Origin of the sequence: Nitrosopumilus sp. b2 (assembly GCF_014078535.1) — an archaeon.
Lineage (GTDB): Archaea > Thermoproteota > Nitrososphaeria > Nitrososphaerales > Nitrosopumilaceae > Nitrosopumilus > Nitrosopumilus piranensis.
Genome location: NZ_MU078702.1, coordinates 401,582 through 457,187, shown reverse-complemented (window position 1 = coordinate 457,187; position 55,606 = coordinate 401,582). Strand labels below are relative to the sequence as shown.

Annotated in this window: 72 protein-coding genes (2 of these 72 cut by a window edge); 28 read left to right on the top strand and 44 right to left on the bottom strand. The window is 34.0% G+C overall.

All coding sequences use genetic code 11. The features are described from left to right. The 3 genes in view from C6989_RS02700 to C6989_RS02690 are tightly spaced (at most 32 nt apart) and all read right to left on the bottom strand, a layout consistent with a single transcriptional unit that may run on beyond the window. Positions 1-150: the start of a metal ABC transporter permease gene (locus tag C6989_RS02700; protein WP_182126584.1), read on the bottom strand. It extends 639 nt beyond the left edge of the window; 150 of the gene's 789 nt are visible here — the first part of the coding sequence; its start codon is at positions 148-150; its stop codon lies beyond the left edge, outside the window. 32 nt (positions 151-182) lie between these two features. Continuing rightward, the gene (locus C6989_RS02695; RefSeq protein WP_182126276.1) at positions 183-905 is read right to left on the bottom strand and encodes a metal ABC transporter ATP-binding protein; all 723 of its coding nucleotides are present in this window, start codon (positions 903-905) and stop codon (positions 183-185) included. After that, a complete protein-coding gene (locus tag C6989_RS02690; RefSeq protein ID WP_182126275.1) occupies positions 899-1,819 on the bottom strand; it encodes a metal ABC transporter substrate-binding protein in 921 nt (306 codons plus the stop codon). Before C6989_RS02690 ends, C6989_RS02695 begins: the two co-directional genes overlap by 7 nt. A gap of 92 nt (positions 1,820-1,911) precedes the next feature. On the opposite strand from C6989_RS02690, the gene C6989_RS02685 reads away from it, so the two are divergent. Next, positions 1,912-2,295 carry a CopG family ribbon-helix-helix protein gene (locus C6989_RS02685; RefSeq protein WP_148702599.1) on the top strand — a complete coding sequence of 128 codons (384 nt, stop codon included), beginning with the start codon at positions 1,912-1,914 and terminating at the stop codon, positions 2,293-2,295. 47 nt (positions 2,296-2,342) lie between these two features. Here C6989_RS02685 and C6989_RS02680 read toward each other — a convergent pair whose 3' ends face one another. From C6989_RS02680 to pyrB, 5 genes are all read right to left on the bottom strand, one after another. Next, entirely contained in the window at positions 2,343-3,005 is a 663-nt protein-coding gene (locus C6989_RS02680) for a hypothetical protein (RefSeq protein WP_182126274.1), read from the bottom strand. A gap of 1 nt (position 3,006) precedes the next feature. After that, positions 3,007-3,651 carry a hypothetical protein gene (locus C6989_RS02675; RefSeq protein WP_182126273.1) on the bottom strand — a complete coding sequence of 215 codons (645 nt, stop codon included), beginning with the start codon at positions 3,649-3,651 and terminating at the stop codon, positions 3,007-3,009. 109 nt (positions 3,652-3,760) lie between these two features. Beyond that, positions 3,761-5,134 (bottom strand): PEFG-CTERM sorting domain-containing protein, encoded by a 1,374-nt coding sequence (locus C6989_RS02670; RefSeq protein ID WP_182126272.1) that lies wholly within the window; start codon positions 5,132-5,134, stop codon positions 3,761-3,763. A 19-nt stretch (positions 5,135-5,153) separates the two neighbouring features. Further along, positions 5,154-5,864, bottom strand: coding sequence for an LON peptidase substrate-binding domain-containing protein (locus C6989_RS02665; RefSeq protein WP_182126271.1), 711 nt, complete (start codon positions 5,862-5,864; stop codon positions 5,154-5,156). A gap of 50 nt (positions 5,865-5,914) precedes the next feature. Next, the gene (gene pyrB, locus C6989_RS02660) at positions 5,915-6,844 is read right to left on the bottom strand and encodes an aspartate carbamoyltransferase (protein WP_182126270.1); all 930 of its coding nucleotides are present in this window, start codon (positions 6,842-6,844) and stop codon (positions 5,915-5,917) included. A 41-nt stretch (positions 6,845-6,885) separates the two neighbouring features. Between pyrB and pyrI the strand changes: the two genes are divergently transcribed. Further along, positions 6,886-7,347, top strand: coding sequence for an aspartate carbamoyltransferase regulatory subunit (pyrI, locus tag C6989_RS02655; RefSeq protein ID WP_148702559.1), 462 nt, complete (start codon positions 6,886-6,888; stop codon positions 7,345-7,347). A 35-nt stretch (positions 7,348-7,382) separates the two neighbouring features. Here pyrI and C6989_RS02650 read toward each other — a convergent pair whose 3' ends face one another. The 6 genes from C6989_RS02650 to C6989_RS02630 all read right to left on the bottom strand — a co-directional run bounded on the left by C6989_RS02650 (position 7,383) and on the right by C6989_RS02630 (position 12,284). Further along, positions 7,383-7,673 carry an ATP synthase subunit C gene (locus C6989_RS02650; protein ID WP_014964025.1) on the bottom strand — a complete coding sequence of 97 codons (291 nt, stop codon included), beginning with the start codon at positions 7,671-7,673 and terminating at the stop codon, positions 7,383-7,385. Positions 7,674-7,740: 67 nt separating this feature from the next. Then, complete coding sequence (locus tag C6989_RS10155; RefSeq protein ID WP_255464619.1) at positions 7,741-7,872, bottom strand: hypothetical protein; 132 nt, start codon at positions 7,870-7,872, stop codon at positions 7,741-7,743. Position 7,873: 1 nt separating this feature from the next. After that, complete coding sequence (locus C6989_RS02645; RefSeq protein ID WP_148702558.1) at positions 7,874-8,503, bottom strand: V-type ATP synthase subunit D; 630 nt, start codon at positions 8,501-8,503, stop codon at positions 7,874-7,876. A 4-nt stretch (positions 8,504-8,507) separates the two neighbouring features. Further along, the gene (locus C6989_RS02640; protein WP_148702557.1) at positions 8,508-9,893 is read right to left on the bottom strand and encodes a V-type ATP synthase subunit B; all 1,386 of its coding nucleotides are present in this window, start codon (positions 9,891-9,893) and stop codon (positions 8,508-8,510) included. After that, positions 9,890-11,668, bottom strand: a complete 1,779-nt coding sequence (locus C6989_RS02635; protein ID WP_148702556.1) for a V-type ATP synthase subunit A — start codon at positions 11,666-11,668, stop codon at positions 9,890-9,892. Before C6989_RS02635 ends, C6989_RS02640 begins: the two co-directional genes overlap by 4 nt. Position 11,669: 1 nt before the next feature. Beyond that, a complete protein-coding gene (locus C6989_RS02630; protein ID WP_148702555.1) occupies positions 11,670-12,284 on the bottom strand; it encodes a V-type ATP synthase subunit E in 615 nt (204 codons plus the stop codon). A 72-nt stretch (positions 12,285-12,356) separates the two neighbouring features. On the opposite strand from C6989_RS02630, the gene C6989_RS02625 reads away from it, so the two are divergent. Next, positions 12,357-14,456 (top strand): V-type ATP synthase subunit I, encoded by a 2,100-nt coding sequence (locus tag C6989_RS02625; protein WP_182126269.1) that lies wholly within the window; start codon positions 12,357-12,359, stop codon positions 14,454-14,456. Here C6989_RS02625 and C6989_RS02620 read toward each other — a convergent pair. From C6989_RS02620 to C6989_RS02610, 3 genes are all read right to left on the bottom strand, one after another. Next, positions 14,432-14,620: a hypothetical protein gene (locus C6989_RS02620; RefSeq protein ID WP_182126268.1), complete on the bottom strand. Its 189-nt coding sequence runs from the start codon at positions 14,618-14,620 to the stop codon at positions 14,432-14,434. The two genes, C6989_RS02625 and C6989_RS02620, sit on opposite strands and share 25 nt — an antisense overlap. 54 nt (positions 14,621-14,674) lie before the next feature. Then, on the bottom strand, positions 14,675-15,451 hold the full coding sequence (locus tag C6989_RS02615; RefSeq protein ID WP_148702553.1) for a sulfurtransferase: 777 nt from the start codon (positions 15,449-15,451) through the stop codon (positions 14,675-14,677). A 107-nt stretch (positions 15,452-15,558) separates the two neighbouring features. Beyond that, complete coding sequence (locus C6989_RS02610) at positions 15,559-17,121, bottom strand: ammonium transporter (protein WP_182126267.1); 1,563 nt, start codon at positions 17,119-17,121, stop codon at positions 15,559-15,561. Positions 17,122-17,250: 129 nt separating this feature from the next. Here C6989_RS02610 and C6989_RS02605 point away from each other — a divergent pair, with 129 nt between their 5' ends. The 4 genes from C6989_RS02605 to C6989_RS02590 all read left to right on the top strand — a co-directional run bounded on the left by C6989_RS02605 (position 17,251) and on the right by C6989_RS02590 (position 19,943). Continuing rightward, positions 17,251-17,916, top strand: coding sequence for a hypothetical protein (locus C6989_RS02605; protein ID WP_148702551.1), 666 nt, complete (start codon positions 17,251-17,253; stop codon positions 17,914-17,916). A 61-nt stretch (positions 17,917-17,977) separates the two neighbouring features. Beyond that, positions 17,978-19,015, top strand: coding sequence for a V0D/AC39 family V-type ATPase subunit (locus tag C6989_RS02600; protein ID WP_148704085.1), 1,038 nt, complete (start codon positions 17,978-17,980; stop codon positions 19,013-19,015). A gap of 10 nt (positions 19,016-19,025) precedes the next feature. Then, complete coding sequence (locus C6989_RS02595; protein WP_148702550.1) at positions 19,026-19,262, top strand: hypothetical protein; 237 nt, start codon at positions 19,026-19,028, stop codon at positions 19,260-19,262. A gap of 33 nt (positions 19,263-19,295) precedes the next feature. After that, the gene (locus tag C6989_RS02590) at positions 19,296-19,943 is read left to right on the top strand and encodes a Dna2/Cas4 domain-containing protein (protein WP_148702549.1); all 648 of its coding nucleotides are present in this window, start codon (positions 19,296-19,298) and stop codon (positions 19,941-19,943) included. Positions 19,944-20,195: 252 nt separating this feature from the next. On the opposite strand, the gene C6989_RS02585 is transcribed toward C6989_RS02590, so the two are convergent. After that, positions 20,196-20,747, bottom strand: coding sequence for a hypothetical protein (locus C6989_RS02585; protein ID WP_148702548.1), 552 nt, complete (start codon positions 20,745-20,747; stop codon positions 20,196-20,198). 69 nt (positions 20,748-20,816) lie between these two features. Between C6989_RS02585 and C6989_RS02580 the strand changes: the two genes are divergently transcribed. Then, entirely contained in the window at positions 20,817-21,167 is a 351-nt protein-coding gene (locus C6989_RS02580) for a hypothetical protein (protein ID WP_148704084.1), read from the top strand. Positions 21,168-21,169: 2 nt separating this feature from the next. On the opposite strand, the gene pyrH is transcribed toward C6989_RS02580, so the two are convergent. From pyrH to tmk, 3 genes are read right to left on the bottom strand one after another with little or no spacing between them, the layout of a single operon-like run. Continuing rightward, positions 21,170-21,853 (bottom strand): UMP kinase, encoded by a 684-nt coding sequence (gene pyrH, locus C6989_RS02575; RefSeq protein ID WP_148702547.1) that lies wholly within the window; start codon positions 21,851-21,853, stop codon positions 21,170-21,172. Then, the gene (locus C6989_RS02570; protein ID WP_148702546.1) at positions 21,850-23,085 is read right to left on the bottom strand and encodes an HD domain-containing protein; all 1,236 of its coding nucleotides are present in this window, start codon (positions 23,083-23,085) and stop codon (positions 21,850-21,852) included. Before C6989_RS02570 ends, pyrH begins: the two co-directional genes overlap by 4 nt. Then, the gene (tmk, locus tag C6989_RS02565; protein WP_182126266.1) at positions 23,082-23,663 is read right to left on the bottom strand and encodes a dTMP kinase; all 582 of its coding nucleotides are present in this window, start codon (positions 23,661-23,663) and stop codon (positions 23,082-23,084) included. Before tmk ends, C6989_RS02570 begins: the two co-directional genes overlap by 4 nt. A 100-nt stretch (positions 23,664-23,763) precedes the next feature. Between tmk and C6989_RS10150 the strand changes: the two genes are divergently transcribed. After that, on the top strand, positions 23,764-23,886 hold the full coding sequence (locus C6989_RS10150) for a hypothetical protein (RefSeq protein ID WP_255464618.1): 123 nt from the start codon (positions 23,764-23,766) through the stop codon (positions 23,884-23,886). Positions 23,887-23,952: 66 nt separating this feature from the next. Then, positions 23,953-24,333 (top strand): archaeal heat shock protein Hsp14, encoded by a 381-nt coding sequence (gene hsp14, locus C6989_RS02560; RefSeq protein ID WP_182126265.1) that lies wholly within the window; start codon positions 23,953-23,955, stop codon positions 24,331-24,333. 3 nt (positions 24,334-24,336) lie between these two features. On the opposite strand, the gene C6989_RS02555 is transcribed toward hsp14, so the two are convergent. Together C6989_RS02555 and C6989_RS02550 are read right to left on the bottom strand one after the other, a co-directional pair. Further along, positions 24,337-25,881, bottom strand: coding sequence for an ABC1 kinase family protein (locus tag C6989_RS02555; protein ID WP_148702543.1), 1,545 nt, complete (start codon positions 25,879-25,881; stop codon positions 24,337-24,339). A 3-nt stretch (positions 25,882-25,884) separates the two neighbouring features. Continuing rightward, entirely contained in the window at positions 25,885-26,265 is a 381-nt protein-coding gene (locus C6989_RS02550; RefSeq protein WP_148702542.1) for a hypothetical protein, read from the bottom strand. Between the two features lie 126 nt (positions 26,266-26,391). Between C6989_RS02550 and C6989_RS02545 the strand changes: the two genes are divergently transcribed. Then, the gene (locus C6989_RS02545) at positions 26,392-26,658 is read left to right on the top strand and encodes a Rossmann-fold NAD(P)-binding domain-containing protein (protein WP_255464617.1); all 267 of its coding nucleotides are present in this window, start codon (positions 26,392-26,394) and stop codon (positions 26,656-26,658) included. A gap of 83 nt (positions 26,659-26,741) precedes the next feature. Next, entirely contained in the window at positions 26,742-27,914 is a 1,173-nt protein-coding gene (locus C6989_RS02540; RefSeq protein WP_148702541.1) for a glycosyltransferase, read from the top strand. 47 nt (positions 27,915-27,961) lie between these two features. Here the strand turns inward: C6989_RS02540 and C6989_RS02535 are convergent, their stop codons facing one another. Continuing rightward, on the bottom strand, positions 27,962-28,612 hold the full coding sequence (locus C6989_RS02535; protein WP_148702540.1) for a Snf7 family protein: 651 nt from the start codon (positions 28,610-28,612) through the stop codon (positions 27,962-27,964). A gap of 105 nt (positions 28,613-28,717) precedes the next feature. Between C6989_RS02535 and C6989_RS02530 the strand changes: the two genes are divergently transcribed. Then, the gene (locus tag C6989_RS02530) at positions 28,718-29,473 is read left to right on the top strand and encodes a glutamate racemase (protein ID WP_148702539.1); all 756 of its coding nucleotides are present in this window, start codon (positions 28,718-28,720) and stop codon (positions 29,471-29,473) included. Here the strand turns inward: C6989_RS02530 and cobM are convergent. Genes cobM through C6989_RS02510 form a run of 4 tightly spaced genes read right to left on the bottom strand, consistent with a single transcriptional unit; the run spans position 29,454 to position 32,067 of the window. Beyond that, the gene (gene cobM, locus C6989_RS02525) at positions 29,454-30,224 is read right to left on the bottom strand and encodes a precorrin-4 C(11)-methyltransferase (protein ID WP_182126264.1); all 771 of its coding nucleotides are present in this window, start codon (positions 30,222-30,224) and stop codon (positions 29,454-29,456) included. The genes C6989_RS02530 and cobM overlap by 20 nt on opposite strands. After that, on the bottom strand, positions 30,217-30,939 hold the full coding sequence (gene cobI / locus C6989_RS02520) for a precorrin-2 C(20)-methyltransferase (protein WP_182126263.1): 723 nt from the start codon (positions 30,937-30,939) through the stop codon (positions 30,217-30,219). Before cobI ends, cobM begins: the two co-directional genes overlap by 8 nt. A 35-nt stretch (positions 30,940-30,974) precedes the next feature. Then, the gene (gene cbiT / locus C6989_RS02515) at positions 30,975-31,565 is read right to left on the bottom strand and encodes a precorrin-6Y C5,15-methyltransferase (decarboxylating) subunit CbiT (RefSeq protein ID WP_148702536.1); all 591 of its coding nucleotides are present in this window, start codon (positions 31,563-31,565) and stop codon (positions 30,975-30,977) included. A 28-nt stretch (positions 31,566-31,593) separates the two neighbouring features. Beyond that, positions 31,594-32,067 (bottom strand): hypothetical protein, encoded by a 474-nt coding sequence (locus C6989_RS02510; RefSeq protein ID WP_148702535.1) that lies wholly within the window; start codon positions 32,065-32,067, stop codon positions 31,594-31,596. Positions 32,068-32,170: 103 nt separating this feature from the next. Here C6989_RS02510 and rqcH point away from each other — a divergent pair, with 103 nt between their 5' ends. Further along, a complete protein-coding gene (rqcH, locus tag C6989_RS02505; protein WP_182126262.1) occupies positions 32,171-34,117 on the top strand; it encodes a ribosome rescue protein RqcH in 1,947 nt (648 codons plus the stop codon). Here rqcH and C6989_RS02500 read toward each other — a convergent pair. Beyond that, positions 34,095-34,481, bottom strand: coding sequence for an aconitase X swivel domain-containing protein (locus C6989_RS02500; RefSeq protein WP_148702533.1), 387 nt, complete (start codon positions 34,479-34,481; stop codon positions 34,095-34,097). The two genes, rqcH and C6989_RS02500, sit on opposite strands and share 23 nt — an antisense overlap. Then, positions 34,478-35,632, bottom strand: a complete 1,155-nt coding sequence (locus tag C6989_RS02495; protein ID WP_148702532.1) for an aconitase X — start codon at positions 35,630-35,632, stop codon at positions 34,478-34,480. The genes C6989_RS02500 and C6989_RS02495 overlap by 4 nt, the downstream gene beginning before the upstream one ends. A gap of 55 nt (positions 35,633-35,687) precedes the next feature. Here C6989_RS02495 and nth point away from each other — a divergent pair, with 55 nt between their 5' ends. Then, on the top strand, positions 35,688-36,338 hold the full coding sequence (nth, locus tag C6989_RS02490; protein WP_148702531.1) for an endonuclease III domain-containing protein: 651 nt from the start codon (positions 35,688-35,690) through the stop codon (positions 36,336-36,338). On the opposite strand, the gene C6989_RS02485 is transcribed toward nth, so the two are convergent. The 3 genes from C6989_RS02485 to C6989_RS02475 are packed head-to-tail and all read right to left on the bottom strand — an operon-like array spanning position 36,322 to position 38,888. Further along, positions 36,322-36,987: a hypothetical protein gene (locus C6989_RS02485; RefSeq protein WP_148702530.1), complete on the bottom strand. Its 666-nt coding sequence runs from the start codon at positions 36,985-36,987 to the stop codon at positions 36,322-36,324. The genes nth and C6989_RS02485 overlap by 17 nt on opposite strands. Positions 36,988-37,018: 31 nt before the next feature. Further along, positions 37,019-38,161: a sulfate adenylyltransferase gene (gene sat, locus C6989_RS02480; RefSeq protein WP_182126261.1), complete on the bottom strand. Its 1,143-nt coding sequence runs from the start codon at positions 38,159-38,161 to the stop codon at positions 37,019-37,021. Position 38,162: 1 nt separating this feature from the next. After that, complete coding sequence (locus C6989_RS02475) at positions 38,163-38,888, bottom strand: phosphoadenylyl-sulfate reductase (protein ID WP_148702528.1); 726 nt, start codon at positions 38,886-38,888, stop codon at positions 38,163-38,165. An 84-nt stretch (positions 38,889-38,972) separates the two neighbouring features. Between C6989_RS02475 and C6989_RS02470 the strand changes: the two genes are divergently transcribed. From C6989_RS02470 to C6989_RS02455, 4 genes are all read left to right on the top strand, one after another. Next, positions 38,973-40,088 carry a THUMP domain-containing protein gene (locus C6989_RS02470; RefSeq protein WP_182126260.1) on the top strand — a complete coding sequence of 372 codons (1,116 nt, stop codon included), beginning with the start codon at positions 38,973-38,975 and terminating at the stop codon, positions 40,086-40,088. 31 nt (positions 40,089-40,119) lie between these two features. Beyond that, entirely contained in the window at positions 40,120-41,355 is a 1,236-nt protein-coding gene (locus tag C6989_RS02465) for a glycosyltransferase (RefSeq protein WP_148702526.1), read from the top strand. 154 nt (positions 41,356-41,509) lie between these two features. Continuing rightward, complete coding sequence (locus C6989_RS02460) at positions 41,510-41,824, top strand: hypothetical protein (protein WP_182126259.1); 315 nt, start codon at positions 41,510-41,512, stop codon at positions 41,822-41,824. A gap of 12 nt (positions 41,825-41,836) precedes the next feature. Then, the gene (locus C6989_RS02455) at positions 41,837-42,238 is read left to right on the top strand and encodes a hypothetical protein (RefSeq protein ID WP_148702524.1); all 402 of its coding nucleotides are present in this window, start codon (positions 41,837-41,839) and stop codon (positions 42,236-42,238) included. 8 nt (positions 42,239-42,246) lie between these two features. Here C6989_RS02455 and C6989_RS02450 read toward each other — a convergent pair whose 3' ends face one another. The 3 genes from C6989_RS02450 to C6989_RS02440 form a co-directional block, all read right to left on the bottom strand. Further along, positions 42,247-43,041 carry an SDR family NAD(P)-dependent oxidoreductase gene (locus C6989_RS02450; RefSeq protein ID WP_182126258.1) on the bottom strand — a complete coding sequence of 265 codons (795 nt, stop codon included), beginning with the start codon at positions 43,039-43,041 and terminating at the stop codon, positions 42,247-42,249. 343 nt (positions 43,042-43,384) lie between these two features. After that, positions 43,385-44,401: a lysylphosphatidylglycerol synthase transmembrane domain-containing protein gene (locus tag C6989_RS02445; RefSeq protein ID WP_148702522.1), complete on the bottom strand. Its 1,017-nt coding sequence runs from the start codon at positions 44,399-44,401 to the stop codon at positions 43,385-43,387. Between the two features lie 90 nt (positions 44,402-44,491). Then, positions 44,492-44,644, bottom strand: a complete 153-nt coding sequence (locus C6989_RS02440) for a hypothetical protein (RefSeq protein ID WP_182126257.1) — start codon at positions 44,642-44,644, stop codon at positions 44,492-44,494. Positions 44,645-44,772: 128 nt separating this feature from the next. Here C6989_RS02440 and C6989_RS02435 point away from each other — a divergent pair, with 128 nt between their 5' ends. The 3 genes from C6989_RS02435 to C6989_RS02425 are packed head-to-tail and all read left to right on the top strand — an operon-like array spanning position 44,773 to position 47,141. Next, entirely contained in the window at positions 44,773-45,531 is a 759-nt protein-coding gene (locus C6989_RS02435) for an ATP/GTP-binding protein (protein WP_148702521.1), read from the top strand. Next, complete coding sequence (locus C6989_RS02430) at positions 45,531-46,454, top strand: homoserine kinase (protein WP_148702520.1); 924 nt, start codon at positions 45,531-45,533, stop codon at positions 46,452-46,454. The genes C6989_RS02435 and C6989_RS02430 overlap by 1 nt, the downstream gene beginning before the upstream one ends. 12 nt (positions 46,455-46,466) lie before the next feature. Next, positions 46,467-47,141, top strand: coding sequence for a 7-cyano-7-deazaguanine synthase (locus tag C6989_RS02425; protein ID WP_148702519.1), 675 nt, complete (start codon positions 46,467-46,469; stop codon positions 47,139-47,141). Between the two features lie 3 nt (positions 47,142-47,144). On the opposite strand, the gene C6989_RS02420 is transcribed toward C6989_RS02425, so the two are convergent. From C6989_RS02420 to C6989_RS02390, 7 genes are all read right to left on the bottom strand, one after another. After that, positions 47,145-47,399 (bottom strand): hypothetical protein, encoded by a 255-nt coding sequence (locus C6989_RS02420; RefSeq protein ID WP_182126256.1) that lies wholly within the window; start codon positions 47,397-47,399, stop codon positions 47,145-47,147. 40 nt (positions 47,400-47,439) lie between these two features. Then, on the bottom strand, positions 47,440-47,997 hold the full coding sequence (gene folE / locus C6989_RS02415) for a GTP cyclohydrolase I FolE (protein WP_148702517.1): 558 nt from the start codon (positions 47,995-47,997) through the stop codon (positions 47,440-47,442). 63 nt (positions 47,998-48,060) lie between these two features. Further along, entirely contained in the window at positions 48,061-48,774 is a 714-nt protein-coding gene (locus tag C6989_RS02410) for a 7-carboxy-7-deazaguanine synthase QueE (protein ID WP_148702516.1), read from the bottom strand. A gap of 41 nt (positions 48,775-48,815) precedes the next feature. Beyond that, positions 48,816-49,010 (bottom strand): hypothetical protein, encoded by a 195-nt coding sequence (locus tag C6989_RS02405; protein ID WP_148702515.1) that lies wholly within the window; start codon positions 49,008-49,010, stop codon positions 48,816-48,818. 59 nt (positions 49,011-49,069) lie between these two features. Next, the gene (locus C6989_RS02400; protein ID WP_182126255.1) at positions 49,070-49,420 is read right to left on the bottom strand and encodes a hypothetical protein; all 351 of its coding nucleotides are present in this window, start codon (positions 49,418-49,420) and stop codon (positions 49,070-49,072) included. After that, a complete protein-coding gene (locus C6989_RS02395) occupies positions 49,417-50,424 on the bottom strand; it encodes a helix-turn-helix transcriptional regulator (RefSeq protein WP_182126254.1) in 1,008 nt (335 codons plus the stop codon). The genes C6989_RS02400 and C6989_RS02395 overlap by 4 nt, the downstream gene beginning before the upstream one ends. Positions 50,425-50,427: 3 nt before the next feature. Continuing rightward, a complete protein-coding gene (locus C6989_RS02390; RefSeq protein ID WP_182126253.1) occupies positions 50,428-50,715 on the bottom strand; it encodes a winged helix-turn-helix domain-containing protein in 288 nt (95 codons plus the stop codon). A gap of 306 nt (positions 50,716-51,021) precedes the next feature. Between C6989_RS02390 and C6989_RS02385 the strand changes: the two genes are divergently transcribed. Both C6989_RS02385 and C6989_RS02380 read left to right on the top strand, forming a co-directional pair. After that, complete coding sequence (locus tag C6989_RS02385) at positions 51,022-51,663, top strand: hypothetical protein (protein WP_182126252.1); 642 nt, start codon at positions 51,022-51,024, stop codon at positions 51,661-51,663. 99 nt (positions 51,664-51,762) lie between these two features. After that, positions 51,763-52,233 carry a transcriptional regulator gene (locus C6989_RS02380; RefSeq protein ID WP_182126251.1) on the top strand — a complete coding sequence of 157 codons (471 nt, stop codon included), beginning with the start codon at positions 51,763-51,765 and terminating at the stop codon, positions 52,231-52,233. Between the two features lie 358 nt (positions 52,234-52,591). Here the strand turns inward: C6989_RS02380 and C6989_RS02375 are convergent, their stop codons facing one another. Then, complete coding sequence (locus C6989_RS02375; RefSeq protein WP_148702510.1) at positions 52,592-53,239, bottom strand: Snf7 family protein; 648 nt, start codon at positions 53,237-53,239, stop codon at positions 52,592-52,594. Between the two features lie 126 nt (positions 53,240-53,365). Between C6989_RS02375 and C6989_RS02370 the strand changes: the two genes are divergently transcribed. The 4 genes from C6989_RS02370 to C6989_RS02355 all read left to right on the top strand — a co-directional run. Then, complete coding sequence (locus C6989_RS02370; protein ID WP_148702509.1) at positions 53,366-53,917, top strand: hypothetical protein; 552 nt, start codon at positions 53,366-53,368, stop codon at positions 53,915-53,917. A 37-nt stretch (positions 53,918-53,954) separates the two neighbouring features. Further along, positions 53,955-54,386 (top strand): hypothetical protein, encoded by a 432-nt coding sequence (locus C6989_RS02365; protein WP_182126250.1) that lies wholly within the window; start codon positions 53,955-53,957, stop codon positions 54,384-54,386. Between the two features lie 266 nt (positions 54,387-54,652). Continuing rightward, positions 54,653-55,396, top strand: coding sequence for an SDR family NAD(P)-dependent oxidoreductase (locus tag C6989_RS02360; protein WP_148702507.1), 744 nt, complete (start codon positions 54,653-54,655; stop codon positions 55,394-55,396). Between the two features lie 41 nt (positions 55,397-55,437). Further along, a protein-coding gene (locus C6989_RS02355; RefSeq protein WP_148704082.1) for a hypothetical protein crosses the window boundary here: on the top strand, positions 55,438-55,606 show its 5' portion. Its footprint extends 38 nt past the window's final position; 169 of the gene's 207 nt are visible here — the first part of the coding sequence; its start codon is at positions 55,438-55,440; the stop codon falls past the right edge of the window.

Below are 55,606 nucleotides of genomic sequence, written 5' to 3'. Positions count from 1 at the left end.
AACTCCTGCCAAAAGACCTAGTGCAATTCCACCAAAAGATGAATGTGCTATTGCATCACCAAACAAAGAATATCGTCTAAGAACCAAAAACAATCCTACAACAGAGCAAAGAATTGCAATAGAAATTCCAGAGATTAGTGCTCTATGCATAAAACTGTAAGTTAGAATTTCAAAAGACATGATTAATGATGATGCATATGCTCCTGCATCGATGCCTCAGAGTATTGTTTTACAAGTTCATCATCAGAAAAGAATTTTTCAGATTCCCCATGGAAAAATAGAGTTCTATTCAGACAAGCAACATGATTTGCTAATTGATTTACTGCATCCAGATCATGAGATGACCAAATAATTGTAATTTTTTGTTTAGAATTTAATTCACGCAAAATACTATAGAACAATTCTATGCTTTGCTGATCAATTCCTGTTACTGGTTCATCTAAAATCAAAACTTTAGGATTATTTACCAGAGCCTTTGCAATAAAGACTCGCTGTAATTGTCCACCAGATAATTCACCTATTCTTCTATTTTGGAGTTCATGAATCCATAATTGTTGCAGAATTTCATTAATTTTATTTTCATCAGATTCCTTTCTCAATCCCATCCTAACTACATCATTTACAATAGCAGGAAAGTTTTTTTCAAAAATTGGTTTTTGAGGAACGTATCCAATATCTTTAAGATAATTTTTTGATTTTCGAATGTCTTCATCAAAAAATTTGATTGTTCCTTTGTATTTTGTATTAAGTCCAAGCATGCAATCAAAAAGAGTAGATTTTCCAGCACCGTTTGGACCAATTATGCCTAAAAAATCACCCTCATTTACCACAAAACTCACATCATCAAGAGCCTTTACATCAGGATAATGAACTGTTAGGTTACTAATTTCAACTGCCTTCAACATAATGCCTCCTTTAGATTCTCAAGATTTTCAATCATTTTTTGAATGTATGTACCATCAGATGCAACCTCTAGTGGAGATAAAACCAAAACTTTTCCACCAATTTCATTTGCAATAACCTGTGAAGTTTTACTATCAACAGTATCTTCGCTAAAAATTATTTTAATGTCAAGTTCTTTGGCAGTTGTGATTACATTTTCTAATGTTTTAGCAGTAACTTCTCCATGTGGATCATTTGATGAGATTATTGTATGTTGATGTAAATCATATTCTTCAGCAAAATAGGAAAAAGCATCATGAAATGCAACAAAATCAGAATTACAGTTAGATAATTCATTTCGAATTTGTAAATCCAATAAATCTAATTCTTCAATGTATGATTTTGCATTTGATTGATAGTATTGTTGATTTTGAGGATCGTGTTTCGAAAATGCATCTGCAATGTTTTGAACTTGGGTTTTTGCATAAACTGGATTTAACCAAATATGAGGATCTCCGGATTCATGATCATGTTCATCCTCATGATTATCTTTTTCAGAATCTTTTACTATGATGCCATCGCTTGTATCAACTATAGTTCCTTGATAGTTATTTTCTCCAAGTTTGTCAACCCAATTCTCAAAACCAATTCCATTAATAATTATAAGATCAGATGCTTGCATTTTTTGTACATCTTTAATTGTTGGTTCCCAATCATGAGGTTCAACTCCAATTGGGACAAGTAATGTTGCATCAACTTTGTCTTTTCCAATATTTTGTGCAAATTCGTGTAACGGATTAAAGGATGATATAACTTGCAGTTTTGAATTATCAGAAGTTGTTGGCTCTAGATTTGGGTTTGTTCCATAAACAATAAGTGAGCTTATTGGAATCACTATAGATATTGCAATTATTGCCATCTTGGTCTGTGTGTTCACACAAGCAGTTCATTGAAATTTTATTAATAAATCTATAAAATCTTAATAAGATTAATTGCTAAACTTATAAGATAATTAATAACATCAGGCGTATGCCAATAGTTTCAATTTCATTAAATGATGAAATTCTATCTGAATTAGACAAATTACAATCAAGTATGGGATTCTCAGGTAGGTCTGAGGCAATCAGGGCAGGAATCAGAGCATTTGTTTCTGAAGAAAAACAAAAGTCAGATTTGTCAGGAAACATTCATGCAATTCTTTTGGTAGTACACAATGATGAGTTTGATCATGTTGTATCAGGAATTACTCATAACTTTGAAGACTTGATAACAACGCATCTCCACAGTAAAATTGACAAAGAAAAATGTATGGAGCTTTTTGTAATTGATGGAGATGCTGAAAAAGTTTCTACCATGACAAAAGATTTTCAGACAAACAAAAACATGGATACTGTTAGACTTGTTGCAATATAAAATATTCAGATTAGTGAATAAAAAAGAAAAAATGTTGGAATAATCAGTTAATCATCTTTATCGTGCTTAACTTTTTTTCCTGGGAATTTGCTATCATCAATGTCAGCAGTGCAACCAAAGCCTCCAAACCATGAAGGATTGTTGAATGGTTGTTCCATGATAGGATCTCCATTTTCATCTTCACCTACTTTAACAAGTGGAGCATCACGACAAACTGCTTTTACATCTACAGGAACATCTTTTACACCAAAGTAGTCAACAGTTCCAGTTACATGATAGCCGTAAATTCCAGGTTGAGCTAGAATTTGCCTAGCAAAGTAATGTCCTGGATCACCATGCACACCACTAACTTCAACATCAGTTTCTAAAGGCTCAAAACCTTTTTCTACTGCTTTGAGGAATTGTTTGTCATTCTTGTAATAGAATTTGTCAACTTTCAAATCAGCTTCTCCAAGATTCAATTCAGTTCTGGTGTCACTGATGAATAACTCCATTGGATGCTCACCAGACCATTTGCCTGATTCTTGTGCTCTTGTTGGTTCATTGTTGTGTCCCATGATAACAGTAATCAAACGATGTTCTCCATTTGGCAAAGTAAATGAAATTATCTGTCCACCATGTGCAAAGGCTTGCTCAGATGAAGCAACTGAAAGCAACATTACTGTTGCAACAGAAGCAATCATAAACATTGAAATATTCTTTGAGAACATTTTATTCATGGCCTCCATGTCCTAATCCATCGTTGTCATGTTCGTCATCATTTAGATCATAGATTGTGTTAGCACTCAAGTCAACATATGGACCATCCGTATATGGATTGTCACCAATGTTTCCTAGTACGCTTTGTATATTGATATCAACAATATGTTGTCCAGAGAATGTAACATCAGAGTCTCCTAGATTAGCTATTGCTATATCGGTAACTCTTGGTGCTCCACCATTAAGTGGATCTGGAATATGAGCATGCCATACACATCTATTGTCTCCATTGGAGACTAGATCAATGTAGAATAACGGCATTGGTTCAATGTGTGTTGCGCTGTTGTGTTCATCAATGTGTCCAGCAATTACTGCAACTCTTGGTGCATTTGTATCATCATCTACAGGTACACATTCATCAGTCAATAAGAAATGGCCTGATACATAATTTGGACTTGCATCGTACAAAGGCATAACCTCACCAGGTCCCAATGTGATACCATTCAATGTGATGTGTGTGTTATCAGGAATATTATCACCTGACACACCAGCTTCAAAGCTGTGACTTGCAAATGAATAACCGCCAAATGATAATGCAATAGTAAGGATTGCAGTACCTACGATCATAGATGTTCTATTCTGTGTTAGAAAAGTCATTGAGTATGATTGTGTAATCATATTAAAAATAAAATTGGTACATTAGTGATTTGTACTGGTTTAACTTCGAATATAGTTCTACAAACTTGGAATTAATTTTAAGGAAAAATCATACTCCATGAATAGAAAATGTTGTATACTTTCGACTAAGAGCAACTACTCCAACCAGAGAAATTCCAAGAATTAACATTACAATGGTACCAAATTCTGGTGCAACTACCATACCAAATTCAGTTTCCTGACCTGTGTTTCTTATGTTTTCAAATTTAATTATTGTAGGACCTGTTTGGTCTTCTGCAAATGTATATTTTTCAAATTCGCCACCAACTTGTGCTGTTCCTGATACGCGATGAATCTCTTCTCCACTTTGAATTATTACAAATGTGTAATCAGAATTTCTAAGAGGATCATTTGTTCTACCATCTCTAATAGTAAAAACAAAATTAGTATCAACACCTGGTTCAAGATTTGCAGGATCCCATGACAAATTAACTTTGAAATCTTCACTTTTTGTATACGCTTCTAATGGAAAAGCAGGTTTGTCACTAGTTGATAGAGTAAATACAATGTTGTCAGGTAGCGGTTCATCAGATTTTCTCATTTCATTTTTTAAAAATCTCAGATGATCCTGTAACAAAACAAAATGAACTATTCTTTCATGATCTTCAGTATAGTCATCAACAGATACTGAAGATTTGAATAATTCTATTCCATTTGCATATCCTGAATAGCTTGGAGCCAAAAATTCAACAAAATCTTTTGGAAAATGTACCTCTTCATGTACAACTGAAACATGAGACATGTGACTTTCACTCCAGTCAAAAGGCATCTCAAATGTTACTTGTTTGGCCACAGGATCATACTCAAAATTTGAGATTTGATCAAAATATGATTTTAGACGAAACTCCACATCATTTCCTTCAGCATCTTTTTGAGGATGAGAACTAGTCTCAATAATACTCAAATCAGCGCGATGCACACCAGAGTTTTCTATGATGTTAGTGGGCTCATCAATAGTTCTAACTTCAATTTCAAAAGTGTATAATCCACCTGAATCAAAAATTGGACCAACGATTTCAATTGGAGATGATTCTGTTCCATGATATGCTCCAAGAAGTGAATCTTGTTCTCCATTAATTACAAAATCATCAAGTTCTGGTTGCGATGCAATCTTAATTGGTAAAACACCATTTTCTGTAAAAAAGTAATTTCTAAAAATCATTTCATTACTGTGAAACAATCCAATGAGAAATGTGACATTTTTTGCAGGGTCACCTGTTTTAGTTTCTGTTGCAGTAATTGTGATTTGTTCTTGTTCATTTTCAAAATACATTGGCATCTCTACTGATATTGAGATGTTTTTGCCAGCAACATTTACTGAAGATATGGTATCAATTCCCAACCCATGTCCGTAAACACTGTTGGCTGGAAATAGCAAACATGCTGCTAATGCTAAGATTGCGAATTTTGTAAGTGACATCATATCAAATTCTACCTAAGGGTTATTTTATTGTCAGCAATTCTTCAACCTTTTGAATCAATTCATCCATTGTTGTTGACTCCAAAATTGGCTGTAATTCATTGGGATCCTTTGCTCCAAGTGCAGAAAGCGAGTAAATGTAATCAATAGTAGGTGTATCAGTTGTAAGATAGTACTGTTCTAAAACATGATCAAGTGAGTGCGGTTCAACTACCTGCGGCAATGCCTGTTTTACAATCTTCTTTTTCCACAACTCTACAAGCTTCTCCCACTGTTCAAGAGAAATATTCTCATCGATTTCTGGAATCATTTCAACTTCTGCTTGAATGTACATTTTTTCCTCAGTTCCAATTTTTTCATGCATTTTAGAAATTTGTTGATGACCCTCAACAGAGAGTGGATCATAGTTTTCAGGTTGAGGAATTGTTGGAGGAATAATTTTTTTAATTTTAAATGAATTTCGTCCTAATGTTTCAATGTGCAGTTGTAAGCCATCAATTTCCACATCTTCACATTTTGTGATTTTTGCAATTGTTCCTATCTGCTTTGGAGCATTCCAGCCATTTACAGAATTTTGTTCATCAATTAGACATACACCAAACTGACCATCGCCTAGCATGCAATCATCAACTAACTGTTTGTATCTAGGCTCAAATATTCGCAGTGGCAACTCTTGTCTAGGAAACAAGACTAAATCAAGAGGAAATATCGGAATAGTTTTAGTTTCTGTCAATAATCATATTGAAACGTCTCTAGATATATGGAATACGGATGTTCTAAAAATTAAAAACCGTTCTCATTTAATGTCAAGCCTAACAAAGCAGCACGAGTATGTTTTCCATATTCGGCCTGCTCAAAGTATTTTGCATTTTTTGTCTTATCAATGTCTGGTGAGATTTCATCAATTCTTGGAAGTGGATGTAAAATTATACTGTCTTCTTTCATTTGTTTTAGCAAATCTAATCCCACAACATAACTTCCCTTTACCTTGAGATATTCTTCTTCATCAGGGAACCTCTCCTTTTGAATTCTTGTAACATAAAGAACATCTAATTCATCTATGTGCTCTTCAATGTTTGTAGATTCTTTATAGTCTAATCTCTGTTTGATTTCATAAGTAGAATCAGATCTTATTCTTAATGATTCTGGAGAAATCAGGTGTACATCAACATCATAGTTTCCAAGTCCATATAGCAAAGAGTAAACTGTTCTTCCATACTTTAGGTCACCTACAATTCCAATCTTTAGTCCATCAATCTTTTTCTTTTCTTTTTTGATTGTAAACAAGTCTTGAATTGCCTGAGTTGGGTGCTCTTCTGTACCACTACCAGCATTGATTACAGGTTTGTCTGAAACTTCAGCTGCAAATCTACTAGAGCCATCAAGGGTATGTCGTAAGACCAGTACATCAGAGTAAATCGACATTATTCTAACGGTATCAGCTAGGCTTTCACCTTTCTGGGTTGATGAAGAATTTGTATCAGATATTCCTAAAGAATTTCCACCAACTGATGCCATTGCAGAGTCAAAACTTAGACGAGTTCTAGTACTTGGTTCATAGAATAAATATGCCAATGTCTTTCCCTTGCAAATCTCTCTTCTATCAGAGGGACTCAGATGTATTATTTTATCAGTAGATGCAAAGATTTTTTCGAGTTGATCCTTGCCAAAGTCCTTAATTGAGATTATGTCTTTTTGGTAGAACTCGTTCATGCTCTCAATGATATATACAGGTGGGTATACAAAGTATTCTGATGGAACAGTCCGAACTTATGGTTCGACGAATCAAAGAAGGCACTGTAATTGACCATATAGATGAGGGTAAGGGTCTTCAAGTGCTCAATGCATTGAGAATAGACGGTAAAGATGGTAGTTTAATCACCATTGCCTTGAATGTCCCAAGTGGCAAGTTTAAGAAAAAAGATATCATCAAAGTAGAAAACAAGTTTCTAAAAGATGATGATACCAACAAGATTGCAGTAATTGCACCAAAGGCAACCATCAACATGATCAAGGACTACAAGTTAGTTGAGAAGAGAAGAGTATCACTACCAAATGAGATTGATAAGATATTTCGATGCTCAAATCCAGACTGTATTACAAACAGTACTGAGCACATAGAGTCAATCATGGATGTAATTGACAAAGAAGGAACTGTTCTCAAGTGCAGATATTGTGCAAGAGTACTGGATGTAAACCAACTAAAATATAATTAAAAAATTTTAAAAATTGAAAAATGTGTGTAGTAGGACTATTGTCCTAAGATGATAAACATCATAACTATACCGTAGATTGCGATTGATTCGACCATACCTACGAAGATGAATACCTTAGATTGTAAAGCTGGGTTTTCACTAATGACTGCAAGACCTGCTGCACCTACTTGACCAAGACCAATGCCTGCTCCACCTGCTGCAATACCAAAGGCCAAACCAGCACCAAGGAGTTTCATCGAGTCGCCACTAGATGCACCATCTTCTGCTGCAAATGCAACTCCAGTTGAACCTAGAATTGAAATTGCTGATGCTGCCAAAAGTAACATGACGATAGTTTTCATTTACGATGTGGCTCCACTGGGTCCATATTTAAATCATGTTGGGATAATTTTCTCAAATTCGATCTAAAGTTTTCTTTTTGAAAGAAGTCAAATCATCATTAACAGATTTTACAAAATTATCATAATCTGCATCTAATGTCTTCTTTGAATTTTCAACTAGTTTTTTAATTTCTTCTTTTGCCATTTTACCTGCTCTCCATCTTAGCCTTGACTTTTTTTAACTTTGCGAATTCCTCTCTTTCTCTTTCCTCAAGGGTAGCAATAATGAACCTCACCTTTTGTTGATATTGAGGAATAATTACATTTTCAAGGGCGTTAAGTAATTTCTGAGTCTTTTCTAATGCTTTTGCAAGACTGAAGATAGAGTTTTCATATTCTGCAGCTTTGCATATTTTTGGCAATAGTTCTTTGATCTGTTTTGCTGCTCTATCAATAGAGGAGTTTGTATCGGCAAATCCATATGGCATTGATTTTGTATCTTTTTCAGTTACAGTTAGTGCAGGAATTTTTACATCAACTACTCTTCGAACATTAACATCTACTTCCATGACAGCAGGGGTAGATTCAGAAACAGAGTCTACAGTTGAAGTTCCTAATGCAAGATATGCCTCATTAACAGAACTATAGATGTCTTGAAGAGGTTCCCAGATTCCACCTCTTGCTTTTGAGGCTTCCTCAATCATCTCCTCAATGTTTTTTAGAAGAACTTTACGTTTATCATCTAAAATTTTCTGAACCATTACGGCTACTTGGCTAGATTTTTTGTATTTGAAAAGTTCAATTTTTGTGGCAGCAACATTTTGTCCAAACGACATTTTGTTACTCTTCCTTGTAATATTGATCTACGTATTTATCTTTGATTTTTGTAATTTCGTTCTTTGGTAGTTTAGATACAATCTTCCATAATACACCAAGTGTCTCTTCAATGGTTCTATTCTCATCAGTTGCCTGTGAGAGGAATTCATTTTCAAAGACATCACCAACATCCATGTATTTCAAATCAATTTCAGTAAGTCCTGCTTTACCTACAATACCTGCAAGTGCTCTAACTTCTTGTGCTCTAGAATATGCGTCATAAACTTGATTAGAAATTTCACCATGATCTGCTCTGGTACTTCCTTCACCAATTCCATCTTTCATCAATCTTGAAAGGCTCATCAAGATGTTTACTGGTGGATATACTCCTTGTCTGAACAAATCTCTACCAAGTACAATTTGTCCTTCAGTAATGTAACCAGTAAGGTCAGGGATAGGGTGAGTAATATCATCTGAAGGCATTGACAAGATTGGAACTTGTGTGACACTTCCTTTCTTTCCATTTAATTTTCCTGCTCTTTCATAAATTGTTGAAAGGTCAGTGTAAAGATAACCAGGATAACCTTTTCTTCCAGGTACTTCTTCTCTTGCTGCACTAATCTCTCTTAGTGCCTCTGCATAGTTTGTCATATCTGTAAGAATTACCAGAACATGCATTCCTAGTTCAAATGCCAAATATTCAGCGACAGTTAATGCTACACGAGGAGTAATAATTCTCTCAATTGCAGGATCGTCTGCTGTGTTTAGAAATAGAACACTTCTCTTAAGAGCACCAGATTCTTCAAGGCTTCTTCTGAAATATTCTGCTTCACTGTACTGCACACCAATTGCTGCAAAGACTACTGCAAAGTCATCTTGTGTACCAATTACACTTGCTTGTCTTGCAATTTGTGCTGCTAAAAGGTTGTGAGACATACCAGAACCTGAGAAGATTGGAAGTTTTTGTCCTCTAACTAGAGTAATCATTCCGTCAATTACAGATACACCAGTTTGAATGAAATCTTTTGGATATTCACGTTGTTCTGGGTTCATTGGTTCGCCGTTAATATCAATAAATGAATCAGCAATTGGATCTGGAAGTCCATCTTTTGGTCTGCCTAAACCATCAAAGACTCTACCAAGTACTTCTCTTGATACTGGCATTTCCATAACTTTGCCAACAAATTTTGCATTGGTTCCAGAGATAGATAATCCAGTTGTTCCCTCAAAAACTTGGACAATGGCTTTACCATTTCCAACTTCGAGAACTTTGCCTAATCTTCTTTCACCATCTTTAGTTTCAATTTCAACTAACTCATCAAATGCTGCATTCTCAACGTCATCTACAATAACTAGAGGACCTTTGATTTCTGCAATCTTACTGTATTGAACTCCGCCTTCTACTGTCAATTTGTTACTTTCACTCCTGTAATTGATTTAAATTCTGCTTGCATATCTGCATCTAATTTATCAAGTTTTGGCATCTCATCATCTTTGATATCCATTCTTGCTTTAAGAATTGAAGTAATACTTTTCATTGCACGAATATCAGCAAGAGGAGTTCCTTCTTTGATTGCTTGCTGACCTTTCTTGTAAAAGTCAACTAGTAATTTCATTAGTTTGTATTGTTTTTCTGGACTACAATAAGTGTCAACATCATCAAATGAGTTTTGCTGTAAGAGACCAATCTTGACCATTCTTGCAACTTCTAGAATTAATTTTTCTTCATCTGGAAGTGCTTCAGGTCCTAATAGTCTAACAATTTCTTTTAGTGTATCTTCTCTTTGCAAGACACCATAGACTTCACTTCTGAGATTCAACCAATCTTCGTTGATGTTCTCACCCCACCACTTTGCAATGTCTGCAAGATAACCAGAATAACTGTTCATCCAATTAATTGATGGGTAGTGTCTAGAATATGCTAATTTTGCATCTAAGGCCCAGAATGTTTTGATAAATCTCATGGTGTGAGTTGTAACTGGTTCTGTAAAGTCACCACCAGATGGTGACACAGCACCAATCAAAGTTACAGAACCATCACGGTCTGGACTTCCAGATGCTCTAACACGTCCTGCTCTTTCATAAAATTCTGCTAATCGTGATGCAAGATATGATGGATAACCTTCTTCTGCTGGCATCTCTTCTAATCTACCACTCATCTCTCTGAGTGCTTCTGCCCATCTACTTGTTGAATCTGCTACAAGTACAACGTCTTTACCCATATCTCTATAATATTCTGCAATTGTTACACCAGTGTAGATACTTGCCTCTCTTGCTGCTACTGGCATGTTACTAGTATTTGCAACAAGTACAGTTCGATCCATGAGTGGTTTTCCACTACGTGGATCTTTGAGGTGTGGGAATTCTACAAGTACTTCTGTCATTTCGTTTCCTCTTTCACCGCAACCGATGTAAACTACAACTTGGGAATCTGCCCATTTTGCAATTTGGTGTAGTGTTACAGTCTTACCTGTTCCAAATGCTCCTGGAATTGAGCCGGTTCCACCCTTTGCAATTGGGAAGAATGTATCAATTACACGTTGACCAGTAAGTAATGGAACTGTAGGATCATATCTGTTCTTGTATGGACGTGGTTTTCTTACAGGCCATCTGTGATACATTTTGAGTTCAACAGTTTGACCGTCTTTCTCAGTTGTTGCCAATACAGTTTCTAAATCATAATCTCCTTCTGATACCAAGTTTGAAATTTTTCCACCTTTGTGGTCTGGTGGAACCATAATAGAGTGCTCAATAAGATCAGTCTCTTGTACAATTCCAATTACATTTCCTGCTGCAACTTCATCACCATTACTAACGGATGGGACAAAGTGATACTTTTTGGTCATGTCAACTGGAGTAGTTGTAATACCTCTTCCGATAAAGGAACCAGATGCTTTTGATAATTCTCTTAGTGGTCTTTGAATTCCGTCATAAAGTTGTCCAATAATTCCAGGACCTAACAAAACACTTAGTGGGTTTCCAGTACCAACTACAGGTTCACCTGGCTTTAATCCACTTGTTGATTCATAAACTTGGATAAATGCTACATCTCCAGTTAATCTAATTACTTCGCCAACTAATTTTGAATTTCCAACAGTTACAGTTTCGTACATCTTTGCTTCAGACATACCATCGGCCCTAACTGCAGGACCACTTACCCAAACAATTCTACCTTGAGCTACCATTCTATTCTCCTACCCCGAATTTGGATGCAATCTCTTTCCTTATTAAAGGCTTCAGACGTTCAATTCTTGCATCAATGGTATTATCAAATGTCATTGCACCATCTTTTGATTTTACAACAATTCCACCAAGACAATCAATTGTTTCAGAAGACATTTCAGCTCCTGAGAATTGTGATAAAGTTGATTGAACTACGTCTTTGTCTTTTGCATTTGTAGAAACTGTAATTTCTGAAGTTCCCAAAATTTGAGTTGCTTCTTCAATCATAGTTTTAATCAGATTAGAATAATCACCACTGCGATCAGCATTTGCAATTTGATCGAGTGCTTTAGAAAATACCTTGTCAACTGCCTCCTCTAATGCCATTAATTGCTTGTTTCTAGCCTCAATATCGGCACTTCCGATAATCTGCTTTTCAATTTTTTCGGCTTCCTTTTTGCCATCTGAGAGGATTTTATCATATTCACTTTCTAATTTAGGAATAGAATCATCAAGATTTTGTTGTGACTCATCAAGAGCAGACTTGATATTTGAAAGGACATCATTTTCGGTATTTTTTAGAATTTTATCAATTGTAACTTCTAAAGAATTAGATGCCAATGGGTGCCGTTCATCCATAATAGATTTTAATGTTTGGGAAAGATGCCATCAGAAAGATATTAAACTCAATGAAAATACCCAAAATTTGTCTTGGGAACAGCCGATCTGAAACTTGGAAGCGTAATTTTGCCAAGAAGTGAATCTCCAAAAGCAATTTCGAGATTAACTGAATTTGAGTGGTATCATAAAGTTGATTCTGCAAATGATTTGGTAACACCTGAAATTGACGATCTTCTGTTAAAAGCACAACAAACATTTCAGTCAATTGACGATGTAGTCAAAGGAATGGGAATTCCACCAACAGTAGGAATTATGGAGATTATGTTCAAAGGAACTGTAATCAAGAAAAAAGACTATGAGATTAATGAAATTGAAGAGATGGTTGCAGACTTGGAAAAAGAGGCACCATCCATTATTGAGGAACCAAGAAAATTACTTGAAGATGCTGCAAACACAAGAACATCAATTGAGGAATACACTTCACTCAAAGAGACTTTAGAAATCATCAAGAAGTTAAACATGGATATTTCTGGATTTGGTTTAATGAAGTACTTTTTCACAAATCTCTTTGTGATTGATACTGCAGACTATGAAGAGATTAGTCGCTCTCTTGAAGACATTACAATTTACAAATATGATTTGGATAGCAAGGAAAAATCTGCAATTTTGGTAATTTCTGATACCAAAGATTCTGAAAAAGTTCTCAAAGTCCTAAGAAGTTTCAATTCCAATTCATTTAAAATTCCAGAGGGATTTCCACAAGTTCCTAGTGAGGCATATGCACTTGCTGAATCAAAAATAAAGGAACTAACTGAAAAACAAGCAAAAATCAAAAAACAGTTAGCAAAATTAACAAAGAAAAGTAGACGCGATATTTTATCTATTCATGAAAAAGCAATGGTTGCAAAAGATGTTCTTGAGACTCTGAGAAAACCAGGTGGGACCAAAAATTTTGCAGTAATTCAGGGATTCATTCCAGCAAAGATGGAATCAAAATTCAAAGACTCAACCAAACAATGGACATCAGTTGTAGAAGACATTACTGACCCAAAACTAAAGGAGCAAATCCCAACATTATTTGACAATAAGAGATTCGTTAGAACATTTGAAGTAATTACAAAAAGTCAGGGAATCCCAAAGCATGGTGAGCCAGACCCAACACCAATGATTGCACTTATGTGGCCAATCTTCTACGGATTGATGTTTGCAGATATGGGTCACGGATTGTTACTCATGGGAATGGGACTTTTATTCAAAGTAAAGGGACAAGGTGAACTTTCAAGATGGGGAATGCTCATTGCAATCTCTGGTGCAGCAGCAGCAATAGCTGGTGTTGGTGCAGGAGAAGCGTTTGGTTATCACATTGATCATATGGGTCCATTTGAAGGATTGTTAGAAGAAGGTGGAGCATTACATTCTGTTAGCTGGTTAGTAGGAATCCTAAGTGTTGCAGAGTTAACATTTGAGCAAGTAATTGATATCCTCAAAGTTTCATTATTCTTAGGAATTGTACATCTTGTTTGGGCAATGGTTTTGAGAATTATCAGATTAGCTAAAGAAGGACACAAGATGGTAATGTTTACTGAAGCAATTCCAAACATTACACTTTATGGTGGAATTGTAGTTATCATGATGTGTGCAATTGGTTCTCAATATGATGTAATGAATATGTATTCCAAAGTTCACACAGAACCAGTTCCATGGGTTACAATGTTCTTAGGCGAATGGGCACAAGTTTGGATTGTAACTAGAATTGCAGTAATCACAGTAATTGCATCAATGGTAATCATGATGGTCGGTGGTGTGATGCACGCAAAAAAGCATCCAGAAGATGGAGCAGATCCAGCAAGTGTCATCATGGAAGTCTTACTTGGAAAGACAGTAGAAAGTTTAGCTCATACAATTAGTTATGCTAGACTTGGAATTATGTTATTGGTACATGCAGCGCTGCTGCTGACAGTAAACAATGCATTCACCTCACTTGGTGGAGCATCATCAGGTGCTGCAATGGCAATGATAATTGGAGGTAATTTAGGAATTATGATGATTGAAGGATTAATCGTATACATTCAGTCTCTCAGGTTGCACTTGTATGAATTCTTCACAAAGTGGTATGTAGGTGGCTCACAACCATTTAGACAAATTAGACCAGAGTTGATTTACAATCAATTCATTTGGAAAAGAAAATAAAATCTAGAAAAATAGTCTCCTTTAGATTTATAGAATCTTTTTTTGGCAGCATCTATGGTTTCCTCAAATTCCTTGGTTCCAAGTTCTACGCCTTTCTTGCCAAGATCAGTTCCTTTCTCAATGCCTTTTTCAGTAGTATCTTTGAGTTTCTTTAAAAATCCCATAAAGAATACTTGAAGTGATTTTAGATAAAGGATCTAAAAATTTTAAACATGATTTTATTTTTCTACAGGAAGTTCCATTTTATTTCCCCATTCTCCCCACGAACCCAAATAGACTTTGACATTTTCAAATCCAAGTTTTTTCAAGACCAAAAATGTATTGGCAGCTCTGTATGCCCCCTGACAATAAGTTATGATTTCAGTGTCTCTTGGAAAATCATATATTTTGGATAATTCCTCATCGCTTTTGAAAGTCCCATCTTCTTTGAGATTCTGATTCCAATCAATGTTGATTGCATTTGGGATGTGTCCAGATTGGGCAGCACGGACAGTACTACCATCATATTCTCCAGCAGAACGAGCATCTAGTATTTTCGCATTTTCAAGATTATCCCGAATATGCTCAAATCCTGAAATTATCTCAGGATTAGTTTTTCCTGAAAATTCAGATGGCTTGAAACCATTTGGTTTTGTTTCAAGTGGAAGATTTTCTTTTTGCCATTTTGTTATTCCGCCATCAAGCATCATAACGCTTGGATGAGAAAAATACATCAACATCCAAACACCTCTAGCTGAAAGCATTCCAGAAACTGAATCATAAAAGATGACTTTTTTTTCAGGAGTTACTCCAAGAAAAGACAACAAAGATTTTGACTGGTTGTTGAAATTTTCAATTCCTTGTTTTGTAGTATCAATCCAATGAAATGCAAACAAGTCTAAATGAACTGCTCCTGGAATATGGCCTTCAAAGTATTCCTTGAAAGAGCGAGTGTCAGCTATTATGACATTAGTATTATTTAGAATTGAATTTAGTTCAGATGTAGAAATTAACATACAATAGACTTTGAACAATCAAATTAATTTCTTTGATTTATGACAAAATGCATTAAATCATTGATTAGAGAGTGAATAATAAAAAGAAGAAAAGAAAAGGGTTTTTTCTATTCGTTTACGTATGCTCTTTCTCCGTGCTGAGCCAAATCGAGACCAATCTCCTCTTCTTTAGGAGTGACTCTGATTCCGCCAGGCCATACGGCATCCATTACCTTGAGAATTACAATGGTTACACCAAATGCATAAGCAATTGACATTGCTGCTGCAATAATGCTGATTGCTTGCTGTTCCATTCCTTCTGCAGTGCCAGTCCATGCACCAATACCGTCTCCAGTATCCCATACATGTGGACTTGCTAATGTACCAGTCAAAATTGCACCTGTAAGACCACCCATTCCATGTACTCCCCATACATCTAATGCGTCATCCCACTTGCGTGCGTTCTTAAGTGATACACTTGCATAACAAATTGCACCAGCTGCAATACCAATTATAATTGCGGCCATTGGACCTACCCAACCAGAGGCTGGAGTGATTGCTACCAATCCTGCTACTACACCTGATGCAGCACCAACAATACTTGGTTTTCCTGTATGTGCCCATGACATAAGGACCCATGTAATTGCTGCCATACCAGTTGCTGTATTTGTAACAGTCCATGCGCTGACGGTAATGCCGTCTACCATTACTTCACTTCCTGCATTGAAACCAAACCATCCAAACCACAGTATACCTGCTCCGAGGACAACCATTGGGATGTTGTGTGGTTCCATTGGCACTTTGCCATATCCAAGTCTTCTGCCAAGGACTAAGGCTCCTGCCAATGCAGCGAATCCGGAAGAAATGTGTACTACAGTACCACCTGCAAAGTCTAATGCATACGATGGTGATAGATCTGGATCAAGGTCTAACGAACCTCCTCCTATGTATCCTCCTCCCCAGACCCAATGTGCTATTGGATCATAAACGAAGGTTCCCCATAAGAGTACGAATATTATCAATGCGCTGAATTTGATTCTGTCAATCAATCCACCAATAATTAGAACTGGTGTGATAATTGCAAATGTTGCTTGGAACATTGCAAATAGTTGGTGAGGTACAGTACCTGGCCAACCTTGACTACAGTAATCGCCTTCCTTAAACTCATTCATCTGATAAGCTGCAGACCATGTATCGTGACAAGGACCTACTTCACCTAACGGTGCCCAAGCAGATACCATGTTGAATCCAACATAATCTAAGTTACCCATGAATAGGTTTGCGTCATTGTCAATACTACCAAATGCTAGTGAGTATCCCCATAGAACCCATTGTACTGACATGAGACCCATAACAATGAGAGTCATACCAAGTACGTTGACGATATTCTTTGATCTGGCTAAACCGCCATAAAAGAAACCGACACCTGGAGACATGAAGAGTACCATTGATGTTGCTGTAAGCATCCATGCTGTATCACCTGTATCAATCATACAAGGTAGCATGCCACCTTCGCCATCATCAAACCAACACTCGTTAGGATTGCCAGTGTAAATTCCACTGGTTCCTTTGACATATCCGTCCATACCATCTTCAACACTTTGTGCATATGCCTGTGACATAGCACCTGCTGCTGTGATGGATACTGCGGCTACAAGTAATAGAGCATACTTGTAGTTCCTAGAATTCATTGAATTTATCGAAATTGGATTTTATTTAAGGGTTGGAAACTCCAAAATATTCAATAAAGTAAATTATTATATTTTAGTATATTCTGATACTAACATAAAATATGAAAATTATGCTAACGGAATACGAATATGGGAAAATCAAATACTAAACTAGCAATTTTTGATACTTTCAAGACCAAAGGAGAGGACTTGACAGGGGAAGCACAAAGACAAAGAGCGATCATCGGAATTCTTGCAAGCAATGCTAATCCTGCTGAAAGAACCAGAACAGGGCTATCTCAAAAAATGGCAGAGAAACAAGGAATTGCGTGGAAGAATATCTATTCAGGTATTTTTCGCGATCTAGATGAGATTCTTCTTCCAATGGGAATTGCCGAAGAAGATGGGAGATTGCCTCTTCAAAGAGGACCTAAAGCCCTTCAGGAAAAAGGTATTCCATATTATCACCTAACAAAAAAAGGCATTTTGATTGCTCTTTCAATAAATGACATTAAAAATCGGGAGAATTTGCTAGCAGAATTTTTTGCAAAGTCTGAACCTAAAGAAAAAGAGTTTGAAAAAATCCTATCTAGTCTTTTGGCGACCAGTCCAAATTTCACATATTCGATTTTCAAGAAGTATGTCAAGGCATTTTGCGATAACAAGATAAAGGAACTTCTTCCATTTGATCTCTCAGAACTAAGAGATATTTCAGATGAATCATTGATTATTCAAAAGGAGATTCTATCTGCCTTTGTCAAACTATCAAAACAGGAAAAAGAGGATGCCATCAAATTCCTTGATAAAATTACTTAGAATTTGTTCCTAGACTAGATCGCCAAACATTAAAATCAGTTGCCTATTGAGATTGATCGAAATGGGCGGTTCTAAGAATGTCTATGCTTCTGTTAAGGCCTACAGCAAAAGAGGCAAATTACTGACAAAAGCAGATTTTCAAACATTAGCAGAATCTAGGGACTTGGAAGAGTTGATGACTAGAATCAAAAATACCGTTTATGGAGAGGCAGTAGCCGATGTTCAAAAACCATTTACTTCTCAAAGCATTGAAAATGCCCTAAGAAGCAAACTAGCAGATATCCATTATTCTATTGCAAAAACTTCAGGAAACTCTGGAGTTCTTGATGCATATTACATGAAATTTATTGTTTCAAATCTGAAACTAATTCTCAAAGGCAAGGTACTTGGAAAATCACAAGAAGAGATTGAGACTCATGTTAATCTTCACGCAGAAGAATTAATCAAACAAAGAGATATTGTTGTCAAGGCTTTAGTTGCCAAAGATTTTGAGGAGGCAGTTGCAAGTTTGAACTCTGCTCAATTTGGAGAAGAGATTGCAAAGGCTGCAGCACTATACAATGAGAAAAAGAATGTCCAGATTATTGACACATATTTTGATAAAATTTTATATCAATATTTGGCTGGCGCGATGAAAAATTATTCTGATAAAGAGGCAACAAAATTAGTTGCAATGGATATCGACTTTTACAATATTCTTAGTGTCATTAGAGGAAAGTTCTGGGGGTTACAAGAAGACCAGATTCAAGACTTGATAATTTCTACTAGTCCACCTGCAAGAGAATTGCTTGGAAGAATGATGGCAGCTGGAACGGTAAGAGATGCATTCAATGAACTATCTAGTACAAAATACAAAGAACTTGTCCCACAAGTTGAAAACGAGTTAGATGCAATTGCAGAATTTGAAAGAGCATTTGAGATGCAAATTTACAAAGCATCACTTAGATCATTTACAAAGATGTTTAGCTTTGCAACAATTGTAGGGATTACCAAATTAACAGCATTTGAGGTAAGGAACCTGGCAGCAATTGCTTTTGCAGTTGAGCAAAAGATTCCAACTGAGACAACAATGTCAAAATTAATCCTAGAAGAAGAATAGGAATTCTGAGATGTTTAATCCTTCAAAGAAAAAAACCGATGTTTCTGCTGAAGTTTTAGTAAATACAATCTGGGTAAGTTCATTTTTGGCAATGATTTTCACATTGCCTCCATTGGGATTATTCTTAGGGATCTACTTTATGACAGGAGAACTAGTAATTGGAGCAGTTATTGGCTTTGGAGTACACTTTGTCACGCTTGCTTTTTCAGGTAGGATTTCAAAGGCAATCACTAAGATTATGAGCTAAACCTTAAGAGATGATGAGAGAAGATAATGCATTATGATGGGAGACAGAGACTATAGAACTACTATTCAAAACGCCTTAAAATCAATTGGAAATGAGTTAGAGATCGATATAGATTCTAAAGACATTCAAACTATCCACCTTCCAGAAGTGGTTAGGTGTATGAGGCGCTCATACTATGACAGAATAGAACCTCAGGAAATCGAAAGAAGGGGATTCAATGAACTTCTTTCAGGATTATTAAGAAAATTACAATATGGAAGTGACCCAAAGGATTTTGATATTAACGATATCAAACTTCGAGGGCAGGCAGATATGATTGTGGATGATGCAATCCTCTTATTCAGATCTGCTACTGAGGAATTAGAAAATCCTCATGCAAGTGATGTTTTGTATCTTAATGCATGCATGTGGATATATGACAAAGAAGACGGGATTGTTATATACATCACAGGAGATAGAAAAGAGACAACATTTTCATTAACACGTAACAAAAAGATGTTTGAAGATACTATACGTAGAGTTAGAGTTCTCAACAACTTACTCAAAGAGCAAAAGACACCAATCTTAGAGCCATCCACTGAGTGCAATGAATGCCAATATTATGAGAGATGTTTTACAAAAAAGAAGAACACCAAGCAGACGTCTCTCTCAGAAATGCTAGGTTTGAGTAAGAAAGATTAGTTTAGATAAATGAAAAATATTGTAAAGGAAAAATTCCTTTAATTATTCTAGTGGTTCAGGGTGTCCCTTACCACGAAGAGCGAAACACACTACTGCTAGTGCAATTGCGACTCCTGCTGCTGCGCCATATGCGGCCATTCCTGCTTCTGCCATTTGATAAAATCCCAATGATATAGCTTTTATAACTTTGCCAATATTTTGTCACTAAAAACAAATTATCATAATTTTATAATTTTATGATACTATTGGAATTTACTGAGTAAATTCAAAGCGAAGTTCGTTTTCTTGTCCGCTTGTCATAGAACTCAAATTGTAAAACACATTACCTGAAACTCTCCATGTATTGGTATTAGATTCCAAAGCAGACCACAGTTCAGGAGTATTACCAGAATTTTTCAACACAATTTCATCTCGCAGAACTATTGAATTTTCACCAAGTAGAGTATAGTAATTTGAACCAAACTCCACCATCCCTTCAGCTCTGTGTCCAATTTGACCTCCACCAATTTGTTCAGATTCAGAATACCCTGTTTCAAATAATTGATAGTCCATGGTTGTAACAATCATAGAACGAGTATTAGGATTTGAAATTTTAAATGCAATATCAATTGTAGCAGAACGCTCTGAGATTTTTGAGACATTAATTTCCTCTAATTCGATTTGAATTGGTTGAACTTGTGGAATGTTAGTATTAGAAATTTGTTCTGGGGATTCTAGATCTATTGAAGGCCCCACAAGTAGTATTCCACCCAAAATAGCAGCAAGTGCTGCAATTGCAATTCCAACAAAAATCTTTGGGTTCATAATTTTATAAACTCTCTAGATATCTTAAATGTTGAGATAGTTATTATACCATTGGAGGGAGAAAAAATTATGCAGTACTTTCAAGCAGTACAACAAGGAAAACAAAGAGCAGGAAAATCTCAAATGAAGATGTTTGAAGCAGCAGGATTTGGGATGCTAACTTTGACTACAAAGAAAGTTGATGGTAATTTTCAACCTGTTGGAGATGAAGATTTTACTGCTGTAATCAATTCAGAAGAAGGGTATGTTGCCATAATTGTAGACAAGGATGGATATACCAAGGCTCAATCAAAGGCAGTAGACAAGGAAGAAGCCCTATCAATTTACAAAAAACTCAGAGAATCAGGAATGGATGAGTACAAAGGAAAAGAGATTCAGATTTGGTCTCAGACTAGACCTACAATTCAAAATGAATCCTAAAATTATTTTGAGGGAATAATTATCTCAGTTCCCATATTACCGCCTTTAATGGCTTTTTCAATAATTTTTGGGTTGGCTTTGAGAATTCTTGTTTTGATTTTTGAGCGCTCAATAATTTTTAGAGCAACTATATCCATCAGATCATATCCTCCTGCAACTGAGTCTTCATGAATTAACATATTTTTGAGATTTTTTAGTTCGATTCGTTTGAATTTTTTTGCTTTTTTGAATTTGTTTGGATCCATGTCATAGACTCCATCAACATCAGTGGCATTAAGAAATTGTTCAGCTTTTACTTTTTCAGCAATCAATGCTGCGGTTCCATTGGTACTTTGACCAGGATGCAATCCTCCTGTTACAACAATTAATCCATCATCTACTGCATGTCTAACTTCTTGTAAGGTAGTTGGAGGATGAGAATATGCCTTGTTTTTGAGAGCATAAATCAACAGTTTTGCATTTAGTCTGGAAATTTCAATTCCCAATTCATCAAGAGTTGATTCATCAGCTCCTGAAGATCTTGCATGATTAATGTAGTGTCTAGCTATGTTTCCACCACCAGTAATGATTATTGGCTGGCAGACCTTGCTAATTTTTACTAGAAACTGTGCCCAATCTTTTAAGAGTTTGACATTATCCATGGCAAAAACTCGGCCAGATAATTTGATTACGATTCTCTTTTTCATTCTAGTTCACCAATGATGGATTTTGCGGCAATTTCAACTTTTTTTCTGTTCTTCTGATAGGTGTATATTCTAAGAATATTCATAAATCCCGAAATCGCTGAAACCACAGGTATCTCTGATATAGGCATCTCTTTTGCGGATGATTTTCCATTATCACTTGTAATCAAAATAATAGATTTTGACTCATTTTTTGAGGGTGCAAGTGGAATTGAGGGGGTGACTGAGCTATCAACGAAGATCTCGTTTTCTGCTACTTTGGATTTTTTAGAAATGGCATCTCTAAGATCAGTAGTTTTTATTTTCTTTAGATTTTTTCTGCTTGTCAGAATACTCTCAAACACACATTTGAGTAATTTCCTGTTTTGATAGTCTTGTGCAAACTTTCTTGCCCGTTTTAATTTAGAAGATTTTGATGAAACTAGACTTGAAAGAATGTATTCATCTGTTAGTTGAATGAATTCATCTAGATTAAAAGTGGAAAAACCAAATTCATCATCTGAAGATCTTAATGCTTCAAGTAACATAACTTCTGCTGCCCTTACAGTCTTGTGAAAATAGACTGCCTTGAACATTTGATATCTTGAATGCATCATTGATTCAAAGGAGTATAATGCAGAGCGCTCCAAAGCAAGTTTCTTTTGATGAACATCAAGGGATTGTGTAATTCTCTTATGATCAATTTTTGCGTGCTCTGCTCCTGTGAAATAACCATCTCGAAGTAAGTAATCCATCATATCTGCACTGAGAGCACCGGATACAATCTCATTGAGGTATTGAAATTTTGAATCACCAAACGCAATTTTTGTTATGAGTTTTTTATCAAACCCATTTTTTGTCAAGATATCACCAATCTCAGATTTTAAAATAATCTCTTTTCCAAAGTCCTCATGAGAGATTTTCTTTTCTTGAATTATCTCTTCAAATAGATGCGAGAAAGGACCATGACCAATATCATGTAAGAGACCGGCTAATCTAAGAATTTCAATGTCATCGGATTTGAGAAATCCTTTTTCATTTAATGCATGACCTGCCTGACTTGCAATGTGCATAACTCCAAGGGAGTGCTCAAATCTTGTATGCTGAGCTGCCGGATATGTCAGATGAGCTCCAGATAGCTGTCTTATCCTTCTTAGTCTCTGAAAAATCGAATTGTCAATTATTGATAGTTCATGGTCATATACTCTGATAAAATCATGAATGGGATCTATTATGTCTAGATAATTTTTTTTCATAATCCTATTTTCTTTGAAAATGTTTTCATGATTTCTTTGTGTACTTCTTCTTTAGATTTTGATGCGTCAATTACTTTCCAGCGTTTTTTCTTTGCGGTTGTTTTATAGATTTTAGAAATTTTTCTAAGAAATTCTTCATTTTTTTCAAATTTGTCTCTGTTAGTTTTTTGTCTGCTAAAGGATTCTTTCTGAGTCACATCAAGCAAAATTACAAGATCTGCCTTTGGTAGTCCTTCATCCAAAGTTTCTAGCCATTTTTGCTTCATTCCATTTGCCAATCCATATACAAGATTTGACTGATAGTATCGATTCATTATTAGAACAGAGTTTTTTTCTTGTGCATCTAAGATTTGATCTAGCTTTTCCCATCTGTTTGCAGCTAAAAGACAGTGAATGACTTGGGGAGGAAACTTTCTTTTTCCATCAAGATATTTTCTAATCTCTTTTCCAACAGGTGTTTTGTAGTTTGGAAAATGAAACAATTTAGTTTTAATTTTCCTTTTTTTAAGTGCCTTTTCTAGCATAGTTGACTGTGTTAGCTTTCCTGCTTGATCTCCACCCTCAATTACAATTATCATAAGTTATCAAAACAGAGAAAGTAATTGATTAAAAATCTATCAAAGCAGTTTTTGTGAGAATTTACGAATTGTTTAATATCTGCTAAAAGGAATTAAGTCTATGGCTGAAGAAATCTCATGTCCTTATTGTGAATCAGTTTTTGAGAGTAAAGATGATCTTTCAAAGCATATTGACAGAATTCATGGCGATTCAGGAGTTTTAGAAGGCTCAAAATCATCCTAAACTTTTTTGTTTTTTACCAATATTTCTATTAAGATTTATAACTAAAAATTTACCACATAACACGAAATGGGATTAGTAAAAGAAGTGATCAAAGAGATTGGAAATAAATCACGAGAGTTCTACGAGTTTGTTTTACCACCAATTGACATGTATCTTAGTTCTGATAATCTCAAAGTCATCATCGACATCCCGGGATTTGCAAAAAAAGACATCAAGCTGACATTGTGTGGAGATATACTTTCAATTCAAGCATGCAAGGAAATAGATAAGAGAGAGTCTAAATCACTAATTTCAAAACAGAGACCAAACATTATTGATAAAAAAATACGACTTCCAATCGATATCAAACAAGGTGAAGAAAAAATTAGTTCAGCAAAATATGAAGACGGTGTTTTGACACTCGTAATTCCAGTAACTAAGAAAGGAAAAGATATCTCAATAGAATAGGTACTAGTATTTCCTAAAGATTGAAGAGCCTATCATTATCAAACCAGATGTAATCATTCCAGTAATCCCAAGAGTTTCATTTGTTTGATACATAACTACTGAGCCAATAAAAACTGCAGATGCAAAAATACTTGCACTAAGAAATACTATAGGTTTTCTTTTCTGCATAAAGATTTCAGATTCGGCCATAAATTTTTCCATTTCAGGTCCTAATCGTAATGCAGATTCAATTGATTTTGAGAATTTTTCAAATGAGATCTTTAATTCCTCAACGTAAGCCTTTGGGATCATATTTTCTTCTTGCAGAATATTTCTTAGAACTTTGACAAACTTGAAATCAACATCATGTGTTTTGTAAATTCCTTCGATAATTGATGCCATCCTCATGTAAAGGGCAAGATTCTTTGGTAAAACAAAAGGAAATTTACTCATGGTTTGATTTGCAAGCTCCATCAGACTTTGAACTTCCATCTCATCAGGTTTGTTTCCATACATTGCACGAATTGATAGTTCAATTCCTTTTTCGATAACTTGTCTATTATATCCAGGTGTAAGCATTCCCAGTTCTGCCATTGCATTAACTACTCTAGGTGGATTTTTTTCAACTAGAGCAAGATATAGTCTGATGAGTTTGTATCGGGTTTCATTATTTATTCGCCCTACCATTCCATAATCATATAGAATCAATTTCCCATCATCAGTAACTGAAATGTTTCCTGGGTGGGGGTCTGCATGAAAAAGAGAGTGTTTTAGAAGCATTGTAAAAAAGACCTTATGAACATCAATTACGAGTTGCTCTCTGTCAACTCCTTTCTCATCAAGTGCCTGCACGTTTGTAACTTTGATTCCAGGCAGGTACTCCATAGTCAGAACATTTTTTGAAGAATAATCATCATAAACTGAAGGAACAATTACTTTGTCGTTATTTTCCATGTCTTGTTTGATTTTTTTGAGATTCTCAGATTCATTTGTGTAATCCATCTCCTCACGAATAGTTTCGATGAATTGGGCAAGCATCGCTTTTGCTGAATATCTTAGATTGGGATCAACAAATCTCAAAGCCAACGGTAAAATTTTCTTTAAGACCCTGAGATCTTCTCGTACAATTTTCTCAATACCTGGTCTTTTTACCTTGATGACAATCTGCTGTCCAGAAATAGTGCCTCGATAAACTTGACCTAAAGATGCACCAGATATGGAGTTGGTATCAATATCATCAAATGTATCATCAATTGGTCCCAAATCTTTTTCAATAATTGGTTTTACTTGTTCAAATGGTGCAGAGGGAACACTATCTTGTAATTTTGATAATTCTTCAAGATATGGTTGAGGCAAGATATCTGCTCGTGATGACAACCATTGACCTAGCTTGATGTATACAGGTCCCAAGGAAATAAAAGTATCAAGAGCCTTTCTTGCATTTTTTCTAAATTGCTCAGAATCTATTGTATTTTTTTCTTGTTGTACCCATTTTTTTCTGTCTTTACGTAGAGCAAGAATAGAGGGTAGGAGTTTGATTAATACATGAATTGTTCTTCCAGCAGACATAACTTACTCCAAATAAGTTTTGACCTTTTTTGATGCAACGTATCCAATGTATCCTGAAAGAATTGATGATATCAATCCCGATGTTATAGAAAGTTTTTTTGAATTATTAAATACAGATTTTGTGATTTTACTTCCACTAAATATTGCACAAGCTAAACCAATCAAAATTTCTGGTGCATCATATACAAGATGACCCACAGGATCTTTTCTTGGATCAATTTTATCAGTATGTACTAGAAATTTATCATCATATTCTCTAATGTGTAAATTTCCATAACGATATTGTTTTAGTGCACCATTTTTTTGTCCAAGGATAGTTTCTTCAGCTCCATCTAGCATGAATTCACGTAATTCCTTTGGGACTTCAATCTCATCCCTTGGCATGATCGCAAGATCTAGTAATTGCTTATAATCTTACGGTATAATGTCAAGCCTATTTAGAATAAACTGTAATTATTTCAGAGTGAATCTTTTGTTTTACTTTGACAGTCAAATCTTTGATAGCCTGTAATGGATATTGCAAAAAAGGTTCAAAGAAATGCTAATGAAAAAGAACTAAATGTTGAGATAAAAAGTAAAGAAAACCCAAGACCAGAGTCTGAAAAACATTACTATAATGCTGATCATGACAAATTAAAAAAATTAGGATTTAAGAGAACAAGAGAAATTGATGATGAAATCAAGATCATAATAGAGGATCTTTTACATTACAAAGATAGAATTGGAGAGAGAAAAGATGTCATTATGAAGAATATCAAATGGCAAAAATCAAGATAGTGTCATTAGTGAAGAAAAAACAGAGTTTAGGCACAAAAAAACAAGTTAAAAATTTAATAGCAATTTAATTTTGAGGCGAGTAAATGCAATCAAGTGAGAATATACAAGAAAATAATGCTCAGATTTCAATAATAATTCCAACTTATAATGAATCTCAAAATATTGTACAAATTTTAAAATCAATTAAAGATAATTTACCAAAAAATTTTGTTACTCAAACCATAATAGTAGATGACAATTCACCTGACGGAACCGGAAAAATTGTTGAAGATTACTTAAAAAATGTCAAAAAAATGGCGGATTATACAATAGAAGTTATCCATAGAAAAGCAAAGAAAGGATTAGGTTCAGCAATTCTTAATGGAATTCAACAAGCAAAAGGAGATACCATTGTAATAATGGATAGTGATTTTTCTCACCCTCCACAAATTATTCCAAAATTAATCGAGTCAATAAAGAAATATCAATATGATATTGCAGTTGCTTCAAGGTACATTAATGGTGGAAAGATTCAAGGTTGGTCGTTTAAGAGAAAAATTATTAGTAAATTTGCAACATTGATTGCAAAAAAAGGATTAGGAATAGATACCAAAGATCCAATGTCTGGATTCTTTGCATTTAAAAGAAATATCATTAAAGGATTAAATTTTGATGCCATAGGTTACAAGTTTCTTTTAGAAATATTAGTAAAAACAAAAGGAGTAAACATCAAAGAGGTTCCATATACATTTCAAGATAGAGAATTTGGTTCCAGTAAATTAGGAATGAAAACTATATTGGATTATTACAAGTCGGTTTGGAAATTATATAGATATGGGAAACCAGTAGAGAAACAAGAAAAACGTTCCTCAGTAAAATTTCTATCAAAAGCAGCTAGATTTTACACAGTTGGTGCCTCAGGATTCATAGTAAATTACATGATTTCATTACTGTTTGCAGGTGGAATTTCTGATATGTGGTATCTGCATGCAAATGTGATTGGAATAATTGCATCAATTACAACTAATTTTATTTTAAACAAAGCATGGACATTTGGAGATAGAAACTTTAGAATTAAGAAGACAGTTTCTCAATATGGAAAGTTTGCAATGTTTAGTTCATTGGGCGCTTTAGTTCAACTAGGGATGGTATTTACTCTAGTAGACAATGCAGAAATTTCATACCCATTGGCATTAATTTTAGCAGTGATTACTGCAGCATTTGGAAATTTTGTATTAAACAAAAAATTTACATTTAAAGAAAAACTACTAAACTGATTTTTAAAGAAATTAAAATAAAAAGAATAACTTACGTCTTTTCCCAACTACTCAAAGGTAGAAGTAGAGGTTCCTGACGAAAGTCCAGTTGAAGATGGGACAGATGGGAATTTATCACCAATCTGTTGCTCAGCTACTGCAGATGCTTCTTGTAGGATCTTGTCTGTTTCTTCACTAGAAACATCAGACTCCATGTTAAATGAGTCTCCTGCAAGTGAATCCATCATAAGTCCATTGAGTGTCTGTGTCATGGAATTCAATTCTGAGTCTGCTTCTGGCATAAATCTTCCCAGCGATGACTTCAATCCCTTCATTGTAGACATTGCTGGTCCAATTGCCACCATAGCATCACCAAGATCATGAATAGTTGTGAGTCTTAGTTGGACTTGTTCTAATGACATTCTTGCATTGCCGAGCATCTTTGTAACTTTACGAATTTCAGCTAATTCGTTAGACAAAACTCTACTTGTGCTAGTATCATGTTGCTGCATTGCAGTCACGACTCTCTGAAAGAGTTGCGCATCTCTTTCGTGCAGTTTGCCTAACATAGAGTCCATTTTTGAGATTTGGATCTGTAGTTTGTTTACTGCAGTTTGAATTCGTGGTTTTAATGCACCTTGAGGCTTTACTGCTTCTCGGAGTTTGCCAGTTACGCTTTGGGTCTCTTGTCGAGCCCAAGTCTTATCGAAGTTTGGCATAATTTGGATTTAGAAATTTAGTCTTAATGCAAGGTGTAAATTTAGATCAGTTTTTGGGTAAAATTAGCTAACAAACTATTATTCTGAGATTCTTGTGATAATGTTGTGGCCAAAATTGCAGTTTTTGATTCAGGATTAGGCTCATTATCCATTATTTGTCAAATACAAAGAGCATTCAAATCAGAAATCATCTATTTTGCTGACCAGCAAAGTTATCCATATGGTAAAAAATCTCGGGCTCAACTAGAAAAGATTATCCAGCAATCAATCAAATTGTTAGAAGAGTTTTCACCAAATTTCATAGTTGTTGCATCAAATACACCAAGTCTCATGTTAAATTTATCAACACCAAGAATTTTTGATGTAAGGCCACCATTAAAAGAAGCAAGAAAAATTACAAAATCAAAGCAAATTGGAATACTTGCAACAGAGTCTGCCATAAAGAGTAAAGGGTTATCACAGTACATTAGACAAAATATTCCAAAATCTTTTAAAATTTTTAAGATAAATGGTTCAAAACTTGTAGATTTAGTTGAATCAGGAAAATTTCTAACAGAAAAAAATTATTGTAAAAAAATTATCAAAAAAGAATTACAAATACTTGATCAGAATTTAATTGATGTTGTTACTTTATCAAGCACGCATTTACCATTTTTAAAAAAATATCTAGAAAAAGAATTTCCAAATGTACAGTTTATAGATTCAGGAAGCATTGTAGTACAAAAAATATTTTCAAAAACAAAAAATATGCAATCAAAAAATAATTCTTTGAAAATTTTTACTTCTGGAAATACAAAAAACTTTCAATCAAAATTATTAAAAATTGGGATTAAAAATAAAGTTAATTTTTTGTCTTTTTAGCTTTTCGATAACCATGACTAAATTTTTTATCATATAATTTAGAATATTCATATGTTTCAGGATCAATCACATCACTAATTATTACAATGGCAGTTCTAGTAATTTTTTCTTCTTTGAGTTTTTTTGCAATATTGCCAAGTGTTCCTTTAATGATTTTTTGATCTTTCCAGCTTGCCCTATACACTATAGCAACAGGTGTTTTCTTTTTGTATCCACCTGCAATTGCTTCTTTAACCAAATTTGAAATTAAATGAACACTAAGATAGAAAATTAAAGTTGCTTTATGTTTTGCAAGTTCTGAAATTTTTTCTCTTTTTGGAACTTTAGTTCTAGATTCTGCTCTTGTAACAATAATTGTTTGAGTTACTCCTGGAAGAGTTAGTTGTGTTCCAAGAGCAGCTGCTGAGGCTAAGAATGCAGTAATTCCGGGTACTACTATAGAGTTTATTTCTTTTTTGGTAAGATTATCAATCTGTTCTTTGATAGCACCATAGATTGATGGATCACCATCATGTAACCTTACAACAAGTTTATCCTTTTTTGCGTTTTTGTACAATACATCAAAAATTTCTTCTCTGATCATTCCAGCTGCATCATAGAGTTTTCCTTTTTTACATAATTTCAAAATGGGCTCAGGAATCAGAGATCCAGAATAGACAACAACGTCTGCTTTTTGAATTAATTTTTTTGCTTTGATTGTTATTAGTTCTGGATCACCTGGTCCACAACCAACAAAGAATACATCAGACACGTTTTACCACCAGAATAGAGAAATATTTTGTAGTCAATGTGTCATCATTTACTTCACCTAGAGTCATCTTTCTAATTATTTCATTTTCTGTTCCCAAATCTTGTCCTATTGCAAAAATGGAATTATCAGGAAATCCTGATTCTTTTAAAACATTAATTACTTGATCAAAATATCTGCCATCTTTTAAAAATATCATGGATTCAGAATTTTTTGCTATTTCTTTAACACTACTTAGATCATAACAAGATGGGATGATTGCAACTTTCTCGGCACCTTCTGCAATACTTACACCGACCTTTGATGCAAATGTAAACATTGAAACTATTCCGGGAATAACTTCAATCTTCATTTCAGGATATTTTTCTGTTAAATCCTTGTGCATGTATATCCAAGTACTGTATAGAAATGGATCACCTACTGTTAGATAAACAACATTTTTGCCTGATTGTACTGTTTGTGCCATAATCTTTGCATTTTTTTTCCAAGTTTCTTCAAGAACATCTTTGTCTTTAGTCATAGGAAAGATTAGCTTAACAATTTCCTGATTCTTTGATTTATCAATAATAGAATCAACTACAGAGAATGCAATACTAGGTCTGTCTTCCTTTGAGGCAGGACACATGATGATATCAGCATTTTGAATTGCCTTTACAGCCTTTACTGTAAGAAGTTCAGGATCTCCAGGACCCACTCCAATTCCTATTAATCCAGGCATGAAATGACTGATTCTTATCCCAATTAAAAGCTAGATTAGACTCTAGTTGCAGAAATTATAGTTACAGGATTTCTTGCCAGCATCATAGTCCCCGTAGTAGTTTTTCTACTCTTAGATATGGTAACTTGAGTTATATCTACATCCTTAAACCGTAATTTGCCCATAACCTGCAATACAGAATATAATGTTTCAATAAGGATTATTCCAATTACGATTCTTCCGTCTTTCTTTAGTTTATTTTCTGCCAATTCAACAATTTCTTTAGTATCACCACCAGTGCCTCCAACAAATATTGCATCAGCTTCTTCAAGTTCTAAAATTTTTTCTTTAGCGTTTCCAAATATTACAGAAACATTTGATAAATTGAATTTTTGTAAGTTTTTTTTTGTTAGGTCTACTGCATTTTGATCATAATCTATTGCTAAAATTTTTCCAGAGGATTCAACTTGTAGTGCTGCTTCTACAGAAATAGAACCACTTCCACAACCAACATCATAGACAATTTGACCTGGTTGTAGTCTTGCTTTGCAAATTTGAACAGATCTTACTTCTTCTTTTGTAATGGGAACTTTTTCTGTCCTTTCAAATTCTTCATCAGGAATTCCAGGGGTTTTATAGTTCCACATTTAGATTGTCACCGTTTGCAGTATTCTATTAGATATTAATTCCAGTAGAAACACTTCCAGAATGAACTAGTGTATAAGTCACAATCCATGTAAACAAGTACAAGAAAACATAACTGCCAATTGCTTGTGTAACAACTTTCTTCCTGTCTGATGATGGTAATTGCATCTTCATTCCTTTAGCTACAATTATTGTTCCAAAGAATACTATAATCATAAATGCAATAGATGCCCATCTTCTTTCTTCACCTTCGATGTCTTCAAAGATGAAGGTTGCTGCAGTACCTGCAATAATTGCAAGAGCAATACGCATCCAAAACAATTTATTTAATTTTCTATCTTTCTCACTTTTCTCAGCTTCATTTATTGAAGGCTCTTTTGATGGTTCTGAGGTAGATTCAGATTTTTCTGTTTCAGGAATATCAACTGGCTCTTCTTTAGACTCTTTTTTAGAGTCTTCAGGCTCAGGTGTGGGTTTTGATTTTTTCTTTTTGAATTTGGCCAATTAAATTTCTAGCGTGTCTCAAGCAAACCATGTTTAATATCTTTGGTCAAAAATTGAGCACGTCATAGCAAGGGTATAATTTTAGATGTAAAATATGATAGACATGACATTATCTGGAATTGAACTACGATATTTGGTAGATAAAATTTCAAAACAAGTTGAAGATTACTATGTTAGTAATATCTATGGAATAACAAAAGACAGTATACTCTTCAAACTACACCATACCGAAAAGAGTGATCTCTTCATGATGATCTCAACTTATGGGATTTGGTTAACTAAAGTAAAAATAGATCAGGTAGAACCAAACAAGCTACTCAAAAGATTGCGTAGTGATCTTCTTCGATTAAAATTAAAGAAAATAGAACAAATTGGTGCTGAGAGAATAGCATATTTTACTTTTGAAGGATTTGGAAAAGAATTTGTTTTGGTTGGTGAATTTTTTGGAGATGGGAATATTTTACTTTGTAATAATGAAATGAAGATTCTTGCACTACAACATTCAATTGATGTAAGACATAGAAAGTTAAGTGTAGGATTAGAATATGTTCAACCCCCTCAAAGTGGATTAGATATTTTCAATTTATCAGAAAATGATTTTGAAGGAATTAAAACAACAGATCTAGTTGCAGCAAAATGGTTTGGACGTACGCTAGGTTTACCAAAAAAATACGTTGAGGGGATTTTTGAAATGACAAATATTGATCCAAAAAAAATAGGAAATCTTTTAACAAATGAAGAAATTAAAAAAATATTTGGAACTACAAGAAAAGTTGTTTCAGACATAGTTTCAGAAAATCATAATCCAGTAATTGTTAGAAATGAAAAAACAGAAGTTCTTCCAATTCAGCTTGGAAAAGTTAAAGCAGAAATTACTAAAGTAAATAGCTTCATTGAGGGGCTTGATACTGTTTTTACACAAAACATTGTAGAAAAAGGAAAATCAATTCAATCAAGTGGTTCTGATAAGAAGATAAAAGAACTTCAAACTCAAATTTCTGAACAGGAAAAGGCAATTCAGACGGTAAAAGAGAGATCAAAGAGCATTACCAATGTTGCAAATTCTCTATTTGAAATGATTTCAAAAGGAATTACATCAATTGAAAATGCAGTTGCACAAGAAATTTTGGCAAAGAATAACTCAAAATTGATCAGCGAAAAAGGAATTTCATTAGTTGTTATTCAAGATGAAAAAATAAAGATAAACACTAAAGCATCTCTTCAATCAATTGCATCTACGTTATTTAATGAAGCAAAAAAACAATCAAGTGCAATTAATTCAATTGAAGAAATCAAGTCTAAAACTTTGAAAAAATTAGAAAAATTACAAAATAAAACAGAGTCTGAGAAAGATTCAATTCTAGTTTCAGAAATAAGAAAGAAAAATTGGTATGAAAGATATAGATGGTTCCATACAACTGATGGTTTCTTGGTAATTGGTGGCAGAGATGCTGCATCAAACTCGGCTGTTGTAAGAAAACATTTGGAAAAAAATGACAAAATTTTTCATGGTGATATTTTTGGGTCACCGTTTTTTATTATTAAAGATGCACAAAATGCACCTGATACTAGTATGAACGAAGTTGCACATGCCACAGTTTGTTTTAGTCGGGCTTGGAGAGAAGGAATGTATGGTGTTAGTGCATATTGGGTTAATCCTGATCAAGTAAAAAAATCTGCCCCTAGTGGAGAATTCCTTCCAAAAGGATCATTTACAATTGAAGGACAAAGAAATTTCATTAAAAGTGGAAATCTCAAACTAGCTGTAGGAATAATCCCACAAGAAGAGGGTTATGCGTTAACATGTGGCCCTCCTGAAACAATTAAGAAAAATTCAATCTGTTATGCAATTATTGAGCCTCAAGGAATTGAAATGGTAGATGCTGCAAAGAAAATTAGAATAGAATTCACAAAGATTCACGAAGAGATTACAAAGAAGATTAGTATTGATGAATTTGTACGTGTTATGCCTGCCGGAAAGAGTCAAGTAAAAGATGTCGGCAGAGGGGAAGCAGATATTCAAAATTTCATTGATACTGAATTGGATTAACAGAATCAGTATCAAGTGATAATTTCATTCCATCATTAATTGATGAAAATTCTTCATCAGATAAAATTACTAGTGGAATATTTGCCAGTGCACATCCAGTAGCTACTGTAAGATCTGCTTTCATACAAATCATTGCAAGAGGTGCTGTATTATTTGATTTTATAGAGTAAATTGTATATGCACCAACACTACTTCCAACACCTGAAGGAAAAGCTAGGATTGTATCTTTAATTGATTTTTGATATAGATCATGATTTTTGTCACTGATAATTCCAGTTTTCTTATCAACAGTACCTAGAAAATTAATAGCATTTTTTGATTTTAGAACAACTCCTTCAACTTTTCCTGAAACTAGAACCTTCATCTTGTCTCATCTTCTATGATTCGAGATAGTGATTTTAAATTTACATCAACACCATTAGAATTTTTTAGATAAAATGCGCCCTTGATGCTATTTGTTGTAACAGCATCAACATCATTTTTGTTAATCAAAGGAGTAAGACAAGTACAGCAGTCAGATAGAATTTCACAACCAGCCCGTTCTAATTCATTTGTGTAACCAATTTTTTGTGCTTTTTCTTTTATGGTTCTGGGAGTAAATATCATACATCTCTTCTCAAAAGAGCGTCCCTTTAATTTTCCAGCAAGTTCTGAAATTTCTTCTAATCCTAATTGTGGACTTCCAAGTGTAATGATATCGCCTTTTTCTGATGTATTTAGTTCATCATGAACATTTTGCATGGCTTTTTCATCAAAATCTATTTTTTCAGAATCAGAATCATCCTCTCCAAAAATAAATTTGGCACATGTTCCAGATGTTCCCATTCCACCACACATTGCCTTGCATTGACGGTTATCCATCTCACCTAGACCAGAAATATTTACAGAGATATCCCCAACTTTGCCTGCAAAATATCCTAGCATCCCATATGTAAGCTCATTTGGATTGTCTACATTCATTCTAATTGATACATTTGGTGAGTCTTCTTTTCGTAATGAAGAGTATGGACTTTTTCCAGTTAGTGCACTAGCTAAAGCACTAAATGCACTTTCTTTGTTTGTTTTCAAGTTATCATAAGAATTTGCGTGTATTGCAGCATTACTTTCTGCAAAAGCAACTTGAGTTCCAACTTTTGGAATATCAAAGATTTCGTAAGGAATACATGAAAAAGATGGGATCACGCCCATTGTCTCATATGAATTTCTAATAGAAAGTTGTTTTGAGATAAAATTCTCATCTAATCCATAATTAGACACATTATCAATATCAAATCCCATTGGATTCAGAGTGGTTTTTACTTTGACTCTAGCATCTTTGCTAATACTAGAAAGAAATTCCTCTCCTGCATCACCAATTGTGTTATAATTTACTCCTGAAAGATGAGTCCATTCGATTGGGATTAGTTTTTCAGCATCTGTTGCCTCTCCGGTTGCAACAAGAATTCTATATGCCATTTCCATAATCTCACCTTGTTCACCTTTTAGTGCAGATTCTTCTTCTCTAGTTAATTCCAATGAGAATGATTTGGATTTACAGTTATAATACTTGTACGTAGTTTTTCATATGAAAATGGAAAAAATTCTAAGCAAAATGATGGATACAATGAATTCTATAAAAACACCAAGAATAACTGCACTTAGGGATCTTCATGATGCTGAAACGGGTCCATTTAGTATATTGATAGGAACGATTCTTTCAGCAAGAACAAAAGATGAAAGTACAACCAAAGTAGTCAAAGTATTATTCTCAAAATACAAAAATCCAAAGCAACTTGCAAATGCTAAACTAAAAGACATTGAGAAAATAATAAAACCAATTGGTTTCTATCATGTAAAATCTAAAAGAATTATTGAAGTTGCAAAGATAATTGATTCAAAATACAATGGTAAAGTGCCTGAGGAATTAGATATTTTGGTACAATTACCAGGAGTAGGAAGAAAGACTGCAAACTGTGTCCTAGTTTATGCATTTGAAAAACCAGCAATTCCAGTTGATATTCATGTTCATAGAATTTCAAATAGACTTGGACTAGTTGAAACAAAGAATCCTGAAGAAACAGAACAAGAGTTAATGAAAAAAGTAGATAAAAAATTTTGGATTGATATTAACGATACTTTTGTAATGTATGGCCAAAATATCTGTAAGCCAATTTCACCAATGTGTGATGTATGTAAGATTAAAAAAAGTTGTAAATTTTACAAATCTAAGAACGTTTCTTAGTTAGAAACAACACACCAACTATTACTCCAATGCCTGCTGCAACATAAAATGGAAACATTGCAAATGCATTCTTTGATGGATCACCAGATAAAAACTCTAAAACTAGACTTCCTGAATTAACTGCAGGAGGATCAGTAGAACCTTCCATTCCATGTACAGAGTAAGAACCAATTGCAAATTCTCCAATGTCTAGATTAGTAACTACGATTCTTGCTCCATTATTTACAGTAAGTCCAGCTCTATCAGTAAATGATATGATTGATTTTGCTTGTGGATACCAACCTCTTTCCAAGTCACTATGAACAACAATGTATCCTTCTTTTGGAGTCTGTACTGCAACCCAGAACTTGTTATCAGGAATTGAACCCATTCCTACTTCGATGAATTCATCTTCCGAGTTAGCATCATAGAGTCTAAAAACTGCATTTCCATTAGGATTTGCATAAATTAGATTGTTATCAATTGTTACTTGCCAGCTTACTGCATGAACATCATCTAGTTGAACAATAGGCGCATCACGTAAAATGCGGTTAAATTCTTGGGCAGGGATCTCTATCGTATCAATAATTAATGAAGGATTAACTTCCTGTGCAAATGCAGGAGTAGCAAAAATTACAGAAAGTAAAATTATTACAAATAGATATCTCATTGAGCTAGTCCAAGTCTGATTGAATAAATAGTTAATCAACAAAAGGTTTTGGATGATTTAGGATTAATTGAGCAACTTCTGGTCTTAAAATGAATTCAGAAGGCGCTTGCCCGTTTTGAATCATCTCTCTTAATGCAGTTCCACTGATTTGCTCTTTGTCATCATTGTCATGTGGACATGCCTTTGGTGTTGTGTATGTAAGACATTTTCTACAGTAGAAGAATGGTGGGAAGAATACTGGAGCAATATCTAGTTCAGGATAATCTGAAAAGATCTCTTGAGCTGCAAATGGTTCATAGAATTTTCCGACGCCAGCATGATCTCTACCAATAATAATGTGAGTGCATCCATAGTTTTGTCTCATGATTGCATGATGAATTGCTTCTTTTGGTCCAGCATATTTCATCTCAGTATGTAGGGTTCCAAGACGACATCTATTTTCTGGATAGTATAGTTTTATCATGGTTTCATAACATTTTACAATAACTTCATCAACAAAGTCACCAGACTTTTTCTTTCCAATAATAGGATTTACAAAAACTCCATCTCTTGTTGTAATTGATGTCTTTTGTAACATCTCATGTGCAACGTGTGGAGGATTTCTTGTTTGAAATGCACAGATAGTTTTCCATCCAGCTTGTGCAAATGCTTCTCTTGTTTGTTTTGGTGTTAGTCTGTATTTTCTAATCTCAGAGTCTTCAGGTCTCTGAATATAATCAATCTTTCCTGAAACAAGATAATCTTTCATTGACATTGTTTTTGCAACGCCTGGATGAGAAGAATCAATTGTTCCGTAGATTCCTTGAGATGTTTTTTCTTTATCAAAAGTATAGACTTCGTCTACATTTAGCACTGCAACTCCTACTCCTTGAGGGTTTTGTAGTAGAACCTTGCCTGAATCTTTCATTTTAGAGCTTGTTTGTTCATCAACATCTAGTACGATAGGAATAGTCCATGCTAAATCATTTGCCAATCTTCCTCGTGATACAACACTCTCAAAGTCTTGCTGACCCAAAAATCCTTCCAAGGGGCTAAAAATTCCATCTGCAATATTTTCAACATCATTTGCTAAATCTTCTGAAATTGTAATTGAGAATAATCCAGTGGGATCAACATCTGAAATTCTATTAATTAGTACTCCGCCGTGTGGTTTGATTGAATTACTTTCTGACATACTAATCCGCTCTTTTACGCTCTATATGAAGGCCACACTCTTTGTGTTCTCCTTGTTCCCACCACCATCTTCCTGCTCTAATATCTTCTCCAGACTTGATTGGTCTGGTACATGGTTCACACCCGATACTAGGATAGCCTTTGTCAAGAAGGCTGTTGTATGGTAGATCATATTTTTTTATATGTTCTTGAATCTGATCCCATGTCCAATCAATTATTGGGTTAATCTTGAGGATACCATCATGTCCATGATCTAGTTGAAACATTGTTACATCTTTTCTAATCTTAGTTTGTTCTTGCCTTAATCCAGTAATCCAACCATCAAGAGTATTCAACATTTTGTTCATTGGGTGTACTTTACGTATTTCACAACAAAGCTTTCTGTTTTCAACACTTTCATAGAATAAATTTAGTCCTTTTTCTTTTACCATGTCTTCAACTTCTTTAGTATCAGGAAATAGTACTTCTATTGTAATATTGTATTTTTTTCTCAAAACATCCATAATATCATATGTCTCTTGAGGCAATCGTCCTGTATCTAATGTAAAGAATCTAAATTCTGGATTAATCTTTAACATCATATCCATTACAACTGCATCTTCAGCACCAAAGCTGGAAGCTTTTGCGACTTTAGGATGAAGATTATCTGATGTCCATTGAAGAGCCTCTTGAGCAGTCTTTATCTTTGAATTGAGTTCATCTACTTGTTCTTGCGTAAATCTAGTCACATATTCATTTGAAGCATTTGTTTTATATTGATTACCCGAAGTTTAATCCTAAATTATAAACAAGTAGATTTTCAAATAGAAAAGATGGATGAAACATCTTATGTAGTAGTTTTCCCAACCATATTTTCAAAAAATAAAATTCCGCAATTAATTTCAAATATTAAAAAAATCCTCAAGATAAAAAATCAACAATTCAAGTCTGTAAAACGTGATGGAGAAATTATTCTAGTTGATGCCAATGATCCTGTTTTTGCATCATCCGCAATCAATATGCTTTTTGGAATAAAAGAGATTGCAATAGCAAGAAAAATAAAAAATAATTATCAAGATATTGTTTCAGAAATTACTTCTATAGGAGGCAATTTACTATTAAGAGGAGAAAAATTTTTAGTTAGAGTGGAGGGATCATCAAGAGGATTTCTTGCAAAAGATGTAGAGATTGCTGCAACATCAAACATTATAGAAAAAAAATCAAAACTAGGAGCCCACCCAGGAACTGATCAAAATTATGACAAGTTATTGTATACATATCTTACAAAAAATCATGCATACATCTGTATCTTTTCAGATAAAGGAAAGGGTGGAATTCCATATCAATCACAAAGTCATAAAACAATTTGTGCAATATATGATGAATTGTCTGCAGTCTCTTGTTATGAAACAATAAAGCAAGGTTATGATACAAAAATAATTGTCTGTTATCGACAAAAATCAGAATTGATGAATCTAATCAAAGTCCTTAACCAAATCATTCCACGATTAGTACAAGAAAAAATTGAATTAGAATTTTTTCATCTGAAAATAAATCCTAATGGTGTCAAAAATTATTTGACATACATAAATTCAATTTTAGAAATAATGTTACAATTTCCAAATAAACGAATATCATTGGCTTTATCACCACTAGTATTTTCATCAGATTTTCTAGATAATTCAATAAGACTAGTATTTTCAAAGAAAAAAATTCCATTAATTCCATTGTCTGGAGTAGATACAAGTTTGTTTGATGAAGCAAAAGAAATTGGATTAGAGAGAAGCATCAAGAAATTAGAAAAAATTGTTACAATTGGTTCTAATGAAATTCCATCTTTTGCAAAAAAAGAGGTAGAAAATGCCCTAAAAACAAAAAAATTGATTTCGATTCAGGCAGGACCAAACAATGTTCATGACATTTTAGATTCATTAGAAGAAAATCACTGAGAATTTAAACGGCATATTTGATTCCAATATTGTGCTCAAAATAGGAGAATTCATCTACCCATGGGGAAGTGGTCATTATTCTAGAATGATGAGGCTAAATGAGGTACTCGGTGATCACATTAAAGAAGATTTTGAAGTTCATTTTTCAAGTAAAGATCATGTTTATGAAAAATTACTAAAAAAATTTCCAAATGAAAGAGAAAAAATTCATGAAATTTTAATGCCGACTCCAATTGATGGAAAGTTTGGACCAAGTGTTTCAATGTCGTTGATGAATTTACTATTACCAATTTCAAAAAATCCACCACTTGTTAGACAAATTGCAAATTATCTTAAAGAAGAAAGAAAGCTCTACAACAAAGAAAAATTTGATTTAGTGATAAATGATGGTGATATGGGCTCTAACATATTAGCAAAAAATAGAAACATACCGAGTTTATTCATAACAAATCAATTTAGACCCAGACTATACAGTTCTAGATCATATCTGTATCCTTCCCTAATTTTTGTTGCAAAACAAATTTTAAAAGCGTCAAAAATTCTTGTAGCGGATTCACCACCCCCTTATACAATGTGTGAATACAATTTAAATTTCATAAAAGAAGCTGAAGATAAGGTAACCTATGTGGGGCACTTTACAAATACCAAAAAAATTAACAAAGTTAAAAAATCTGATCTTGAAAAATTAATTGAAAATAATGAATATGGTTATTGGATGAGAACAGGAAATAAATCAACAAATGATGGAACTGGTCAGAGATATGAGGAAGTATTTGATCAAGACGAGATGAAAAAAGAAAAAAGAATAATTTCGCATGCAAGAAATGATCCTAAAATTGATAGAGTGATTGGAGAGGATAGAAATGAATATTCCATATCAGATGCATTAGATAAAAAAATAGATTGGATTCAAATTGATGTTGGATTTCTTTCAGAGCAAGAAAAGTATACAGTATTAGATTTTTGTAAATATGCAGTAGTTAATGGCTCCCACACTGTAATGGGTGAAATTATGGGTGGAAGATCAAAACCAATTATTGGAATCCCAATTTATGATGAGCATACAAATAATATAAGATGGGCTCAAGAAAAGAACCTAGGAATACTAGCTACAAAAACAAAGCAGGTTATTGAAGGGATTTTCAAAATTAAAGAAGATTATGAGGAATTTGAAGGGAATTTGAAGGAATTTTCAAAGAATTTTGTTCCTAACGGAGCAGAAAATTCAGCAAAGATTGCGGCTCAAACCTTAGAAGAAAAGAGATAATACATTATTTTTAGAATTTGGCTTCATCTGGCACGCGGGATTTCGATGGGCGAACGGACCGAAAGGGATGATGAAAAAATCCGCGTGTCAGATGTATATCGATCAATTAACAATGTGGGAACGCTTTTATGGAAAAAATTAAGCCAAATCATCAGTGCCTAACTGTCCAGAATGTACATCAAGAGAGAAAAAGAAGATTGAAGCCAAGTATATGGAAGATTTTCCAGAAGAAGAAGACAGGAGCAGAGATGCATTGTTCAAATTATTTGATGAAATTGATATTCCAATGAAAATGGATGAAAAGAATCGAAGACATTTCATCTGCAAGCGATGTGGCCTTTATGCTACAAGAGAAGAGATATCAGATATTAGATTCAGATTAAATCAAAAAGAAAGAACCCGTGATGACAAACATGATGACTATTTAGAATGGTGGTCAAAAAGCAAGAAAGAAAAAGCTGAAAACTAGAGTGATTTTACTATGGTAAAAAAGAAGAAAGAAGATGAAATTCCTGAATGGGTTACAGATGAAATTCAGAATGCAAAATTCAAAAAACCTGAAGAATTAAAAAAATCTGGATATATTTTAGAGTTTTATTATGAAGATAACAAAATTGATGTTCAATTGTATGATGCTGTAGAGGATGGACGACATATAGTAACTATGGATGTTCCAAAAAGTATCAAAATGGATAATTTGTTAAAAGGAGAAGTTTACGAATTTGTTTTTGACCAACACAAAGCACCACTTAGCAAAAAAGTCTCAGAATACTTGATAAAAGAAAAAGAGATAGAAATGAATGCAATTTATCAATTTGATTTAAAGTCACTTGAATTGTTAGATGTAGGCTCTAGTGAAGCCGAAGATGATGCTGAAGAATGAACTTGGAATCACTCTACAGAATCTAATTGCTTTTTGAACGACTTTCCAAGAATAGGGTTTATGAAATAAGGAAATGTATGCTTTAGCCAAACAGCACTTCTTACTACAGAAGGAACAATAATTTCTAGTCTGGAAGAATTTGCTGCTTTTAGAATTGCTTTTGCAACAGTTTTAGAACTAAGTGATGTTGGAGAATATTTTGGCATCTTTTCAAATGAGGGATGATCAAAGAAGTCTGTTCTAACCATAATTGGACTTACAACAGTAATTCCTACCCCAGTATCTATTAGTTCATGTTTTAAGCCTTCAGAGAATCCTAACATTGCAAATTTTGATGCACAATAAGATGCAATTCCTGGAAGACCAAAACTTGCAGCAACTGAAGCAACATTGATAATATGACCAGACTTTTTATTTAGCATTGATGGAAGGAAATTTTTTATGCAATACACCATTCCAAAATAATTTGTTTCCATTTGAGATTCAATCTCATCAATTGATATATCTTTGACAGAACCATATATTGCAAAACCTGCATTATTCACTAGTATATCAACTGAAGGGAATTTTTCTAAAACAGTATTTGACATTTCTTTTACTTGAACTTTATTTGATACATCACACGGATAAACAAGTGTTGACACTTTGAATTTTTCTAATTCATTTGCAACTTTATCTAGTTTTTCTTTTCTTCTTGCAACTAAAATTATATTGGCACCCAATTTTGCAAATTCAATTGCTGTTTGTTGTCCAATTCCAGATGATGCACCAGTTATTAGAACATTAGTATTTTTAAAATCCACAATTTGAAAAGATCATTTAGAGATAAAGTGGTTTCTATAAAAAAATATTAGATTACACAGGGATCTGTGCCATTAGCAATTTCTACGGAATCAATACCAAAATCTCCATCATGATCTGGTTACCCATTTAAGATATTGATTGGTTTCAAAGTTGGACATGCATAATCAGCATCATTATTATCTTCAGGGGAAGCAAAAACATCAAGGTAGAATCCAAGGGTTATCAATCATGCAATTGTGAATGCAACAAATGCAAACAAAATTTGACTTTTCAATAGTATATTTACATAATATTTCATTAATATATGAAGATCAAATTTCCCAAAATCGGGAAATATTATTTCTATGTTGCTTGTGGTTTTGAGATCCTACTCAAAGCCAGCTTTACTAAAAGCAACCAAGTAACTACAATTGGGACGTAGTATGTTGCAATTCTCCAACCAATCACTGCATCCCAAGCTAGGCCACCCTCAGAGATATCAAAATCAAATGGATTTAGATTGTTCAGATATGCAACAATTCCAAATTCAGCAAGACCAGAACCACCTATAGTAATTGGAAGATTTCCAATTGCATTTGCCCCCATTACTGCCATAATAGAATCAAATGCACTAATCACATATCCAGTTCCCATTGCAATTATCATAAACGAAATTCCATAAAATGACCAAGATGCAAGTGAAAACAAAAATGATACTGTAAAGACTTTTTTTGATTCAGAAGTTCTTAGATTCTTTCTGCTCATAGTACATACTTCTTCCATCCAGGAATTTGTCTGCTCAATATACTTGACACCCTTTTCTTTTCCAAACTTTTTAGCAAGATTTCCAAAGACTTTGGGAACTTGGAATGTGTGCTTGGAAGACAAGAAGAAAAGAATCATCCACAAGGCAGTCACAGTAATGCTAGTCCCCAAAACTACTGCTGCAACTACATATGCACCATGGAGTAGTGCAATTATTCCTGCCATTATAGATAACAAACCGCCTGCAAATACCTCAGTGACTATATCCATGATAGCAATCCATGTTGATTTTGAGGGTTTTACTCCCTTTTTGTGTAAATAATAGATTACAATAAACTCTGCGCCAATAAACATTGGAGTAGTAAATTTGATAAATTCACTACCTACACGAACTCCAGTTAATTTCAAAAAAGAGTCAAAATTGCCAAGATACTTTCTGGTAATATATGCAAACTTGACTCCCTGAAGACCTAATTTGATTAGCATTGCTACAACTGCTCCAACAAATGGGAAAAAACCAATTGCTAACACATCCTCTAATTTAATATCAAATTGAATAGCTATAATGAAAATTGGAATAAGTGTGGCAGGAATAGCTGCAAGTCTCCAGTTCATCTAATAATTTTTTTGAAGAATCAAATATGAAAGTTGAGAAAGCCAGTTGCAGAGAATTTTTTACGCCTAGAATTAGGCACAGGTTTTGTTCTAAATTGAATTTCTATGGTGGTTTTGAAGTTCTTCTTTAATTTCATTAAATGATGAATCTAGTAATTCATAGTCTAAGAGATTGTTTTCTTTTAATAATTTTACAACCAGTTCTTTTAGATGCATTTCCTTTTCAAGTACGTTTTGCTTCACAAATAATGAAGAATTTTGTTAGTTAAAGATCAGACGGAATTTAATTGTGATTTTTAGTGCTAATTTGATATTTTCATAATCATAATCAAGCTAGTTTGAAATATGAGCAAATTTAGAACCAGACTGAATTGAAAACTATTTTTGTTTCTGGAACTGCAGGTTCTGGAAAATCATTACTGTCATCAAAATTATATGATTACTACACAAAGAATGGAGCATTCACATCCATTTTGAATTTAGATCCCGGAGTAGAAAATTTACCATATAGTTGCGATATAGATGTAAGAGATTTTGTAGATATTGTATCTATCATGCAACAATACGATCTAGGTCCTAATGGAGCATTAGTCATGGCAGCTGATTTGATCGCATCAAAAATAGATGAGATTCAAAACGAAGTAAACAGAGTAAATCCTGATTATCTAATAGTTGATACACCAGGTCAAATTGAGTTATTTGCATATCGTTCTAGTGGACGTTTCCTTATAGACAACATAACATCAGAAGAAAAAACAAATATCTTTCTTTTTGATGGTGCATTAATTACAACGCCAGTAAATTTTGTTTCAATTGCACTTCTTGCTACGTCAATTAGATTACGTCTGAATTTACCTACAGTCAATGTATTAACAAAGACTGATCTTATTGGAGCAAATCTCAAAAATATTTTGCAATGGTCAACTAGTTTAAGTACATTAGAAAATGCCATTGCAAAAGATGCAGATGGTGATACCTATGCTTTGACTACAAATATTTTGAGAGGCTTGAATCTTAGTGGGTTTGCACAAGGATTGATTCCAATTTCAAATGTTACAGGAGATGGGTTTGTCAATCTTGAAGGAGCCCTTAGCAGAATTCTTAACTTGGGCGAGGAGGTAGAAGACTAGTGGTATCAAAAATTACAGTAAAGGCACCTTCATCTACTGCAAATTTAGGTCCAGGATTTGATGTGTTTGGTTTGGCAGTAGATGCGTTTTACGACATAGTAACTCTAACTAAAACCAAAAGTGGGATTAGGATAGTTACAGATGACAACATTCCAACAAATCCACAAAATAACACTGCAGGACTAGTTGTAAAAAATATGAAGAAAAAATTCAAGATAAAAAGTGGAGTTGAGATAAAAATCAAAAAAGGTGTTCCGGCAGGATTTGGAATGGGAAGTAGTGCAGCTTCAGCTGCAGCTACTGCAGTAGCATTTGACAAATTGTTTGGATTAAAACTGGATGGAAATTCACTAGTGAAGTTTGCAGGATCAGGTGAGAAGGCTAGTGCAGGTTCTGTGCATTATGATAATGTAGCAGCTTCTGTTTTAGGCGGATTTGTAATTGTCAAAACAGATCCATTACAAGTAATTAGAATAGATCCTCCAACAAATCTTAGAATGTGTGTAGCTGTTCCAAAACTTGATGTCCCAAAAAAGAAGACCAAGGTTTCAAGAGGAGTTATTCCAAAAAAAATTAAACTAACTGACAGTGTTTTGAATTTATCAAATGCATCAGCAATTGTTGTAGGATTTATGAAAAAAGATTCAGATTTGATTGGCAATTCAATTAAAGATGTGATAGTGGAACCTGCGAGAAAACATATGATTCCAGGATTCTCCAAAGTTAAGCAAAATGCCCTAAAAGCAGGTGCATTAGGCGTTACAATTAGCGGTGCAGGACCATCTGTAATTGCCTTTTCAAAGAGTTCTGCAGATTTGAAAAAGATCAGCTCAGCAATGTCAAGGGGATTTGCAGCAGCAAACACAAAATGTCAGACAGTAATCTGCAAGCCAAGTAAAGGTGCAGCAGACAAAAGAAAATAATTTGGTGGAATTATGAAAAAATCAGTTGTTGTTTTTAGTGGCGGGGTTGACTCTGTTTGTGCAGTATCATTTCTAAAGTCAAAGTATGAGTTGTATGGAATTACCTTTTCATATGGACAAAAGGCAAATATGGAAATTTCTGCTGCAAAATCTTTTGCAAAAAAATTGGGACTAAAACAGCACAAAATTATTGATATTGGTTTTATGAAAGAACTTTACGGTGATTCTAACGTTTTAACTAGCTCCAAGAGAAAGATTCCAAGCAAGTTTGATTACTCCATTGTAGTTCCAATTAGAAATGCAGTGTTTCTCTCAGTTGCATCAGCCTGGGCATATACTCTTAATGCATCCCTAGTAGTATATGGTGCCCATACTGGAGACAAACATTATCCTGATTGTAGGCCAACTTTTGCAAAGAAATTGGAATCTGCATTTAATCAAGGTGAGATAGATGGAATTAATTCAAAATTAAGAAAAAAGATAGAGATTTGGTCCCCATACAAACAAGGATTATCAAAAAGTGATTTGTTAAAGGAAGGAGAAAAATTGTTGGGTAATTCTATCTTTAAAACTTGGAGTTGTTATTCAAATAAGAAACTTCATTGTGGAGTTTGCGAATCATGTAATAACAGAAAAGCTGCATTTGAAAAAGCAGGCATTATAGACAAAACAAAATATCTAAAATAATTTTCAGTATTTATTTCTAAGAATCTTCTTTTTTAGAATGAATCCTCTTATTCCAATATACCAGGCTAAGAAGATCAGTCCAGTAATTCCCCACCAGATATAGTTTTGAATTTCAGGTGAAAGTTCTGTGAGAGTTCCAACAACTTCTCTTGCTACAAGCATACAGATTGCAAGAACTATTGCAAATTCAATTGCATACCAAGTAAAGCTTGGCCAAGATTCTTTTGGAATGTGAGCAATCTTTCTTCCATCATCCATAATTTTTTTGAGATAGAATCGCTATTTAATTTTTCAGATATCAGAAGGAAGAATCAGAGGCACGTTTTCTAATCATAGTCATAATACCTTCTTTTTCCTCTTTATTTTCATAAATTCCTCTAAATGCTGATGAGGAAAGTGTTGCATCATTTCTAACACCGCGCATTTTCATACAGAGGTGCTCTGCATCAGCTAAAACCACTACTCCTTTTACTCCCTGAGAATAGAGTTCATCTGCAATATTTTTTGTTAATCGTTCTTGGATTTGGAGTCTTTTTGCATATTTTTCTACTAATCTTACTAATTTTGAAATTCCAAAAACCCTTCCATTTGGGGAATATGCAATGTGAATTTTTCCAAAGAATGGAAGCATATGATGCTCACACATTGAATAAAATTGGATATCGCGTGCAACAACTACATCAGAGTCTTCTGAGAATTGTACGGTTAGTTCTGAATCAGAGTCATATCCCAAAAAAATTTCTTTGTACATGTTTGCAATTCTTTCAGGGGTTTCACGTAAACCTTCACGGGTTGGGTCTTCTCCAACTTCAATGATTAATTCTCTGACAAGTTTCTTTACGCGTTCTTTATCCATTTTGATGATTTCAGACGCTTTTCCTAGTATTTGAACCTAATCTGATTTTCAGGCAGGTGATAACTATGGTGCCCCAATAAATTTATGCAATTGAGGAACAACCTTGACATCAATGTAATGTGGATAAACAATATCATACAAACTCAGTAAGAGATCAAGGGTTGGCTCTGCAACACCATATGTTGGTTGAATAATAAATCCATCAATGTCGTCTTTTGATATTATATCAAAGATTTGATTTACTAGTTCTTGAAAATCATCAGGTTTAGTTTTGGAGCTTACAACTATTTTGATGTAAGTTGTTTTTTTTGCATCTACAGAGGATTTTAGACATTTCATAGTATGTCCAATTAATTTTTCATAATGTTGCGAGTCGACAAAGTCTGAGTCTTTTGTTTTGAATTCAATCTTTATAATGTCAATAAATGGCAAAACGTGATTGAATCTATCAATATCAAAGCATGAGGATTCAAGATAGGTAGGTATTTTTTTGTCTTGAATATGCTTTGCAAGAAATGCTACTGCTTGATGTTGAATGAGTGGATCACCACCTGTGAAATTTACTTTGTATGTTTGATTTTTCAAATTAGAGTCAATTAGTTGATTTGCTTCTTCAATGGAATATTCTGTTCCAGAGTCAAGTGGAAGAGATTCCTTGGTATCACAATAAAAACAAGTAAAGGGGCATCCTGCAAGTCTTATGAAAAGTGTCTTGGTACCGTAAAGAATTCCTTCACCTTCAACTGACGTAAATATCTCAAATAGTCTTACTTTCAAGTAATAATAGTAATTTTTTTCATTATTTATTCAATGAGTTTCTAATGCATTACTGGTTCTTTTGAGTAGAATAATCCAGAGATGAAAAATACTATTCCTAGAATTCCAATAGTACTTCCAACAAGTTCTATTTGATTTTGGAAATCTCCTTCCATTGGAGCCCATAACAAGGCCATCAAGGCACCAACTACAATCATTGGAATTCCCACTCCAACTGTAATTGCTTTAGATACCATGCTCAATCCTGTTTGGAAAATGTATAATAAGTTTATGATGATTTTTGTGGATTTGAAAATTATTGACGGAGATTAACTACGAGTTGTTTTGCAGTAATGATGTTGTTTTGAGAATCATAGCTAATTACATAGAGTAATGCATATGAACCATTTGGAAATGGTGTAACGTTATTGATGGTTATACTATCATCGGTTGTAAATTTGACAACATTTGGTGTGCAACTAACACAACCTATTTTGTAGTTTTTAGCTGAACTATCATGATTCCAAGTTATCTCTACAGTTGCTGAATCGCCATTGTAGTTTGAAACAGATGTTCTAACAGTATCTAGGGGTTCGGCAAATGCTTCGTTTGTAGAAATGACACCTATTACTAATACCAATAGTGCTAGTAATGCTAAACTCTTCAATTCTCTTCCTCCAAATCGTTTCGTAATTTGACCATATTTAGAAGATCTTTTTTGTAAATTTCAACTACGCCTAGTCTTTCTAGTCTTTTCACTGCTCTCCACATTGTGGTTCTTGGTTGAAGGAACTTTTTTCTTAGATCACTTTCAAAGACTTGGCCATCATTTTCAGAGATAAATTTGACAATCTCTTTGTCGTCTTCTCTCATGTCTGGTCTAAGTTTGAAAATTGTTTCAGGATTTAGTGAATCTAGTTTTGTTGGTTTTGTAGTTTGGATTGTATTTGTTTGTAATTGAGGTTTTGATTGTCTCTTTTTTGCTACAATCACGGAAGCAATTGCAGCTGCTGCAATTGAACCAACTATCAAACCAATAGTAACAGAATCAAATGAGAATTCAGATGGAGTTGCAGGAACATCTGCTGGTGTACTAAAAATATAGTCAATTTGTGCAGGGCCGGTAGGAATTTCTAATTTAATTTGGGAATCTAGTTGCTCCATGTTTTCAGGCAAGATATTCATTCCCACAATAACGGAATTTTCTGGCATTAGTAAAGAGTAGTTTGTAGGAGAATCAAATGAAAATGTCCATACTCTACCTTCTTTAGAAATTAAGTCATGAATATCATAGTTAACGGTAATAGAGGAATAATCACTTGTTTGAATCACCGCCTTGTCTTCAATTACATTTCCAGATAATGTAGTTCCATCTTCTGCAATTGCAAAGAAATTATCAATTGAGGGACCAAAAAGACTAAGTTCATAGTTTGAAGAATTCACATCAATTTGAGATGAGATATGAGTAGAACCATCAGTATTGATGATTAGGTCAAGAGTTCGAGTAGTGGCAAATGAGGTCTGCAAAGGTATCGTTAGTGCTACAACTAGAAGTCCTGCAACGATCAGGGGTGCATTAACCATTGTATCGATGATACTATCAGTCCTTACAAAAAGCATTCCATCTTCTCGAAACTCTGTCCTATAAATTGGTACGATTTGTGGGTTCATTGGCTAATACCTTAGGTTCATGCTCTCCACAAGTCCCTGAAATCTCTTGAACTCCTGGAAAAACTGAAGTCCTTTTTCAGTGATTTGAAAGACTCTATTTCTGTCGTTTTTGACAGACTCGACTAAGCCTGCTTCTACCAGTTTCTCACACTTATCTAGTACTGCATAGTGAGATAGGTTGGCTTTGCGAGATATTGCAGATACAATGATTCCATCACGACCGCCATCAGCAGTAACGTTTAGGATATCACCCATGATGCCCATTTCGGACCTGTATTGTTGTTTTGACATGGTATAGTATACAATTAATTAGTTATTGAGGAACATTTTGAAACACCATAGCGGAACGCAAAGCGGAACGCCGATTTGACTTGGAAAAATGGCTAATTTTTGACAAAATCGTTGCGGGAAAGAAAATTCCTAGAAATTTTGTGTGTATTTTTTTGTTTGAAAAATTGTCATTTTCTTGTAAAAGTTTGGTTTTTTGAAAAATTGGAGAAAAATGTCTTAATTTACAAGATTTTCAAGGAATTTGGTATATAAAGAACAGAATGTTTCCTGTTCGTTCCTAATCTATCAATTTGATGTGTACTTCTTATGGTAAAACCCCAGAATAGAACTATTGGTGTTATTGCTGTTCTTTTGATGCTTGGGGCATCCCCAATAACTGTAACCTATTCGTTTGCAGATAGTACTGGAGTTTATGAGTCAAAAGCAAGTTCCAAAAAAGACGGACTAGAAGTAATTCTAACTGAAAAAGTGGTTGATGGAAAACTCCTTGTTCAGCGCTATGTCTTGCCAGATGATACTTCAAAAGACGACATGCAGAGAATGCTATCTACTGAATCATCAGGATGGGCATATATCAATTACAAGACGTATAATGCAGGAATTACTCTCTTTGATGGAAAGGCAATTAAGGTCGGGCAAGACTTGTGGGAGATTTCAACTAATGGAATCCTAAGTCTTGAAGAAAAAGAGTTTGACCTAGAATTAAGTGGAAAATCCAATGGTTCTCATGCAGTCATGCATGGAACTACCTCAGATGAGGATCTCAACTACAAAGTCGTATTTTCTGGAAAAGTTTCAGAAAACGAGAATATCTTTGAAGTTTTCTTTAATTCTGCAGCAAATCCTGAGATGGGTCAAAATATCAGATTTCTTCAGATTGGTGCTACCAATTTTGGAAAATCAGTTGATTTTAACCAAGAGTTCAAAAACACAATTTCGGTGAGATAATTCACCAAATTTTCCTTTTTTTGAGTAAAAATCATTCACCTTGTCAGCTTTGAGATCCATAGTAACTTTTTATTCTCATTTTGAAAAGTAAATCATAAAATGTTTGATAAATTCAAGAAAGAAGAGGGTGGAGAGATGGTAGAAGAAAGACCTGAAGAAAATACTACAGAAGAGGCTCCAGAATCTACTGTTACTGAGACTTCAAGTCAGATTGGAATTGGAGAATTGATGGGAAAACGTGCCCAGCTTGAAGAAGCAATTGATTATGTCGGTTTAATGATTAAAAATCTCAAAGATAAACGAACTATGCTTGAGAAAGATATTGAGGAAGAATCAGTAGATATTAAGAATCTCAAAGAGAAATTACAAAAGGTCAGTGAATATATTGAAGAAGAAAACAGAGGAATTTCACAACTTGCTGAAAAAAGAAAGCAAGTAGAATCTGAAGCAGATGAAGTAGGCTCCATAATCAACAATTTACGAGAGAAGTTATCAGGTGTTGATAGAATTATTGATGATGAAGGTAGCCGAGTAAGAAAGATAAAAGAATCTCGAGAGTCAGCAGAATAGTTTTATTAAAATTTTAAAAAATTTTCTAATTCAGATCATTTGGATTTTGACCCACAACACTTTGATTCTAATTTAGATAATTTATCAGATTCCTTCTGAGCTTTTTCAGCTTCTCTTTGAGCTTTCTCCTCTTCAATCTAATCCAATCTCTTCTGCATATGCAAAAGAATTTGAAGATACTCCGATAACAAATACTGTAAATGCAAATATAAAAATTATTTTCTTGTCAAACGAAATAGAGTTTTTTTATTCCCATGCCTCTCTAGAGATAGAGATAGTAAAATTGAATATAAGAAAAAGAATGTGATCAGTAGTAAGTATTATAACATATCAAACAGTTTTTTTCAAAAATTAATTTCTAGTAAAATTTAGAGGTTGTAGCAGTGGATGTACTTGCATCAGATGGAACTGATGGGAACATTTGTCCTGCAGAACTTTCTGCTACTGCTGCAGCTTCTTTGAGAATATTTTCAGATTCAGCGTTTGTGGTCTCATCCATTCCAAAGGCAGCATCGCCTGAGAAACTCTCAGTCATAAATCCGCCTAGCATTTCAGCCATCTGACCAATTTCAGCCTCTGCACCTGGCATTACTTTTCCAAGTGAGGATTTGAGATTCTTCATTAGACCCATAGTTGGCATGATAGCAACTACAGTATCTCCAAGATCACTAAATGTTGTTAATCTTAATTCAATTTGCTCTAATGCAATTCTTGCACCGCTCATAATTTTGATAACTTTTCTAATTTCTGCAAGCTCATTTCCTAAAACTTTGCTTGTCTGAGTATCATGTTTTTGTGTTGCCTCTACAATTCTTGCAAATAGTTTTCCATCGCGCTCTTGTAAGCTAGAAAGCATAGTATCTAATTTTTGAATTTGTAATCGTAATTTTTTGACTCCTTCTTGAACTCTTGGTTTTAGTGCACCTTTTGGCTTTACAACATCATTGATTTTTTCACCAATGCTAGGAGTTGGAGGTTTGGTCCACTTTTTACTCAAATTAGCCATGATTTTGCTTTAGAAAAACGTACTTAATTTCAAGTGTTAAGAATGATTCACAGCATGTGTAACTTCACTAACAAAGGTAAAAAAACTAGCCCAAAAATCTATTTACTGTTTTTCGTGGCATAAATCATGAGTGCGTCTTTTGGTTTTGATTTGCCCAATAATTCCAAGGAACTTACAGACAAGGAATATGTGAATCTAGTAAATCGAATAAGAGGTAATTTTCTTAGCTATGTTTCAGTATTGGATTCAACTCTTACAGTGATTATTTCAGATCTGTTTCTAAGAGACAAAAATGATTTTGCCTTATGGGCAAAAACTGTTTTTGATGAAGATAGAACAGCATCATTTGGAACAAAGATAGTTTGGATTTCAAGAATCATGAAAAACCACGAAGATTTCAAAAAAGAGATTGATGAGAAAACAAGAGTAAAGATTCAACAAAAGCTAAATGAAATTAGAGAGATTAGAAATGATTTTGCACATAATTTTGCACATAACAAAAATGTAGAACCTGAAAATGTAAAAAACAGAATTATCAAGCTATATGATTTTGAAGAAGGAACAACTACTCCAAGATTATTCAAGATGCAAGAAATTATGGATTTGATAAATGATCCATGGATTTTAGAACATCTTGAAAAATTAGAAATGCTAACAAAAAAGATAAGAGAAAATTAGAAATTTATTTTTATAATGGAATGTAGGCTTTATTTTAGTGAATAAAAAAATAGTAATCATTCCCATAGTTATAATTATTGGAATTTTTATAATGAATTTTTTATCAGAAGAATCTGATGAGAAAAATAATGTTGTTTTTCATGTAACATTGGCAGATCCTAATTTGTATATTGATGGAGTTTATTCAGATACATTTGAGATTGCTAGTGGGGAATATTCATTTAGATTTGTTCCAAATGGCAGTAGCCCAGAAATTTTATCCATTTCACTAAATGGTGAAAAGATAGATTTTTCAGAAGATTTCAAATTACAGAGCACGTTACATGAGACAGGGATTTCACAGTATTTTACATGGGAGTATATTGGGCAAAAAGAAATTTCTATTTCAGAGAATCAGCAGATTATAATCACTATTAATCCAAATGGAAATGTGATGGGTTCAGTATCAATTGATATTTTACAAAATTAGAAGAGGCGTAATCCCCTTCATTGCAGAACAATGAGAGATTCCCTCTCTATGTCAAACGGCTATTGCGTTTGATTGCCTATGTAGTTCTGCGGGGTTACGCGATTTTAGTCGATAGGAATTATATCCTTCGGCATTATTTATTATAGGAACTTCAAGTATTTAATACTTAATCTTATAAATTATAAATAATTCTTTATTTTTTGAAAAATTTTATTCCTATTTATTAAAAATCGATCTATAAATTACGAATTTTTATTCTAAAACTATTGAGCTTATCAGGAAAGGTTGCCCTAGTAACAGGTGGTAGTAGAGGAATTGGATTTGCTACTGCTAAAATTTTATCAGATAATGGAGCTAGTGTAGCAATTACAGGAAAAGATCCAGACCGATTAGAAGAGTCAGCTACTAAGATTTCTAATTCATTTGCAATTGTTGCGGATATAAGGAATTCAGATCAGGTAAAAAATGCAATAGAAAAAACTATTGAAAAATTTGGTAGACTAGATATTCTTGTAAATAATGCAGGAATTTTTCCAAGAATAAAACAACTACATGAGATTGAAGAAGATGAATGGGATGAAGTTTTAGATGTAAATCTTACAGGACAGTTCAGAGTCACAAAAGAGGCAATTCCTCATTTACAAAAAACATCAGGTTCAATAATCAATATCTCATCAGATGCAGGCTTAAAGGCATATCAAGGATTTAATGCTGATGCATATTCTGCAACAAAGGCTGCATTAATTGTACTTACAAAATGTTGGGCCCTTGAATATTCAAAAGATAAGATTAGAGTAAACTGTATCTGTCCAGGAGTGGTAGATACTGATATGACAAAACCGTTTGTAAAAACCCAAAAAGATAGAGATTTCATGGATGCAGAGCATCCACTAGGCAGAATGGGAAAACCTGAAGAAGTGGCAAAAGCTGTACTCTATTTTGCCTCAGATGATGCATCTTGGACTACAGGAGCAATTCTTGCAGTAGATGGAGGGGAATCTACAAAATAAATTCACATGAATTTAATATCACCCAAAGAAGATGAATTATGATGAAGAGTAGAAAAGCAAAAGCAAAACTGATTATATTGTTAGGAGTTATTTGGGTAATTGTTTCCTTACCACTTCCATGGATTGTAAATAATCCACTAGTTTCAGAATCTCAGTTTTTCACAATTCTTGGAATTATCGGTATTGTTTCTATTCCATTTATTGCACTTG

What these genes read in the sequence shown, in the direction of transcription:
- C6989_RS02405 (WP_148702515.1), bottom strand. Translation starts at nt 49,010, where the DNA reads ATGGTATCTAAAGCAATTACAGTTGGAGTGGGAATTCCAATGATTGTA.
- C6989_RS02380 (WP_182126251.1), top strand. Translation starts at nt 51,763, where the DNA reads ATGTTTGATAAATTCAAGAAAGAAGAGGGTGGAGAGATGGTAGAAGAA.
- C6989_RS02645 (WP_148702558.1), bottom strand. Translation starts at nt 8,503, where the DNA reads ATGTCGTTTGGACAAAATGTTGCTGCCACAAAAATTGAACTTTTCAAA.
- C6989_RS02375 (WP_148702510.1), bottom strand. Translation starts at nt 53,239, where the DNA reads ATGGCTAATTTGAGTAAAAAGTGGACCAAACCTCCAACTCCTAGCATT.
- folE (WP_148702517.1), bottom strand. Translation starts at nt 47,997, where the DNA reads ATGGATAAAGAACGCGTAAAGAAACTTGTCAGAGAATTAATCATTGAA.
- C6989_RS02695 (WP_182126276.1), bottom strand. Translation starts at nt 905, where the DNA reads ATGTTGAAGGCAGTTGAAATTAGTAACCTAACAGTTCATTATCCTGAT.
- C6989_RS02420 (WP_182126256.1), bottom strand. Translation starts at nt 47,399, where the DNA reads ATGGATGATGGAAGAAAGATTGCTCACATTCCAAAAGAATCTTGGCCA.
- C6989_RS02585 (WP_148702548.1), bottom strand. Translation starts at nt 20,747, where the DNA reads ATGAACCCAAAGATTTTTGTTGGAATTGCAATTGCAGCACTTGCTGCT.
- C6989_RS02390 (WP_182126253.1), bottom strand. Translation starts at nt 50,715, where the DNA reads ATGTCAAAACAACAATACAGGTCCGAAATGGGCATCATGGGTGATATC.
- C6989_RS02545 (WP_255464617.1), top strand. Translation starts at nt 26,392, where the DNA reads ATGGATATTGCAAAAAAGGTTCAAAGAAATGCTAATGAAAAAGAACTA.
- C6989_RS02540 (WP_148702541.1), top strand. Translation starts at nt 26,742, where the DNA reads ATGCAATCAAGTGAGAATATACAAGAAAATAATGCTCAGATTTCAATA.
- C6989_RS02620 (WP_182126268.1), bottom strand. Translation starts at nt 14,620, where the DNA reads ATGGGATTTTTAAAGAAACTCAAAGATACTACTGAAAAAGGCATTGAG.
- pyrB (WP_182126270.1), bottom strand. Translation starts at nt 6,844, where the DNA reads ATGAACGAGTTCTACCAAAAAGACATAATCTCAATTAAGGACTTTGGC.
- C6989_RS10150 (WP_255464618.1), top strand. Translation starts at nt 23,764, where the DNA reads ATGGCTGAAGAAATCTCATGTCCTTATTGTGAATCAGTTTTTGAGAGT.
- C6989_RS02455 (WP_148702524.1), top strand. Translation starts at nt 41,837, where the DNA reads ATGGTAAAAAAGAAGAAAGAAGATGAAATTCCTGAATGGGTTACAGAT.
- C6989_RS02630 (WP_148702555.1), bottom strand. Translation starts at nt 12,284, where the DNA reads ATGGATGAACGGCACCCATTGGCATCTAATTCTTTAGAAGTTACAATT.
- C6989_RS02555 (WP_148702543.1), bottom strand. Translation starts at nt 25,881, where the DNA reads ATGTCTGCTGGAAGAACAATTCATGTATTAATCAAACTCCTACCCTCT.
- C6989_RS02680 (WP_182126274.1), bottom strand. Translation starts at nt 3,005, where the DNA reads ATGTTCTCAAAGAATATTTCAATGTTTATGATTGCTTCTGTTGCAACA.
- C6989_RS02500 (WP_148702533.1), bottom strand. Translation starts at nt 34,481, where the DNA reads ATGAAGGTTCTAGTTTCAGGAAAAGTTGAAGGAGTTGTTCTAAAATCA.
- C6989_RS02445 (WP_148702522.1), bottom strand. Translation starts at nt 44,401, where the DNA reads ATGAACTGGAGACTTGCAGCTATTCCTGCCACACTTATTCCAATTTTC.
- C6989_RS02670 (WP_182126272.1), bottom strand. Translation starts at nt 5,134, where the DNA reads ATGATGTCACTTACAAAATTCGCAATCTTAGCATTAGCAGCATGTTTG.
- C6989_RS02650 (WP_014964025.1), bottom strand. Translation starts at nt 7,673, where the DNA reads ATGTTACTTTTGGCAGCATCAGCAATTTCAATTCTAGGTTCAACTGGA.
- C6989_RS02470 (WP_182126260.1), top strand. Translation starts at nt 38,973, where the DNA reads ATGGATGAAACATCTTATGTAGTAGTTTTCCCAACCATATTTTCAAAA.
- C6989_RS02370 (WP_148702509.1), top strand. Translation starts at nt 53,366, where the DNA reads ATGAGTGCGTCTTTTGGTTTTGATTTGCCCAATAATTCCAAGGAACTT.
- hsp14 (WP_182126265.1), top strand. Translation starts at nt 23,953, where the DNA reads ATGGGATTAGTAAAAGAAGTGATCAAAGAGATTGGAAATAAATCACGA.
- C6989_RS02535 (WP_148702540.1), bottom strand. Translation starts at nt 28,612, where the DNA reads ATGCCAAACTTCGATAAGACTTGGGCTCGACAAGAGACCCAAAGCGTA.
- C6989_RS02590 (WP_148702549.1), top strand. Translation starts at nt 19,296, where the DNA reads ATGATGGGAGACAGAGACTATAGAACTACTATTCAAAACGCCTTAAAA.
- sat (WP_182126261.1), bottom strand. Translation starts at nt 38,161, where the DNA reads ATGTCAGAAAGTAATTCAATCAAACCACACGGCGGAGTACTAATTAAT.
- C6989_RS02685 (WP_148702599.1), top strand. Translation starts at nt 1,912, where the DNA reads ATGCCAATAGTTTCAATTTCATTAAATGATGAAATTCTATCTGAATTA.
- C6989_RS02550 (WP_148702542.1), bottom strand. Translation starts at nt 26,265, where the DNA reads ATGCCAAGGGATGAGATTGAAGTCCCAAAGGAATTACGTGAATTCATG.
- C6989_RS02385 (WP_182126252.1), top strand. Translation starts at nt 51,022, where the DNA reads ATGGTAAAACCCCAGAATAGAACTATTGGTGTTATTGCTGTTCTTTTG.
- C6989_RS02595 (WP_148702550.1), top strand. Translation starts at nt 19,026, where the DNA reads ATGTTTAATCCTTCAAAGAAAAAAACCGATGTTTCTGCTGAAGTTTTA.
- cobI (WP_182126263.1), bottom strand. Translation starts at nt 30,939, where the DNA reads ATGCCTGGATTAATAGGAATTGGAGTGGGTCCTGGAGATCCTGAACTT.
- pyrH (WP_148702547.1), bottom strand. Translation starts at nt 21,853, where the DNA reads ATGAAAAAGAGAATCGTAATCAAATTATCTGGCCGAGTTTTTGCCATG.
- tmk (WP_182126266.1), bottom strand. Translation starts at nt 23,663, where the DNA reads ATGATAATTGTAATTGAGGGTGGAGATCAAGCAGGAAAGCTAACACAG.
- C6989_RS02485 (WP_148702530.1), bottom strand. Translation starts at nt 36,987, where the DNA reads ATGAGATATCTATTTGTAATAATTTTACTTTCTGTAATTTTTGCTACT.
- C6989_RS02610 (WP_182126267.1), bottom strand. Translation starts at nt 17,121, where the DNA reads ATGAATTCTAGGAACTACAAGTATGCTCTATTACTTGTAGCCGCAGTA.
- C6989_RS02615 (WP_148702553.1), bottom strand. Translation starts at nt 15,451, where the DNA reads ATGTTAATTTCTACATCTGAACTAAATTCAATTCTAAATAATACTAAT.
- C6989_RS02675 (WP_182126273.1), bottom strand. Translation starts at nt 3,651, where the DNA reads ATGACTTTTCTAACACAGAATAGAACATCTATGATCGTAGGTACTGCA.
- pyrI (WP_148702559.1), top strand. Translation starts at nt 6,886, where the DNA reads ATGGAACAGTCCGAACTTATGGTTCGACGAATCAAAGAAGGCACTGTA.
- C6989_RS02395 (WP_182126254.1), bottom strand. Translation starts at nt 50,424, where the DNA reads ATGAACCCACAAATCGTACCAATTTATAGGACAGAGTTTCGAGAAGAT.
- C6989_RS02570 (WP_148702546.1), bottom strand. Translation starts at nt 23,085, where the DNA reads ATGAAAAAAAATTATCTAGACATAATAGATCCCATTCATGATTTTATC.
- nth (WP_148702531.1), top strand. Translation starts at nt 35,688, where the DNA reads ATGGAAAAAATTCTAAGCAAAATGATGGATACAATGAATTCTATAAAA.
- C6989_RS02580 (WP_148704084.1), top strand. Translation starts at nt 20,817, where the DNA reads ATGCAGTACTTTCAAGCAGTACAACAAGGAAAACAAAGAGCAGGAAAA.
- C6989_RS02425 (WP_148702519.1), top strand. Translation starts at nt 46,467, where the DNA reads ATGAAAAAATCAGTTGTTGTTTTTAGTGGCGGGGTTGACTCTGTTTGT.
- C6989_RS02635 (WP_148702556.1), bottom strand. Translation starts at nt 11,668, where the DNA reads ATGGTAGCTCAAGGTAGAATTGTTTGGGTAAGTGGTCCTGCAGTTAGG.
- C6989_RS02600 (WP_148704085.1), top strand. Translation starts at nt 17,978, where the DNA reads ATGGGCGGTTCTAAGAATGTCTATGCTTCTGTTAAGGCCTACAGCAAA.
- rqcH (WP_182126262.1), top strand. Translation starts at nt 32,171, where the DNA reads ATGACATTATCTGGAATTGAACTACGATATTTGGTAGATAAAATTTCA.
- C6989_RS10155 (WP_255464619.1), bottom strand. Translation starts at nt 7,872, where the DNA reads ATGGCAAAAGAAGAAATTAAAAAACTAGTTGAAAATTCAAAGAAGACA.
- C6989_RS02605 (WP_148702551.1), top strand. Translation starts at nt 17,251, where the DNA reads ATGGGAAAATCAAATACTAAACTAGCAATTTTTGATACTTTCAAGACC.
- cbiT (WP_148702536.1), bottom strand. Translation starts at nt 31,565, where the DNA reads ATGTGGAACTATAAAACCCCTGGAATTCCTGATGAAGAATTTGAAAGG.